The following is a 57,671-nucleotide window of genomic DNA, read 5'->3' as shown; positions in this document are numbered from 1 at the left end:
CTTGTCGGAGAGCGGTGGTGGCAGCCGCGGACCTACGTGTCCGCGCCGCGGAAGTCTTCTGGGGAGATCGAGTCGAGGAACTCGCGGAACTTCTCGACCTCGTCCTCCTGCTCGTCCGGGATGACCAGGCCGGCTTCCTGCAGGACCGAGTCCTCGGCGTGGATCGGCACGCCGACCCGCAGCGCCAGGGCCACGGAGTCGCTGGGCCTGGCCGAGACGCGGATGTCGCCGTCGAAGACCAGCTCCGCGTAGAAGGTGCCCTCGCGCAGGTCGGTGATCACGACCTGCTCCAGCTCGCGGCCCAGGGCGCCGATGACGTCCTTGAGCAGATCGTGGGTCAGCGGCCGGGCGGGCCGCACGCCCTGCTGCTCCAGCGCGATCGCGGTGGCCTCCACCGACCCGATCCAGATGGGCAGGTAGCGGTCGCCTTCGGTCTCGCGCAGCAACAGGATCGGCTGGTTCGCGGGTAGCTCCACCCGCACGCCCACCACGCGCATCTCGCTGCTCATCGGGGTCGCCTCCCTCCGCTCGCTGGGGCTCCGGCGTCCCGTATCACCGAGCATCGCTTATCGCCTGGCCCTGACGCTACCCGCCATGCGTGCCCGACGCCCGACATTGACCGGGACATGAGATCACACCGCGACGCGGGAAAGATCACCCGCCCGCCACTCGCCGCAGCCCTTCGGTGACCAACAGCGTATGCAGGCCCACCGACAGTCCGGCGAGATCACGCACCTGCTCGGCGCCCCTGGACCGGTCGCGCTGGCGCATGAGCGGGGCGGCGACCTGTTCGAGCAGGGCCAGCTCGCGGTCCGCCGCCGCGCGGAAGATCCGCAGGTGGCGGGGCTCAAGGCCGTATTCACCGAGCGCGGCGGCGATCCGCACCACCTTGACGCCGTCGTCGTCGTAGCGGCCGGCGGCGTCGGCGCGCAGCAGACCGTGGTGCTCCAGTTCGGCGATCAGGCCGGTCTGCGCCCCGGTGCGCGCGAGCAGCTCCTCGCGGCCCAGCGCGCCGTCGGGGGCCGCCAGCGCGACCGAGGAGAGTTCCTCGGGCTGCGCGGGAACGGCGACCGGCACCGCGCCCGCGTCCAAGCGCTCGCGGATGACCTTCAGCGGGAGGTAGTGGTCGCGTTGGGCGGCCAGCACGAAGCGCAGCCGCTCGACGTCGGATTCGGAGAAGCGGCGGTAGCCCGCTGCCGAGCGGTCGGGGCTGACCAGGCCCTCGGCCTCCAGGAACCGGATCTTGGAGATGGTGACGTCGGGGAACTCCGGGCGCAGCCGGGCCAGCACCGCGCCGATGGTGCTGCTGTCGGCGCCGTGCCCGGCCGCGTCGTTTACCTGGTCGGCGGCCGCCTCGGCGCCGCGCTCCCGCGCCGTCGGTTGCCCGACCGCCGTCATCCCCGCTACGCGCCCGCGCTCGGCCCGGTCAGGAACACCAGGCGGAACTTGCCGATCTGCACCTCGTCGCCACCGGCCAGCACGGCCTGGTCGACCGGCTCGCGGTTGACGTAGGTGCCGTTGAGGCTGCCGACGTCGATCACCACGAACTCCCCGCCCTCGCGGCGGAACTCCGCGTGGCGGCGGGAGACGGTGACGTCGTCGAGGAAGATGTCGCTGTCGGGGTGGCGGCCCGCGCTGGTGGTGTTCTGGTCCAGCAGGAACCGGGAGCCCGCGTTCGGACCGCGCTTGACCACCAGCAGCGCCGTGCCGTGCGGCAGGGCGTCGACCCCGGCCACGGCGGGCTCGGGCGCAGGAGGCGCGGCCTGGCCGCCCTCGGTGAGGAAGTCGGCCCGGAAGACCGAGGTCCGCTCGGGAGACTGCTCCGGCGGGATTCCGGGCCCGTCGTTGGTGCTCACGTGAGCTCTCCTCCTGCTGGGTCGATCCGGTTGAACAGTGCCAACGTACCGTGCGCGATCAGTCGTGGTGAGGGTGGCTCCCCCGTGGGCGCCCGGTCGGGGGAAGATCGTCGGCGCCGCGCAGCGCGAGGCGGGTCTGGACGATATAGAGCAGGCCGGACCAGAGGAAGAGCAGCCCGCCCCAGATCGCCATGGCGTAGGCGAACGGTCGCACGGTCTCGGCGAACGTCGATCCGCCCTGGGCCAACAGGAGCAGCGGGAAGGCGTACATCAGGTTGAACGTGGCCGCCTTGCCGATGTAGGTGACCTCGGGCGGACCGAAGCCGTTGCGGCGCAGCAGCGCGATGCAGACGGCCACGAGCAGGTCGCGGGCCACCAGGGCGGCCGCGACCCACCACGGCACGATGTCGCGCACGACGAAGGCGATGATCGTGGCGAAGGTGTAGAGCCGGTCGGCGGCCGGGTCGAGCAGCATGCCCAGCCGCGAGGTCTGGTTGAGCCAGCGGGCGATCTTGCCGTCCAGCCAGTCGGTGATGCCGCTGAAGACCAGGATCGCCAGCGCCCAGCCGTCGGCCTTGGGCACCAGGAGCAGGTAGAGGAACACCGGCACGCCCAGCAGCCGCAGGATGCTCAGGGCGTTCGGAATTGTCCAGATCTTGTCCGCCGGTTCCGTCTCCACGCGCCGGAGCGTATTTAGGCGCGTGAGAACACCTCGACGAGGGTCCTGCAGAACGCGGGCAGGTCGTCCGGCTTGCGGCTGGAGACCAGCGTCCCGGCCTCGCCCTCGCACACCACGACCTCGGCGTCGACCCACTCGCCGCCCGCGTTGCGGATGTCGGTCTTCAGGCTCGGCCACGAGGTGATCTGGCGCCCGGTCAGCACCCCGGCCTCGATGAGGGTCCACGGGCCGTGGCAGATGACGGCGACCGGCTTGCCCTGCTGGAAGAACGACTTGGCGAAGCGGACCGCGCCCTCGTCGGTGCGCAGGAAGTCCGGGTTGGCGACGCCGCCAGGCAGGACGAGGGCGTCGAAGTCGTCGGCGGAGCAGTCGGCGGCCACGCGGTCGACGGCGAAGGTGTCGGCCTTGTCGAGGTGGTTGAAGGCCTGGACCGGGTCCTTGCCGGTGGACACCAGCGACGGTCGCCCGCCCGCCTCCTCGACCGCCTTCCACGGTTCGGTCAGTTCCACCTGCTCGGCGCCCTCGGGCGCGACCAGGAACGCGACCCTGCGGTCGTTCAGCATCGGAATGTCCTCCTGTCGTCTGAACGGTGTGCCGGAGGATGACCCGGATGCGGGCGCGGCGAAACATCCCGGCCCGTAGCGTCTGGCGCGTGGATCTCATCGATCGGCTGGTCTCGGCCGTGGGCGCCGAACATGTGCTGACCGGGCGCGACGTGGTGGCCGGGTACGAGGCGGACTGGACCGGGCGCCTGCGCGGCCGGGCGCTGGCGGTGGTCCGGCCGGGCAGCCGCGACGAGGTCGCCGCCGCGCTGGTGGCGTGCGCGGGGGCCGGGGTCCCGGTGGTGCCGCAGGGCGGCAACACCGGGTTGGTCGGCGGGGGTGTCCCGCGCGGCGGCGAGGTCGTGCTGAGCACGGTGCGGCTGGCCGCGCTCGACGCGGTGGACCGGACCTCGGGCCAGGTCACGGCCGGGGCCGGGGTGCGGCTGGCGGCGCTGCGGGCGCACGCGCGGGCGGCCGGGCTGGACTTCGGGGTGGATCTCGCCGCCCGGGACTCGGCGACGGTCGGCGGCATGGCGGCGACGAACGCGGGCGGTCTGCGGGTGGTGCGCTTCGGGCCGATGCGCGCCCAGGTGGTGGGCCTGGAGGCGGTGCTCGCCGACGGGCGCGCGGTCGGGTCGCTGGCCGGGCTGGAGAAGGACAGCACCGGCTACGACCTGGCGGGCGCGCTGGTCGGCAGCGAGGGGACCCTCGCGGTGGTGACGGCGGCGCGGCTGCGGCTGGTGCCCGCGTTGCCCGCGCGCGCGACCGCGGTGCTCGGCTTCGGCTCCACCGAGGCCGCGGTGGCGGCGGTCCCCGCGCTGCGCGGCCCGCTGCTGACCGCGGTGGAGGTGTGCTTCGACGACGGTGTCGCGCTGGTGTGCGCGCACCGCGGGCTGGCCGCGCCGTTCCGGCGGCCCTGCCCGGTGTACCTGCTGGTGGAGTACGCGGGCGAGCACGATCCGACCGACCAGCTCGGCGAGGCCGTCGCGGGCATCGCCGGGGTGCTGGACTCGGCGCTGGCCACCGACGAGGTCTCGCGCAGGCGGCTGTGGGCCTACCGGGAGGGCCACACCGAGGCGGTGGGCGCGCTCGGTGTGCCGCTCAAGCTGGACGTGGCCGTGCCCCCGGCGCGCGCGGCGGCGTTCGAGGCCGCGGTGCGCGCGGCCGTCGCCGAGGTCGCTCCCGGCGCGCGGCTGGTGCTGTTCGGCCACCTCGCCGAGGGCAACTTCCACGTCAACGTGGTCGGCGCGGGCGACGAGCACGCGCTGGCCGACGCCGTGCTGCGGGCCGTGGCCGCCGAGGGCGGGTCGATCTCGGCCGAGCACGGCGTCGGGGTGGCGAAAGCGCCCTGGCTGCACCTGACCCGCTCGGCCGCCGAGCGCGACCTCTACGCCGGGATCAAGCGCGCCTGGGACCCGGGCGGGGTGCTGAACCCGGGAGTGCTCATCCCCCGCTAGCGCCTCACTCGCCCGAGAAGCTGGGGGGGCGGCGCTCCAGGAAGGCCTGGACGGCCTCGCCGAGGTCCTTGGACGGCAGGAACGCGGAGTTCCAGGCGGCGACGTAGCGCAGGCCGTCGGCGACCTGCTGCTCGCGGACGTGGTTGAGCACGTCCTTGCTGCCCTGCACGACCAGCGGCGGGTTCGCGGCGATGTCGGCGGCCAGCTCGCGCGCGGCGGCGAGCACGGCGGCCTGGTCGGGAAGCACGTCGTTGACCAGGCCGATGCGCTCGGCGCGCTCGGCGGTGATGTCCTTGCCGGTGAAGGCCAGCTCGCGCAGGTGGCCCTCGCCGATGATCCCGGCGAGGCGCTGCAGGCTGCCGAGGTCGGCGACGATGGCGACCTTCACCTCGCGCAGGCTGAACGTGGCCTCGGCGGAGGCCAGCCGCACGTCGGCGGCGGCGATGACGTCGAGCCCGCCGCCGATGCACCAGCCCGACACCGCGGCGATGACCGGCTTGCGGCAGCGGGCGACCGCGCTGACGGCGCCCTGGAGCTTGCGGATCTCGTCCAGGAACCGGGTGCGCGGGCCCGCGAGCGAGTCCCCGCCGAGCATGCCGCCCCAGGACGGCATCATCGCGGGGAGGTCGAGGCCGTAGGAGAAGTGCGCGCCGCTGCCGGTGAGGACGACGGCCCGCACGTCGGGGTCGGCGTCGAGCGCGTCGAAGACCTCCGGCAGCTCGCGCCAGAAGTCCGGGCCCATCGCGTTGCCCTTGCCGGGGCCGAGCAGGGTGACCTCGGCGACGTGGTCGGCGCGATCGACCTTCAGCGAAACCAGGTTCATGGCCACAAGTATTACCCATGAGTAACTTGCTGTCATACCCGATCGTGTGGCCGCGATCGTTCTGTGCGCGTCGGCGCCGGCGGGTAGGTTCCGCTCGGACCCCGCTGTTCGACGAGGAGCACCACCGTGGCAAGTCAGATGTCGACCCCGATCTTCGATGAGCTGCTGCGCGAGATGGCGGCTTCCACCGAGCCGGCGCCGCAGCCGCAGAAGGCGGAGCCGCAGCCGAAGGCCGCCGAGGCCGCGGCGGGCCCGGGTGGACGCAGGCGCAAGGCGGAGTGACCGCCAAATAGTCATTTGACAGGCTGCCCTGGCCTTTGCAGACTGCGTGCATGAGCGAGGGGGGCACCACCGAAGGCGGCAACACCGAGAGCGAGACCGCCGCCGGGGACACCGCATTCGGGACCACCGCAGTCGAGACCACCGCAGTCGAGAACACCGCAGTCGAGACCACCGCGAGCCTGCACGACATGCGCGCGCTGGCGCACCCGCTGCGCATGCGCATCCTCACCCTGCTGACCGGCACCGCCATGAGCGCCGCCGAGGCCGCCCGCGAACTGGGCGGCAGCCAGGCCAACATCAGCTATCACGTGCGCAAGCTCTTCGACGCCGGGCTCCTGGAGATGGTCGAGGAGGTGCCGATCCGCGGCGGCGTCGCCAAGCGGTACCGGCACCGGCCCGCCCGGCCCGACCCCACCCCCGACCGCGCCCTGCTCACCGCCCTGACCAGGCGCAGCGCGCTGCGCGCCGCGCAGGGGGCCGCCGCCGACGCCGAGCTGTGGGTCGACCCCGACCTCTGGCAGCGGACCGTCGCCGAGGTCCGGGCGCTCAGCGACCGGCTGCACCGGGCGGCCCTGCCCCCGCACTCCCCCGGTACGGTCCGGGTCAGCACGACGATCTCGCTCTTCGAGATGGAACCGGGGGAAGCGCGTGGGGGACTTCGAGGCGACCGCGGCTGACGGAACGCACTACGAACTGGGCAAACCCCCGCCCGGGATGTGGGCGCCGCTGCGCCACCCGATGTACCGCAGGCTGGTCATCGGCCGGGTCACCACCTTCCTCGGCAACGCCGTCGCCCCGGTCGCGCTGGCATTCGCCGTCCTGGACCTGACGGGCTCGGTCGCCGCGCTCGGCATCGTCGTGGGCGCGCGGTCGCTGGCCAACGTGGCGCTGCTGCTGCTCGGCGGCGTGCTGGCGGACAGGCTGCCGCGCGGGGTGATCCTGCAGGGCGCGAGCATGGCCGCCGCCGGTTCACAGGCGCTGACCGCCGTCGCGGTGCTGATGGGCTTCGCGAGCGTGCCGCTGCTGATCGTGCTGAGCGTCGTCAACGGCGCGGTGGCGGCGGTGTCGCTGCCCGCGGCGTCCGCGCTGACCCCGCAGACGGTGCCGCCGGAGCTGCTGCGCCAGGCCAACGCACTGGCCAGGATCGGCATCAACACCGCCATGATCGTCGGGGCGAGCCTCGGCGGCATGGTCACCGCGCTGGTCGGGTCGGGGTGGGCGATGGTCGCCACGGCGGCGGTGTTCGCCGTCGCCGCGGTCTTCTACGCCAGGGTCAAGGCCCCCGAGATCGACGGGGACGCCCCGACCCGCCCGCTGGCCGACCTCAAGGCGGGCTGGCGGGAGTTCGCGTCGCGGCCGTGGGTCTGGTCGGTCGTCGCCTCGATGCTGGTGATCAACGCCGCATTCGTCGGCGGGCTGATGGTGCTCGGGCCGTCGGTGGCCGACGAGACCGTGGGACGCCTCGCCTGGGGCTTCATCCTGGGCGCGCAGACCGCGGGCGCGCTCGTCGGCGGGATCATCGCCACCCGCTGGCAGCCGAGGCGGGCGCTGCTGGTGGGCACCGCGCTGATCGCGGTCACCGCGGCCCCGCTGTTCGCCCTGGCGCACTGGCCCGCGATCGTGCCGCTGGCGGTGGCGATGGTGGCCTGCGGGATCGCCGTCGAGCAGTTCGGCGTGGCCTGGGACGTCTCGCTGCAGGAGAACGTGCCGCAGGACAAGCTCGCCCGCGTCTACTCCTACGACGCGATGGGCTCGTTCATCGCGATCCCGCTGGGCGAGATCGCCGTCGGCCCGCTGGCCCAGCGCTTCGGCGCGTCGGCCACGCTGACCGGCGCGGGCGTGCTGATCCTGCTCGCCGTCGCCGCCGCCGTGCTCACCCCGGGCATCCGGACGCTGACGCTGCGCAAGTCCGCCGCGGGCTGACCCGCCGAGCGGGCATGATGTGCGCTGTGGACGGTTATCAGCACGTGTCCCGGGCGCCCACGCTGCCCGGCGGCGCCCACCAGCCGGTGGTGGACGAGTTCGACGTCGCGGCGCTCTACGAAGGACCGTACGGCGACGTCCGCGACCCCTCGGCCGTCCCGCTGGACGAGAAGCTGCGCCAGGCGTACTTCTGGATCGTCAACCACGCGATCATCAGCCCGCACTACGACATCGAGTTCCACGACGGTCCCAGCGCCGGGGTGTCCCTCGGCGACAGCAAGGCCAGGCTGACGCTCCCCAGTGGACAGAGCTACTCCAGCTTCGTGCTAATCCCGCTGCTGACCTTCGCGGTGCGGCGGCGCTGCCTGCTCGTCGGCGGCCCCGGCCGGGGCAAGACGGCGAGCGCGGTGCTGATGGGCGTGCTCGCGGGCTACCCGCTGACCGAGATCCGCAGGGCGATGCAGCACGGGCACCCGCAGCTGACGATCGCCGACCTGCTGGGCACCCCGCTGCCCGCCGACCTGGTCCGCGCCGAGCGCCTGGCCGACATCGACATCGCGTGGCGGCGCTGGCTGTCCATGCGGGTCAAGATCATCGACGAGTACAACCGCATCCCCACGCGGACCCAGTCGGCGCTGCTGACCCTGATGTCCGACGGCTACGCCGAGGTCTTCGACCAGGTCTACGAGGCCACCGACGCCGCCTGGTACCTGACCGCCAACGACGACGCGGGCGGCGGCACCTACCAGGTCATCGACGCGCTCAAGGACCGCATCGACGTGGTGGTGCAGGCGCTGCCGTTCAACAGCCGCTTCCTCGGCGAACTGGTGACCAGGGTGGAGCAGCGGCTCAAGCCCGAGGAGCTGGTGCCGCCGGAGATCGTGTTCAGCGAGGCCGAGCACGAGCGCATGTGGGCGGAGATCCTGCGGGTGCCGCTGCCCTCGGCGGTGCGCAGGCGCCTGGAGTTCTTCACCGCGCAGTTCGAGCTGCTGGAGGGCGCGGGCGAGCAGTTCGAGTACCGCACCAAGGACACCGCGCGCCTGGCCGGGGTGGACCCGCACCTGCTGGCCGCCGCCGACACCGGCCGCGACCGGATCGCCGACCTGGGCGCGCAAACGCTGGGCGGGGTGTCGGTGCGGGCGTTGCAGAGCATCCTGGCCTACGCCAAGGCACTGGCCTACTTCCGCGACCGGCCCGAGGTCGGCCTGGACGACCTGCGCGCGGTGCTGCCGTTCGTGCTGCACGACAAGCTCGCCGCCGACGACCGCTCCCCCGCCTTCGACCAGCCCGGCCACGGTCCCTACCGGACGGACCGGGTCAGCTGGCTGCGGCACCTGTTCGACCGCGCGTGCGCCGAGTACGACCGGCTCGACCTGGACACCGACGACGCGGTGGGCGCGCTGCTGGCGGAGTTCGAGCGCGGCCTCGACGGGGTGGGCGAGCCGGAGGTCACCGCGCGGCTGGCCCGCATCGAGGGCGTGCTGGGCGAGTGGGCGCGCTCGCGCAAGCTGTACGGGCACATCCACGACGACGCGCTGGCGCTGAAGTACCTGCACCAGCGGTACGTCAACTACCGGGCGTGGCTGCGGTGGAAGCGCTGACGCCGTTCCAGCGGGCGCTGCGCGAGCGCCGCGACCAGGTCAATGCCCGCTTCCGGATGGCCAAGCACCGCAACCGGTCGCTGTCGGCGGCCGAGGTGCTCGCGCACCTGCGGACCAGGGTCGCGCCGGTGGTCGACGCCGCGGGCGGCGACGAGCAGGCGGTCACCGATGCTCTGGTGGAGCTGACCTTCGCCGCCGCCGAGCGCGACGCGCTGGGCTCGCCCGCCTTCGCCGCGCTGCCCGCGCTGGCGGGCGCGGTCGGGGCGGCGCCGTCGCGGGTGCCCTCGGCGGTGTTCAACGCCGCCCGGCACCTGGCCGACGCCGAGGCCGACCAGGCTGGGTGGCTGCGCACCGTGCGCACGCTCGGCGCGCTGGTGCCGCCCGCCGAGGTGGAGCGGCTGCTGGCCGCGTGCGCGGTCGCGGCCTGGCGGCACGGGCTGGCCCGGCTGCGGCCCGCGGCGCTGGCCGCCGCCGCGACGCTGGCCCCGGACCTGCGGGGGGTCGCGCTGGGCGCGGCGTCCCCGGTGTCGGACGCGGCGCTGGCCGCGCTGGCTGCGGACCGGTGGGCCGAGCCGAACGCGCGCGGACCGGTGGCGCTGCGCGCGGTCCGGCGCGTCGGCGCGTTCACCGGCTTCGGCGGCCGGTTCCGGCGTCCCCCGGTGGTGCACGCGGTCGGCGGGCGCTTCTTCGCCGTGGCCGACGGCACGTGGGAACTGGTGGTGGACCGCTACGGCGCGGCCTTCCGCGCGGTCGCCGGTGTGCCGGACGAGCGGCGCGGGGAGCCCGAGCTGGTGCTGCGCCCCGGCGGGCGGGTGGTGGACGCGGCCAGCCCGGGGGTGGCGCTGGCGCTGCCGGAACTGGCCTCGCCGACCAGCGTCGCCGGGCACGGGGGCACCCTCGCGGTGACGACGGCGCTCTCGCACGCGGTGGTGTTCGTGGCGAGGACGACATGACCGGCACGGAGTCAGCGGACTGGGCCGGGGTCTGGCCGGAGGCGCTCGCGGCCTGGGGCCGGTTCGTCTCGGTGCACCCGCCGCTGCTGTGCGAGAGCAGCGAGCGGGCGCGGGCGGCCGGGCTCTCCGGCAGCTTCGCCATGTTCCGCCTGGACGACCGGACCGTGGTCCTCGACCTGGAACAGGCGGCCGGGCTGGGCCTGGGCGGGCTGGCGCTGGAGGTGCTGGCGCACGAGGTCGGCCACCACGTGCTCTGCCCGGCCGACCTGTCCGACAACGCCCGGCTGCTGGCCAGGGTCCGGCGGGGGCTGCCGAACCTGGAGGCGCACGCGCCGATGGTGGCCAACCTCTACGCCGACCTGCTGGTCAACGACCGGCTCCAGCGCAGCAGGGGGCTGCGCATGGACGAGGTCTACCGGCGGATGGCGGGCGGGGCGTCGGGTCCGCTGTGGGCGTTCTACATGCGCGTCTACGAGATCCTCTGGGCGCTGCCGACCGGCGACCTCACCCCGGCGGTGCCGGCCGACATCGATGCCGACGCGCAGCTGGCCGCTCGCCTGGTCCGCGTCTACGCCGCCGACTGGCTCGCCGGGGCGGGCGGGTTCGCGATGCTCTGCTACCGCTTCCTCGCCGAGGACTGCGACTCGGTGGTGCCGCGCACCTGCCGGGGCGCGGTCGGCCCGGACGCCCAGGTCCCCGGCCTGGCCTACGACGACGACGGGCCGATGACGCACCCGGCGCTCGACCCGCTGGTCAACGACTTCGCCGAGCCGCCGACGGAGGTGCAGGCCGAGCCGAGCGGCGGGCAGTACCGCGAACCCTTCGAGTACGGCCAGATCCTGCGCCAGCTCGGCGTCGACGTGTCCGAAGAGGACGCAGCGGCGCGGTACTACAAGGAGCGGGCCGCCCCGCACCTGGTGGCCTTCCCGGTGCGCGCGCGCCCGGTCGTGCGCGAGCCGCTGCCGGAGGGGACGGCGGCCTGGGACGTCGGCGAGCCGCTGGACCGCGTCGACTGGCTGGCCACGGCGCTGCGCTCGCCGCTGGTCGTGCCGGGCGTGACGACCGAGCAGCGGGTCGAGGGCTGGATGGACGGCGCGTCCGCCGACCCGGAGCCGGTCGACCTGGACCTGTACGTGGACTCCTCGGGCTCGATGCCGGACCCGCGGCGCACGGTGTCGCACCTGACGCTGGCCGGGGCGGTGCTGGCGCTCTCGGCGCTGCGGGTGGGCGCGCGGGTGCAGGCGACGCTGTGGAGCGGCACCCGCCAGGTGCTCGTCACCGACGGTTTCGTCCGCGACGAGACCGCCATCCTGCGCGTGCTGACCGGCTTCTTCGGCGGCGGCACCGCCTTCCCGCTGCACGTCCTGCGCGACACCTACGCCGAGCCCCGGCGGCCGACGCACATCGTGGTGATCTCCGACAACGGCGTCGACACGATGGTGAAGGCGGTGGACGAGGCGGGCCGACCCGGCGGCGACATCGCCGCGACCGCGCTGGCAGGCGCCGGGGCGGGCGGCACGCTGCTGCTGAACCTGTGGTCCGACGCGGAGGAGGCGCGCATCGCCGCGCTCACCCCCGGCTGGGACCTGCACCGGGTGACCGAGTGGTCGGACCTGGTCGACTTCGCCGCCGCGTTCGGCAGGCGCGCGTACGAGAGGAGCCCCCGGTGACGATCTCCGTCCCCGCGCTGACCCGCAGGCTGGCCGACACCCCGCCGGACTTCCTGGCCGACCCGGCGACCCTGTCCCCCGCCGCGATCGTCTCCGACACGCTCACCGCGCTCGGCGGCCCGCCGCTGACCGACGGGTCGGCCACGGAGTTCACCGGCGCCGACCCGAACTGGACCCGGCTGGTGCTGCTGACCTGCTGGCTGGCGACCGGGTCCGACGGCGACCCGGTCCGTCTGCACGGCCTGCTCTCCGACGGGCTGGGCGAGCTGGCCGCCCTGGTCCCGGCCGAGCGCTTCGCCACCGACCCCGACCGGCGCGAGGAGCTGGCGAGGGTGCTGCTGCGCGGGCTGGGGGTGGTGCCGCACGGGGAGAGCGCCGCGCAGGCGGCGGACCGGCTGGACACCGTCGACAGCGTCCGGCGGCACCGCCTGCTCGCCGACGCCAAAGCCGCCGAGGAGCGCGCCGAGGCCATCCGCCAGGCGATGGCCGAGAAGAAGGCCCGCGAGGCGGCGGCGCGGTACAGCCACGTATGAGCGACTACCCGATCCCGGCCTACGAGCCGATGTCCGACGCGGTGCTCACCGACGCCGAGCGCTGGCCCGCGCAGACGTCGGCGGGCGCGCGGCGGCTGGAGTGGCTGCGGAGCCATCCCCGGGCGCCGCTGTACAACCACGCCTGCGGTGACCGGCTCACGGCCGGCGCCGTGGAACGGCTGCGGGGGTACGACTTCGGCTACCACGGCTGGACGGCGTCACACCGTCCGCAGTGGACGGATGAGCTGGTGGAGCGCGCGGGCCGGAGCGTTCCCCGGTACCGGGGCGTGCGGTCCTTCGGCGATGTCGTGCCGGTGGGGCGCGGGGAGCTGCTGTCGCGGGTCGAGCGGGCGGTGCCCGACGACGCGGACCTCTCGGAGCTGATCGTGCACACGACGTCGGGGTCGCGGGGTCCGGCCGCGACCGTCCCGATGACCCCGGAGTTCTGCGCGCTGGACCTGCCGCTGTTCGAGCACGTGCTGGCCGGGCGCGGGATCTCGGTGTCGGCCGACGGCGTCGCCCTGGTGACGGTGTACGCGATGCCGGTGACCTACCAGTTCGCCGCGGTGTCGTCCTACTGGGACGGCGCGGGCGTGGTGAAGGTGAACCTGCACCCGTCGGCGTGGCGCTCCCCCGGCGACCGCGCCGCATTCCTGGACGACTGCGCGCCGCAGCTGTACTCGGGGAACCCGCTGTCGCTGAGCGCGTTGGCCGAGCTGGGCCTGTCCGGCCGCCCGAAGGCGGTGTTCTCCGGGGCGATGGCGCTGGACTCCCCCGCCGCGCTCGCGGAGAAGCTTGGGGCGCCGGTCTTCGACGTGTACGGCACGACCGAGACCGGGCTGCTCGCCCACCGCACCGAGGGCGGGCACACCGTGCTGCCGCGGCGGGTCTACATCGAGGTGCTGGACGAGGACGGTCAGCCGTGCCCGGACGGGACGCGGGGCGAGATCGTGGTGACCTCCGGGGAGAACCCGCTGCTGCCGCTGCTGCGCTACCGGACCGGGGACCACGCGGCGCTGCGGTGGCGCTCTGGGGTCCCGGTGCTCCTCGGGCTGGCGGGGCGGGAGCCGGTGCGCTTCCTGGTCGGCTCCCGCTGGGTGGAGTCGATCGAGGTGACCCAGCTGCTGACCCCGCTCGCGCTGCCCGCCTACGAGGTGCACCAGGGGCAGGACGGCGGGATCACGGTCACGGTGCCGGTCGGGACGTCGGAGTCGCTGGTGGCCGCCGCCGCCCGTCCGCTGCTGGGCGAGGTGGCCGTGCGGACCACCGACCTCCGCACGGCCACCAAGCCACAGCGCTACTCGACTCAGATGATGCGGTAGAAGGTGGCGTAGTGGTCAGGGGAGTACCACACGACGCCGGTGGTCACGTCCCGCACGATCCGGCGCGCGTCGCGGGCCGCGCCGCGCGGGCGCGGGTGGGTGTCGTACTCCTGGAAGGTGTGGCCGGCGGGCAGTTGGCCCTCGCGGTTGTAGAAGCGGCCGCCCGCGAAGTTGTACTGGCCGTAGGGCCAGGCGTGCCAGGCGCGGGCGGTGGGGAAGCCGAGCTGCCGCCAGCCGTTGTAGGCGGTGCGGGCGGCGTCGCAGCCGGAGATCGTGCACGAGCCGTGCACGGCCGCCGACGCGGGGGCGGACACGGTCGAGAACAGGGCGGCGAACAGGGCGAGGACGATCAACGCACGGCGGGGCATGGGTCTCCGTTCCGAGCAGGGGTCGGTCCTGGACAGGGTGTGGCCGTGGTCGGGAAACGATCAACAGCGGGCAGGTGAACTCAGGCCCAGGGGTCGAAGGGAATGCCGGCGGGCTTGGCCTTGGCCAGTTCGTTGCGGAACTTGTCGCCCTGGTCGCGGATGCCCATCGTGGCGCTGCCGAAGTCGTGGGCGGTCAGGCGGTCGCGGATGCCGGGCGGGTAGTTGTCCCAGCCGACCAGGGCGGGGTACTGCCAGGCGCCCTTGTGGTTCTCCGGCGGCTCGGTGTGGCTGGCGTGGCGGAAGCAGTGCGTGCTGACGCCGTCCTTGTGGTAGACGACCTTCGGGTGCTTGCCGGTCTCGTCCCACGGGATCGAGTCGCGATGGCGGGTGGTGTAGTTGCCGTGGGCCGAGGTGGAGACGTAGCGGCCCCAGTCGCCTTGCACCCACACCACGATGTGCTCCCAGTCGTGGCGGTGGCCGATGGCGATGGGCCCGGCGGTGGCCTGGTCCTTCTCGAAGTAGTAGGTGTACATGTAGGCGCACCATCCGTTGTTGCACAGCGAGCGCGAGTAGGCGTTGGTGTTGTCCAGGTCCGAGGCGTCGCGGCAGCGGCCGTTGAGCGCGCCGCCCGGGGCCAGGCCCGGGTTGAGCGTGCCGGTGGGACCGATGGCCGGGGTCGGGTAGCAGCCGTCGGTGTCGTAGTCGAGGGCGGGCTGATAGGTGCGGTCGCCCGCCGGGGCGGAGGCGGGCAGAGCGGCGGGCGGCTCGGCGAGCGCGGTCGCGGGGAAGACGACCATCACGGCCACGGCGGTCACCGAGGTGACCGCCGCCTTGGCCAGGCGAGAGGTTCGGCGCATAACCCGAGCCTCGTTCATGTACACCGCCCGGCGGTATCGGCCAAGTGCACGCAAGGTGCACGCGGAACGGGTGAATCCTTACCGGTGCGCGGTGATCGCCGCTGCCATCAGCCCGGGAAAGTCCGGGTGCGTCGCCGTCGACTCGCCGGTGGCGCGGTCGAGGACGTGGAAGATCCCCGTGGGGGCGTACAGCGTGTAGAGGGTGTCCTCGTCGGCGGCCAGCACCAGGTGCCGGGCTGGGGCGGCCGGGTGGGCGAGCAGCCCGGGGACCGGGCTGTCGCCGGTGCCGTGCAGGGTCAGCCCGCCCGCCCGCACCCCGTCGAAGTGGCGCAGCACCTGCAGGTACTCGGCGGGCAGCAGGTAGCCCGCCGCGGCGGCGCGCTCGACCAGGCGCTCCACCGAGGACGCGTCGGCCGGAGCCGGGCGCGGGTGGCCCGCCGCGACCGCCTTCAGCGCCGAGACCACCTCACCGCGCCCGGCGAGGAACGCCCGCAGCTGCCTGCCCCGCCACCACGGCGACCGCGACACCGCCCAGGACACGGCGAGGACGGCCGCCACGACGGCGGCGAGCAGGAGCACGGAGGACACCGGCTACTTGATCCCGGCCGCGTCCATGCCGCGCAGCTCGCGCTTGAGGTCGTGGATCTCGTCGCGCAGCCGGGCGGCCAGCTCGAACTGCAGGTCGCGGGCGGCGTTCATCATCTGGTCGGTCATCGACTGGATGAGGTCGGCCAGCTCGGCGCGCGGCATCTTCGACGGGTCCTTGCCCGCGATGCCCGCCGACCGCGCCGCGCCCGGCTCGCCCGCGGCGCGCTTGCCCCGGGAGGTGTTGCGGCCCGACCCGCCGACGGGCACCGAGTCGTCCTGCTCGGCCTCGGTGTAGACGCGGTCGAGGATGTCGGCGATCTTCTTGCGCAGCGGCTGCGGATCGATGCCGTTGGCCTTGTTGTAGGCCTCCTGCTTCTCCCGGCGGCGGTTGGTCTCCTCGATGGCGTGGCTCATCGAGTCGGTGATCTTGTCGGCGTACATGTGGACCTCGCCGGAGACGTTGCGCGCGGCGCGGCCGATGGTCTGGATCAGCGACGTCCCGCTGCGCAGAAAGCCCTCCTTGTCGGCGTCGAGGATGGCGACCAGCGACACCTCCGGCAGGTCCAGGCCCTCGCGGAGCAGGTTGATGCCGACCAGGACGTCGTAGTCGCCGAGGCGCAGCTGGCGCAGCAGCTCCACCCGGCGCAGGGTGTCCACCTCGGAGTGCAGGTAGCGGACGCGGATGCCCAGCTCCAGCAGGTAGTCGGTCAGGTCCTCGGCCATCTTCTTGGTCAGCGTCGTGACCAGGACACGCTCGTCGCGCTCGGCGCGGGTGCGGATCTCGTGGACCAGGTCATCGATCTGGCCCTCGGTCGGCTTGACCACGACCTGCGGGTCCACCAGGCCGGTCGGGCGGATGACCTGCTCGACGAACTCCCCGCCGGTCTGGCCCAGCTCGTACGGGCCCGGCGTCGCCGAGAGGTACACCGTCTGCCCGATGCGGTCGGCGAACTCCTCCCAGGTCAGCGGCCTGTTGTCGACCGCGCTGGGCAGGCGGAAGCCGTGCTCGACCAGGTTGCGCTTGCGGGACATGTCGCCCTCGTACATGCCGCCGATCTGCGGCACCGTCACGTGCGACTCATCGATGACGAGCAGGAAGTCCTCGGGGAAGTAGTCCAGCAGGGTCGCGGGCGCGGTGCCGGGGCCGCGGCCGTCGACGTGGCGGGAGTAGTTCTCGATGCCCGAGCAGAAGCCGACCTGGCGCATCATCTCGATGTCGTAGCTGGTGCGCATGCGCAGCCGCTGGGCCTCCAGCAGCTTGCCCTTGCGCTCCAGCTCGGCCAGCCGCTCCTCCAGCTCCTGCTCGATGGCCTTGATCGCCCGCTCCAGGCGGTCCGGGCCGGCGACGTAGTGCGTGGCCGGGAAGATCCGCAGCTCCTCCTCCTGGCGGACCACGTCGCCGGTCAGCGGGTGCAGGTAGTACAGGGAGTCGATCTCGTCGCCGAAGAACTCGACGCGGATGGCCAGCTCCTCGTACGCCGGGATGATCTCGACGGTGTCCCCGCGCACGCGGAACGTGCCGCGGGCGAAGGCGATGTCGTTGCGCGCGTACTGCACGTCGACCAGCGCGCGCAGGAGCACGTCGCGTTCGACGGTGTCGCCCACGCGCAGCGGGATCGAGCGGTCCAGGTACGACTGCGGCGTGCCGAGGCCGTAGATGCAGGACACCGACGCCACCACGATCACGTCGCGGCGGGAGAGCAGGCTCATCGTCGCCGAGTGGCGCAGGCGCTCCACGTCGTCGTTGACCGAGGAGTCCTTCTCGATGTAGGTGTCCGTCTGCGGGATGTAGGCCTCGGGCTGGTAGTAGTCGTAGTAGCTGACGAAGTACTCCACGGCGTTCTCCGGGAAGAACTCGCGCAGCTCGTTGGCCAGCTGGGCGGCCAGGGTCTTGTTCGGCGCCATCAGCAGCGTCGGCCGCTGGAGCCGCTCGATCAGCCAGGCCGTCGTCGCCGACTTGCCGGTGCCGGTCGCGCCGAGGAGCACCACATCGGGCTCGCCCGCGGCGATGCGGCGTTCGAGGTCGTCGATGGCGGCGGGCTGGTCGCCCGCGGGCTGGTAGGACGCGCGCATGCGGAACCGGCCCCCGGTGCGCGGGACGTCGCCCACCGGTCGGTACTCGGATTGGGCCAGGACGGGATGCTCGGTCGCGAATGCCACGCGTCGAGGCTACGCCCGCCCACCGACAACGACGACAGCGCAGCTCAGGGCAGTCCAGGGCAGTCCAGGGCGGATCAGGACGGGTCAGGGCCGGGCTCGGGCACCTCAGCAGCAGTTGCAGTCGCAGGGGCAGCAGCAGTCGCCGCAGCCGCTGCTGCCGCAGTCACAGCTGGAGCACAGGCTCTCGCGCCGCTTGCCCGAGTACGGGCCCGGGTACGGGTCGCGGCAGCACTGCTGGCAGGTCCCGCACTCGTAGAGGCAGGCCGCGCAGCCCTTGAGCACGCCGCGCGGGGTGGGGTCGAGGGTCAGTCTGGGCCAGCGCCAGCACAGGCAGCTTGAGGGCGGCAGCGCGTTGGGGTCGCGGCCGTGGGTGTGCGGCGGGGGCGGGCCGTACGGGCCGGCGGCTCCGGGCGGCGGGGCGCCGTGCAGGTGCGGGAGGTGGTGCGGGCCGACCGGCGGCCGGGCCTCGGGGGGCAGCCAGCCCGGGTGCATGCCGCCGTGGCCGGGCGGCTGGTGGGCGGCGAAAGTGCGGTGCACCGCCATGCCCAGCTCGTGCACCAGCAGCGCGTGGACCAGCTTCTGGTCGCGGAAGTCGGCCTCGGTGAGCGCCAGCCGCACGCCCATCACGGCGTCGTCGCAGAGCCTGCGGACCTCGGCCAGGTCGGCGCCGGTCGCGGTGATCGGGTTCCACTGCCCGGCCGCCTTGTCGGCGTCCAGGTCCTCGACGGCGTCGAGCAGGTGGGCGATGCGGCCGAAGAGCCTGCCCGCCTCGGCCAGCGGCTCGGCGTTGCCCGGCCTGCCCGCGACGACCGCGGTGTGGGCGAAGGCGGCGGCGGTGGCGGTCTCGGTCGGCTCGGTGGCCAGCAGCACCGACGCGCCCAGGCCCACCGCGGACTCGACCTCGCCCTGCCTGCCGATCGCCTCCAGCAGCACCCCGGTCCCGAAGCCCAGGTCCGAGCCCGTCCGCTCGCCCTGCCGGGCCCAGCGCCGGGCGACGGTGCGGGCGGCTCCGGCCAGCGGGCGGCGCCCGAGCAGGCCGTCGCGGTCCTCGACGTGGTCGCGCACCTTGGCCGAGGCCAGCACCAGCGACACCGCCGCGGCCAGCCGCGCGCCCGCGCCCTCGGCGACCGGCGCGCCGCGCATCGCGCGCAGCGGGCAGGGGCCCGCGATCCTGCGGTCCTCACCCGGGGCCTGGGCCTCGACCAGCGCGGAGATGGCCAGGCCGTCGTAGTTGGTCACCGTCCGCGCGAAGTGGCCGTGGTCGTCGCGCAGGGCCAGGCAGAGCCCGCACAGGTGCGCCATCCAGGAGGTGGCCAGGTCGCCGGGGAGGCGGTGGCGGCAGGGGCGCAGGATTCCGAACATGGGGGCCTCTCCGGAGGGTTGATCGCGCGGAGCCTAACGGCACTCACCCGTTCGGGTGGGCAGATCGACGCGAAAGGACTGTCGCCGCACGGCCCGGTGTGGGCACGATGGCGGCATGGCCGCGGAGACCCCGATCCCCCTCGCCCGCCGGGACCACCGGACGCACCCGCCGAAGGTGGAGGTGTTCGACCCGGCGGCGGGCACGAACGTCGACCCCAAGGGCATCGTCCGGCTCGTGGACGAGTACCGGGCGATCACCGGCGGCCTCTACATGGCCCGACCGGTCGACGGCCACAAGCGCATCGCCTACTTCGAGTCGGCGCTGCTGCCCGAGCTGGGCCTGCGGGTGTCGCGCTGGCGGGGGCGTCCGGGCGTCGACCTCGGCCACGACTTCTACATCGACGTCGTGGACATCGCGGTGCACGACGACATCTGGCGCACCGTCGACCTCTACCTGGACGTGCTGGGCCGTGACGGCGAGTCGGTGTGGGTGGAGGACAACGACGAGCTGCTGGCCGCCGTGCGCGCCGGGATCATCGACCTGGGCGCGGGCGAGCGGGCGCTGCACCGCGCGCAGACCGCGGTGGCGGGCATCGCCCACGCGGGCTACGACATCGACCGGTGGCTGCTGGCCCACGACGTCGTGGTGCCGTGGCGGTCCCCCTAGTGGCGCGGGCCCGCCGGGGTCAACAGCGGGCCGCCACAATCTGACCCCGCGACACAACCGGTATCCGATCGCCCACGAGTCGTGACATCACGGCGAGCGCGCTTCCGACTACTGTCAGCGGCGTGGGCACGGCCATCACCCCGCAGCTGGTCGACACTGTCGACACGGTGACCGCGGTACGCAGCTACTCGTCGGGTACTTCTCGCGGCCTGCGCGTCTGCCAGGTCGAACGGTGGGGGCTGCGCACGGAGTGCCCCACCCCGGAGGACCCCTTCGCCGACTCCGAGGTCACCTGGCTGCTGCCGGAGCTGAACCTGCGGCTCACCCAGCAGCGCCCGCGCTCGCGGCACGCCCGCACCGGCCCGAGCGTGCTCACCGCCGTGCGCGTGCGCACCGACGGCAGGGTGTGGCGCACCACCGACCTGCTCCTGGGATTGGCGGCGCCGGGCGGGACGACCGCGCGGATCGTGCGCTCGGAGGAGTTCGCCGCCGCCGTCGCGGGCCGCGTCCTGCGCACGGGCGACGCCGACCTGGCGCTGTGCACCGTGCACAAGACGCTGGAGGAGCTGAGCCGCTTCCGCCACGACCTGTCGGCGTGGCTGGCGTACAAGCGCATCTTCGAGGTGTGGCCGCCTTTCTAGGGCGTCCAGCCGGTCTCCGCCGCCCACTTCTCGGCGCGCGCCATCGCGCCCAGGAACCAGGGTTCCTTCGCTTCGGCGTAGGACGGGATGTCGTCGGCGACCACGGCGCGCTTCACCGCCTCGTACTCGGCGCGGGCCGCGTCGTCGGCGCGCAGCCAGGCGGGGAAGAGCAGCGCCTGCCGCCAGTTCGGCGCGCCTTCGGGGCGGAGGTGCACGTTGACCCAGCGGACGGGGTCGGCCCCGACGTGGGTGCGCTTGCGCCAGCGGACCGGGTCGGCGTCGGCCGGGTGCGGCGTGTCCTGCTCGAAGCCGTGGGCGCGGGGGAAGCCCGCGTCGGCCAGCGCGTCCTCGATCGCCTCGGCGTGGTCGAGGGAGGCGGTGACCTGCACATCGATGACGTCCTTGGCGGCGAGACCGGGCACCGACGTCGACCCGATGTGCTCGACGCGGCCACCGGTGACGACCTTGAGCCGCTCGACCACGCGCCGGGCCTGGGCGGGCCAGGTCGGGTCGGGGTCGACCAGGCGGGGCGCGCCGCGCGGGGCGTGGCGGCGGTGGCGGACGTTGGCCTCGTAGCGGACCAGCCGGTCGGCCCAGAGCGCGTCGACCTCGGCGAGGAGGACATCGGGGGTGCCGGAGTTGTCGAGCCACACGTCGGCGACGGCCCGGCGGGCCTCCTCGGTGGTCTGCGCGGCGATGCGGGCGCGGGCGTCGTCCTCGGTCAGGCCGCGGCTGAGCAGGCGCCGGACGCGGGTGTCCACGGGGGCGTCGACGATGATCACGAGGTGGTAGAGCGGGGCGTAGTTCTTCTCGACCAGCAGCGGCACGTCGTGGACGACGACGGCGTCGGCGGGGGCCTGCGCGAGCAGTTCCCCGGTGCGCGCGGCGACCTTGGGGTGCACGATCCCGTTGAGCGTCTCCCTGGCCGTGGCGTCCCCGAAGACCTTCGCCGCCAGCGCGGCCCGGTCCAGCGCCCCGTCGGCCCCGATGACCCCCGGCCCGAACGCCGCGGCGATCTCGGCGAGCCCGTCGGTGCCCGGCTGGACGACTTCCCGGCTGAGCACGTCGGCGTCGATGAGCACGGCCCCGTGCTCGACCAGCCTGCCCGCCACCGTCGACTTGCCTGACCCGATCCCGCCGGAGAGCCCGATGCGCAACACCGGGGCATTGTGTCAGGCCAGCGCCCGATCGGCGATCTTCGGCAGGACCCGGGCGGCCTGGTCACCGGGCACCGCGCCGACGCTCGCCCGCACCACCACGGTGACCCGGCCGTGCCGCGCGACGACGATCCTGCCCGCACCTTCGACCAGCACGCCCCGGTCGGGGCCGACGGCGATGTCGGTGATCCGCGCGCCGTGGGCCCGCTCGTCGGCGAGGGTGCGCTCGACGCGGTCGCCCGCGGCCTCCGGGGTGAGGTAGGCGGCGAGGGTGACGACGAGGGCGGCTTTGTCGCGGTCGCGGCCGGGGATGCCGAAGTAGCAGTCGATGCGGGCGGTGCGGCCGATCGCGGGCATCGGGGTGCCCACGATCTCCGAGGTTCCGCCGCTGATCCGGGTCTCCAGGAGGCCGTCGAGGTCGGCGGCCGTCACGACCTGGCCGCAGGTGTCCGGGACCGCGCGTTCGGTGCGGGCGGGTGGGGGTTCGGCGGTGGTGGTGAACTGCGGAAGCGCGGGCGCCGGGGCGTCGGCCCGGGACGGGGGCTCCGACGTGCAGCCCGCGAGCAGCACCATCCCGGGCAGCACCGTCCCGAGTAGCACCGTCCCGAGTTGCACAGCCAGGGCTCGCATGGGGTCACGCTAAGCGCCGGAGCGGGGACCGGGAATCGGCGGCCGCGAAGCGATACCGGGGTGCAACCCGGCGCGCTCCGCGCAGACGAGCGGCCCCGCACCGGAGTGCGGGGCCGCTCGGGGTCAAGCGCTGGTCCAGCCGGGGATCAGACCCCGCCGGACAGCTTCTCGCGGAGGGCGGCCAGCTGCTCGTCGCTGGCCAGGGTGCCGCCGGACTGCGCCTGCTGCTCCCCACCACCCGAGGAGTAGGTCTGCTCGCCACCCGCGCCACCGCCGGTCGCCGCCTCGGCCGCCGCGGCGGCGTCGAGCTCGGCGGCCTTGGTGACCTGCTTCATGTGGGCCTCGTAGCGCACGTGGGCCTCGGCGTACTGGCCTTCCCACTCCTCGCGCTGCTTCTCGAACCCCTCCTGCCATTCCTGGGTGTCCGGGTCGAAGCCCTCGGGGTAGATGTAGTTGCCCTCGTTGTCGTACTCCGCCGCCATGCCGTACTGCGTCGGGTCGAACTCCGAGTCGGCGGTGAAGCCCTCGTTGGCCTGCTTCAGCGACAGCGAGATGCGGCGGCGCTCCAGGTCGATGTCGATGACCTTGACCATGACCTCGTTGCCGACCTGCACGACCTGCTCCGGGATCTCCACGTGGCGCTCGGCCAGCTCGGAGATGTGGACCAGGCCCTCGATGCCCTCGTCCACGCGGACGAACGCGCCGAAGGGAACCAGCTTGGTGACCTTGCCCGGGACGATCTGGCCGATCGCGTGGGTGCGGGCGAACTGGCGCCACGGGTCTTCCTGGGTCGCCTTGAGCGACAGGGAGACGCGCTCGCGCTCCATGTCGACGTCCAGGACCTCGACCGTGACCTCCTGGCCGACCTCGACGACCTCGGAGGGGTGGTCGATGTGCTTCCAGGACAGCTCGGAGACGTGCACCAGGCCGTCGACGCCACCCAGGTCCACGAAGGCGCCGAAGTTGACGATGGAGGACACGACGCCCTTGCGGACCTGGCCCTTCTGCAGCTGGTTGAGGAACTCGCTGCGGACCTCGGACTGGGTCTGCTCCAGCCAGGCGCGGCGGGACAGGACCACGTTGTTGCGGTTCTTGTCCAGCTCGATGATCTTGGCTTCGAGCTCGCGGCCGACGTAGGGCTGCAGGTCGCGCACGCGGCGCATCTCGACCAGGGAGGCCGGGAGGAAGCCGCGGAGGCCGATGTCGAGGATCAGACCACCCTTGACGACCTCGATAACGGTGCCCTTGACCGGCTCGTCCGCCTCCTTGAGGGCCTCGATCGTGCCCCACGCCCGCTCGTACTGCGCGCGCTTCTTGGACAGGATGAGGCGGCCCTCCTTGTCCTCCTTCTGGAGGACCAGGGCCTCGACCTCGTCGCCGACGCTGACAACATCGGCGGGGTCGACATCATGCTTGATCGACAACTCACGAGAGGGAATGACACCCTCGGTCTTGTAGCCGATGTCGAGCAGGACCTCGTCCCGGTCGACCTTGACGATCGTGCCCTCGACGATGTCGCCATCGTTGAAGTACTTGATCGTCGCGTCGATCGCGGCGAGGAACTCCTCCTCACTCCCGAAGTCGTTGATCGCGACCTGCTGCTTGGCCGCCGGAACGGTCGTCGTCGGGAGGGCGGTGGTGTCGGTGGACATTAGGTAGGTGGCTCCGCTGCGGATTTGTGGGTCGATGTGGACGTGTGCGGCGCGCGACGGACGTACGTCGCCGACGGAACCCACAAGCGTTGAGATAGGCAGGCCAGCGCGAAGCCAGTGCGCGGGCGATATCCTACGCGGCTGGTCGCGGCCCGGGCAAACCTGGGGGGCCTGCCAGAATGCGCCGGTGTCCAGCGACAGCCACATCAGCGCCGAGCGAGCGCTCGGAACCACCGGGATCGCCCGCCGCGAGGTCGGCTCACCGGAGTCCCAATCGGCGAATATCGCCTGGTGGGACGCCGATGCCGACGACTACCACGCCGAGCACGGCGAGTTCATCGGACCAGTGGAGTTCCGCTGGTGCCCGGAGGGGCTGACCGAAGCGGACCTGGGTCTGCTCGGCGACGTCGGCGGGCGGTCGGTGCTGGAGGTCGGGTGCGGCTCGGCGCCGTGCGCGCGCTGGCTGAGCACCCAGGGCGCGTTCGCCGTCGGGATCGATCTGTCGGCCAGGATGCTGGCGCACGGCACCGCCGCGAACCAGGCGACGGGGATCGCCACGCCGCTGGTCCAGGCGAACGCCGAGCGGCTGCCGTTCGCCGACGACTCCTTCGACCTGGCCTGCTCGGCGTTCGGCGCGATCCCGTTCGTGCCCGACGTCGCGGTGGTGTTCGCCGAGGTCGCGCGGGTGCTGCGGCCGGGCGGGACCTGGACGTTCGCGGTCACCCACCCGATGCGCTGGATCTTCCCCGACGACCCCGGCCCGGACGGGTTGCGCGCGACGACGCCGTACTTCGACCGCACCCCGTACGTCGAGGTCGACGCCGAGGGACGGGCGACCTACGTCGAGCACCACCGCACCCTCGGCGACTACGTCTGCGCGCTCGACGGCGCGGGCTTCCGCCTGTTCGACCTCATCGAGCCCGAGTGGCCGCGGGGCCACACCCGCGAGTGGGGACAGTGGAGCCCGCTGCGGGGCAGGCTGTTCCCCGGGACGGCCATCTTCCGGTGCTCCCGGTGATCCTGGACGCCCTGCTCCGCGGCCAGGCCGCGCGCTTCTCCGGCGTCGACCCGCTGCTGCCCGAGCCCGCTCCCCCGCCGGAGGGCCCGGTGCTGACCGCGGCGCTGCCCGGCGGCGAGCGGGTCGCCGGGGTCGTCACGCGGACCCTGCACCCGCCGGGAGCGGCCCAGACGCTGTGGTCGGCCGCCGACGTCCGCGAACTCCACCCGATCGTGGGAAGTTCGGGGGCGGCCGGGATCGAGGCGCTGCTGCGCCGGTGGCGGCAGGTGCTGGAACCGGCGGGCCAGGACTCGGCGTGCCTGGTGACCTGGCCCTCGCGCGACGCCGAGGCCACCGCGCCGCTGCTGGCGCACGGCTTCGTCCCGCTGACGGTGCTCGCGGTGCGTGTCGGGCGGGCGCGGACCGGGCCGGGGGCGTGCGCGGTGCGCAGGGCCACCCTCGCCGATGTCGACCTGCTCGCCGAGCTGGCGATGGCCGAGGTGGAGTACGCGGCGATGGTGGGCGGCGGCATCGTGCGCGACGGCGCGGCGGCGATCAAGCGCGGCACCGTCGCCCGGCACCTCGACCGGGGGGACCCGACGTGGATCGCCGAGCGCGACGGCGTGGCGGTCGGCATGGTCGAGGCGTGGGAGACCGAGGCGCACCCCGGCAGCTGGGCGCGGACGCGGGTGCGGGCCGGGCGGTGGGCGTTCGTCAACTGCCTGTCGGTCGTGGAGTCCGCGCGGGGCACCGGGGTCGGCAGGACGCTGATGGACGTCGTGCACAGCGCGCTGGTCGGGCCGCGCTCGGCGGGCTCGTTCCTGTACTACAACCCGCCGAACCCGCTCTCCCCCACGTTCTGGGCCCGGCAGGGCTACCGCCCGCTGTGGACGGTCTGGGAGCTGCGGCCCGCCGACGCGCTGCGCTGAGGATCACCCCCTCCCCGGTTGCCCCGGGCCGCCGCGCGGCGCACGATATGAACTGACCAGTCAGTCTAAAGACGGGGGTCGGGTCGTGGAGCTGCTCGCCGATCGGGTGGCCGTGGGCGGGGCGCACGGGGAGGTCCTGGCGGCGACGTCGCTGCGGGTCGGACCGGGGGCGCTGGCCGTGGTGGCCGGGGAACCGGGGGCCGGGCACACCGCCTTCGGCCTGGCGATCACCGGGCGGCTGCGGCCGTCGGCCGGGACGCTGTCACCGGGGGCCGGGGTGCTGCGCGCGCGGTCGGCGCTGGTGGACGCGCCGGGGGTGAGCGAGCCGGAGGGCGCTCTGCGCACGGCCGACGTGGTGGCCGAGGCGCTGGTGCTGGCGGGCCGCCGCGGCGGCAGGCGCGAGGTGGCCGCGGTCCTCGCCGAACACGGCCTGGACGCCGCGACGCGGTTCGAGGCGGTGCCCGCGCGCGAGCGGATCGCCCTGCTGGCCGGCATCGCCCGCCCCGACCTGCTCGTCCTGGACACCCCCGACCGGCACAGCGGCGACCCGGACACCTGGTGGCCGACCGCGCTGCACCACGCCGGGCAGGGCCGCGCGGTGGTCGTGCTCTGCGGGGCCGCCACCGCCCGCCTGCTGCCGGTGACCCCCGCGCTGCTGGGCGAGACCGACCAGCCCGAGCCCCTGGAGACGGTGCAGTGAGCGCCATCCGACTGGCCAGGACCGAGCTGCGCCGCATCACCTCCGGAGTCCTGCCCCGGCTCGCCGTCCTCGCACTGGTGCTGGTCCCGCTGCTGTACGGGTCGCTGTACCTCTACGCCAACGCCGACCCCTACGACCGCCTCGACCACATCCCGGCGGCGCTGGTGGTCCAGGACACCGGGACCACCGCGGCGGACGGCACCCGCACCGACGCCGGGCGCGGGGTCGCCGACCGGCTGCGCGAGTCCGGGGCGTTCGCCTGGCACGAGGTCGACGCCGCCGAGGCCGAGGACGGCGTGCGGGCCGGGCGCTACACCTTCTCCCTCACCCTGCCCGCCGACTTCTCCCGCGCGCTGACCTCGGCGGCGGGCGAGTCCCCGCGCCAGGGCCTGATCCTGGTGACCACCAACGACGCCAACAACTACCTGGTCGGCACTATCGCCGACCGCGTCGTCGCCGAGGTGCGCCGGTCGGTGGCCGCCGAGGTGGGCACGGCGGCGGCGGAGAAGTTCCTGGTCGGCTTCGGCACCATCTACGACCGCACGCGCGAGGCCGCCGACGGCGCGACCCGCCTGGCCGACGGCGCGACAAAGGCAAGTTCGGGCGCGGGCGAGCTGGCGACCGGGCAGCGTGCCCTGCTGGACGGCGCGCGGTCCCTGGCCGACGGCGCGGCCAAGGCGGCCGACGGCGCGGCCACGCTCTCGACCGGGCTGTCGACGCTGCGGGACAAGACAGCGGAGCTGCCGGGGCAGACCCGGGCGCTGGCCGACGGCGCGGCGCAGGTCGCGGCAGGCAACGAGAAGGTGGCCTCGGCGGGCGAGGCCGTCGCCGAGGCCGCCGAGGGCCTGGCGGGCGGGCTGGACGAGGTCGACGCCCGGGTCGAGACCCGGCTCCGCGAGGCGGGCGTCCCCGAGGACGTGATCGCCCAGACGATGACCGAGCTGCGAACCCTGCGCGCCCCGCTGGACAAGGCGAACGAGCGCGTGCAGACCGCCTCGGGCGACCTGCGGCGGCTCTCCGACGGCGCCGACAAGGTCGCCAAGGGCGCGGACACCCTCGCCGACGCCACCCCGGCCCTGGCCAAGGGCATCGCGACCGCGGCGGACGGCGGCGGGGCGCTGGCGGAGGGGACCGCCGCCCTGCGCGACGGCGCGGCGACGCTGCGCGACGGCGAGCGGTCCGCCCTGGACGGCACGCTGCGGCTGGCCGACGGCGCGAAGCAGGTCTCCGCGGGCGCGGTGAAGCTGCGCGACGGCCTGACGGCGGGCCTCGGCGAGATCCCCCACCCCGACGCCGCCGACCGCGACCGCACGGCCCAGACCATCGGCGACCCGGTGGCGGTGCGCACCGTCGGGGAGAACGCGGCGGGCAGCTACGGCGCGGGCCTGGCCCCGTTCTTCCTCGGCCTGGCCACCTGGATCGGCGCGTTCGTGCTGTTCCTGCTGGTGCGCCCGCTGTCCTCGCGGGCCCTGGCGGCCGGGCACGGCGCGGTGCGGACCGCGCTCGGCGGGTGGCTGCCCGCGGCGCTGCTGGGGCTGGCGCAGGTCGTGGTGATGTTCGGGGTGGTGCGGCTGCTGGTGGACTTCCAGCGGCCCGCGGGGGCGCTGCTGTTCCTGATGCTGACCACGCTGGCGTTCACCGCGATCGTGCACGCGCTGAACGCGCTGCTGGGCGCGGTGGGCAAGTTCGTCGCGCTGGTGGTGCTGATCCTGCAGCTGATCAGCGCGGGCGGCACATTCCCGTGGCAGACGCTGCCCGAGGTGCTCTACCCGCTGCACGCGGTGCTGCCGATGGGGTACGTCGTGGACGGGTTGCGGCACTTGATCTACGGTGGCTCGCTGTCCGGGCTCGGACTGGATGTCCTGGTGCTGGGGTGCTACCTGATCGGAGGACTCGTGGTGTCCACTGTGGCCGCACGTCGGCAGCGGGTGTGGACGGCGGCGCGGCTGAGGCCGGAGCTGGTGCTGTGAGCCGGGAGCCGACCCGGCAGAAGCTGTTCACCGCGACGCTGCGGCTGATCGGGACGCGCGGGGTCGTCGGGCTGACGGTGGACGAGATCGCGGCCGAGGCCGGGGTGGCGAAGGGGACGGTCTACTACAACTTCGGGAGCAAGGACGGCCTGATCGACGCCCTGCTGCGGCACGGGGTGGATCTGCTGGCGGCGCGGTTGGAGGGGGCCGCGTCGGTCGAGCGGTTGGTTGATGAGCTGTTGGGGTTCTACGCGGCCTATCCGACCTTCGCGCAGCTCCTGGTGAGCGAGCTGTGGCGGACGCCGTCGCAGTGGCGGGCGACGCTGGCCCTGCTGCGGGAGCGGGTGACGGGGTTGCTCAGGGCCCGGCTCCAGGAGGTGGCGGTGCTGCCTGCGGGGGTGCGGGTGGAGACCGCGGCGTCGGCGCTGTTCGGGACAGTGCTGGTGGTGGCGCTGGACTGGCAGGTGTTCTCGCCGGAGCGGTCCGGGGAGGACGTCCGCGACGATATTCTCGCCCTGATGGAGGGGCTGCGCGCATAGCGTGCGCCCCGTCGGACGGAGGCGGGATGGCGGCGGGACTGGCGGAGGCGGCGGCCCGGCTGGAGCGGGTGTTCGCGGCCTACCCGCGGCGGCCCGTCCTCGACGGGTGCCCGCACTGCCGGGGTCCGCAGGTGGTGGACGAGGGCAACCTCCACTCGCTGACCATCAGGCTGGGCAACACCGTGGGCGACCGGCACGACGTCAAGAGCCTGCTGCCGCTGCTGTTCGGCCGCGCGAGCACCGCCGACTGCCTGGACGCGGGCGCGTTGCTCAGCAAGCTCCCGGACAACGAGTGGCGCACATGGCCGGTCGAGGAGCAGCGGGCGGTCGAGGAGTACCTGGACGCGGTGTGGCAGGCGCTGCTGGCCGAGTACCCGGCGCGCACGGGAGCCTTCACCGACAGCACCGCTTTCCTCGCCGCCGCGGCCGACGCGCGGATGGACGTGTCCGGGTACCTGACAAGGTGGGACTCGACGCACGGCCAGGCGGCGGACCGGCACCTCGCCGAGCTGGTGGGGGCGTTCACGTTCGTCCGCCGCAAGTCCACGGCCGTCCAGGACTGGCTGCTCCGCGAGGCCACCCGCGAGCGCCTGCTGATCGCCTTCGACCGCGACAGCGCCGAGCCGTGGGGCGAGGACCTGGCCTGGGCCTACGACCTGCTCCCCCGGTGAGTCAGACCCGCTGGGCCAGCTGCAGGGTCATGGGGCTGTCTCCGCGCAGGGCGCGGTCCACGGCTTCCAGGACGCCCGCGGTGACCTCGTCGTTGGACAGCCAGCGGGTTCGGCCCGCGTAGCCGACCTCGCCCAGCACCACCTGGTGGGTGGGGTGGTCCGGGAGCGCGGGCGGGTGCGGGGTGGTGGCTTCCACCTCGACGATGGGGGCGTCGGGGGCCAGGAGGGGGCCGACGGCGGTGAAGACGCGGGTGCGGACCTCGGGGGTGATCCAGGTGACCAGGAGGTCCGCCGGGCCGCCGAGGACGCGGCTGGCCTGGCAGGCCAGGTCGTTGGGGCGGGTCCAGTCGGCGCGGACCCAGCGGGCGCGGCCGACGCCGTCGATGGACAGGGGGGCGTAGTGCCTGCTGGGGAGGACTATGTGCCACCCGTCGGCCACCAGGGCGGACGATACGCCCGCGAGCATTCCCGTTCCGCCGAGGATGAGACCGCGTCGAGTGTTCACGAAGGCGAAAGTACCCGCGATTCGCGGGGCCAACCCTCGGGGCGGCCCGCCACCACCCGGCGGATGCCCGGGTGGCGGCGGGCGTTGCCGCAGGTCGGAGGCGGTTCAGCGACCCGCGCCCGAGATTCCCGCTATCGGGTGAACCGCAGGGTCAGTGGGCGGCGTGCCAGGAGCGGCCGTAGCCGACGGAGACGTCCAGGGGGACCTGGAGGTCGTAGGCGCCCGCCATCTCGGCGCGGACCAGGGCCTCGGCGGAGTCGCGCTCGTCGGGGGCCACCTCGAAGACGAGTTCGTCGTGGACCTGCAACAGCATGCGGGAACGGGCGTCCGCGGCAGCCAGACCCTTCTGGACGGTCAGCATCGCGACCTTGATGATGTCGGCGGCGCTGCCCTGGATCGGGGCGTTGAGGGCCATCCGCTCGGCCATCTCGCGGCGCTGGCGGTTGTCGCTGGTGAGGTCGGGCAGGTAGCGGCGGCGGCCGAAGATGGTCTCGGTGTAGCCCTCCTTGCGGGCGCGGGCGACGACCTCGGCGAGGTAGTCGCGGATGCCGCCGAAGGTGGCGAAGTACTCCTCCATCAGGCCGCGGGCCTCGTCGGTGGAGACGCGCAGCTGCTGGGACAGGCCGAAGGCGGACAGGCCGTAGGCGAGGCCGTAGTTCATCGCCTTGATCTTGGCGCGCTGCTCGCCGGTCACGTCGGCGGGCTCGACGGAGAAGACGCGGGCGGCGGTGGCGGCGTGGAAGTCGTGGCCGGAGCGGAAGGCCGAGATGAGGCCGTCGTCGGCCGACAGGTGCGCCATGATCCGCATCTCGATCTGGCTGTAGTCGGCCGACATCAGCTCGCCGTAGCCGGAGCCGACGACGAACGCGTCGCGGATCATCCGGCCCTCGGCGGTGCGGATCGGGATGTTCTGCAGGTTGGGCTCGGTCGAGGAGAGCCTGCCGGTGGCCGCGATCGTCTGGTTGAACGTGGTGTGGATGCGGTTGTCGTCGCTGACCGACTTGAGCAGGCCCTCGACGGTGACCTTCATGCGCATCGCGTCGCGGTGTTCGAGCAGGTGGCGCAGGAACGGGTGCTCGGTCTGCTCGTAGAGGGTGGTCAGCGCGTCGGCGTCGGTGGTGTAGCCGGTCTTGGTCTTCTTCGTCTTCGGCATCTGGAGCTCGTCGAACAGCACGACCTGCAGCTGCTTGGGCGAGCCGAGGTTGATCTCCTTGCCGATGACGTCGAACGCGGCGCGCTCGGCGTCGCGGACGCGGGCGCCGAAGTGCGACTCCAGCTCGTGCAGCCGGTCGACGTCGACGGCGATGCCCTTGGCCTCCAGGTCGGCCAGGACGCGCAGCAGCGGCAGCTCCATGTCGGTGAGCAGCTTGTCCTGCCCGACCTCGACCAGCGCGGTGTCGAGGGCGTCGGCCAGCTCGGCGATCGCGCGGGCGCGCAGGATCTCGCCCGCGGCGAGCTTGCGCTCGTCCTCGCCTTCCTCGGCCAGCAGCGACAGCTGCTGCTCGCCGTCGGACTGCTCGACGCGCAGCTCGCGCTGCAGGTAGCGCAGCACGAGGTCGTCGAGGGCGAAGGTGCGCTGGCCGGGCCGGACCAGGTAGGCGGCCAGCGCGGTGTCGGTGGCCAGGCCGGCCAGCTCCCAGCCGCGGTGGCGCAGGGCGTGCAGGGAGCGCTTGACGTCGTGGGCGAGCTTGGGCGCGGCCGGGTCGGCCAGCCAGGCGCGCAGGGCCGTCTCGTCCTCCACCGACAGCGTCGTGGTGTCGACGTAGCCGCCCTGGCCGTCGACCCCCGACAGCGCGACCGAGCGCAGCTCGACGGCCTGCCCGGAGACGCCCGTCGACTGGTCGCGGAAGGACAGCCCGATCCGCACGCCGGGCCCGGCGTGCTCGGCCAGCCAGGCGGCCAGCTCGCCGGGCGCGATCGCCCCGCCGCTGACCTCGAAGCCCTCCTCGGCCTCGGGCTCGGCGGTGGACAGCGTCTCGAAGAGCCGGTCGCGCAGGACCCGGAACTCCAGCTCGTCGAAGAGCCGGTGCACGGCGTCGCGGTCCCACGGCTGGGCGGCCAGCTCCTCGGGCTGCACCCCGAGGGGGACGTCGCGGATCAGCTCGGTGAGCTGGCGGTTGAGCATCACGTTGGACAAGTTGGCCCGCAGCGAGTCGCCGACCTTGCCCTTGACCTCGTCAACCCGGTCGATGATGTCGTTGAGCGAGCCGAACTGCTGCATCCACTTGGTGATCGTCTTCTCGCCGACCCCGGGGATCTTGGGCAGGTTGTCGCTCGGGTCGCCGCGCAGGGCGGCGAAGTCGGGGTACTGGGCGGCGCTGACGCCGTACTTCTCCAGCACCAGTTCGGGGGTGAAGCGGGCCATCTCGGAGACGCCCTTGACCGGGTAGAGCACCGTCACCTGGTCGGTGACCAGCTGCAGGGCGTCGCGGTCGCCGGTGCAGATGGCGACCTTGAAGCCCTGGGCGGTGGCCTGGGTGGTGAGCGTGGCGATGCAGTCGTCGGCCTCGTAGTTCTCCTTGGACAGCTGCGGGATGCGCAGCGCTGTCAGCACCTCCTGGATGAGGCTGACCTGGCCCTTGAACTCGTCCGGGCTGGCGCTGCGGTTGGCCTTGTACTCGGCGTAGGCCTCGGAGCGGAAGGTCTGGCGGGAGATGTCGAAGCACACGGCGACGTGCGTGGGGGCCTCATCGCGCAGCAGGTTGATGAGCATCGAGGTGAAGCCGTAGACGGCGTTGGTGTGCTGGCCGGTGCCGGTGGCGAAGTTCTCCTTGGGCAGCGCGAAGAACGCCCGGTAGGCCATCGAGTGGCCGTCGATGAGCAGCAGGCGGGGGGTGGTGTTCGTCGCTTCGGTCTTCGCAGGCACGGGCCGAGTCTAGGGTGGAGTACCGACAGTGAGCGCACCGCCGTGCGGCTCACCCGATCGCGCCGGAGGGCCGCATGAGTCTCGACCCCGACAAGTTCCCGATCGATCCGGCGGTCGCGGGGCAGCTCCTGCAGGACAAGATGGGCATCCAGATCACCGACTGGGCCAAGGAGCGCCTGGTCGGGACCATGCCGGTGGCGGGGAACCTACAGCCGTACGGGCTGCTGCACGGCGGGGCGAACGGGGTGCTGGCGGAGACGCTGGGCTCGATCGCGGGGGCGCTGCACGCTCCGGAGGGGAAGGCGGTGGTGGGCTTGGAGCTGTCGTGCACCCACCATCGGGCTGCTCGGGCCGGGGTGGTGACGGGGGTGTGCACGCCGGTGCACCTGGGGCGGAGCACGTCGACGTTCGAGATCGTGATCACCGATGAGTCGGGGAAGCGGACGTGCACGGCTCGGTTGACGTGCGTGACGCTGGACAAGGCTCCGGGGGCGAAGTAGCTGGTCATCGGCTTCTCGTGACTGCTTGAGCCGTGGTGCCCGGACGCGGCCATCTTGGGCGACGGCCTGGATGGCGATACCGCTGCCTGCGGGGGCGAACTGTCGGAGAGGTGCGGGACCGGGCGAGGGCTTGGGGGAGGTTCCTCTCGGTCAGCACGCGCCAGGCTTGGGTTTCGCAGCACCATGCCCGGATCTCGTCGTGTCCGGCGTGCTCGGCGGTGCGCAGGCGGGCGGCGGAAGGTCGCTGCCGCCAGTGGGCCTTGAGCCACCCCGGCACTCGTGCGAAACGCGGCCCGGCGTTGACCCAGCGGATGAACGCGAAACGGGCCCCGCGACACGTCGCGGGGCCCGTCTGCGGTGTGCCTGGAGTCAGTCCTCGCCGAGGTAGGCGGCGCGGACTCGCTCGTCGGCCAGGAGTTCGTGGCCGGGGCCTTCGAGCGTGGTGCGGCCCAGGTCGACCACGTAGCCGCGGTCGGACAGGGCCAGGGCCGCCAGGGCGTTCTGCTCGACCAGCAGGATGGTGGTGCCCTGGGACTTCAGTTCCGAGATGGTGTTGAAGATGACCTGGGTCATGATCGGCGAGAGGCCCATCGAGGGCTCGTCGAGCATGAGCAGGCGGGGGCGCGACATGATGGCCCGGCCGATGGCGAGCATCTGCTGCTCGCCGCCGGAGAACAGGCCCGCCTTCTCGTGGCGGCGCTTGCCGAGGACCTCGAAGAGCTCGTACACCCGCTGCATGTCCTTCTCGACGCCGGTGTCCTTGCGGACGTAGGCGCCGAGCTGGAGGTTCTCCTCCACGGTCATGCGGCCGAAGAGCCTGCGGCCCTCCGGGCAGTGGGCGATGCCGCGCTCCAGGATGGTGTGCGCCTGCCAGCTGTCGATGGCCGCGCCCTCGAACAGGATCTTGCCGGACTTGGGCTTGAGCAGGCCGGAGATCGTGCGCAGGGTGGTCGTCTTGCCCGCGCCGTTGCTGCCGATGAGGGAGACGATCTGTCCCTCCTCGACGGTGAACGTCACGTCCCTGACCGCCTCGATGGCGCCGTAGGCGACGCTGAGGTTCTGCACTTCGAGCATGGCGCTCATGCCTGTCCTCCCTCGCGCTGGTCGGTCACCGGCTTCATCACCGCGGTCTGCTCGGTGTGGCCGACCTCTTCAACGTAGGCCAGGACGTCGGCGTGCACCTCCTCCGGCGGCTTGCCCAGGTAGGCCTCGATGACCCGCGGGTCGGCCCGGACGACCTCGGGCGCGCCCTCCACCAGCAGTTCGCCCTGCACCAGCACGGACACGTGGTCGCACAGGGAGAAGATGAACTTGATGTCGTGCTCGATGACGACGACGGCGATGCCCTGGTCCCGGATGGACAGGATCAGCTGCCGGGTCGCCTCGGTCTCCTGCGGGTTCATGCCCGCGGTGGGCTCGTCGAGCAGGAGCACGGCCGGGTCGGTGGCCAGGGCGCGGGCGATCTCCAGCCTGCGCTGGTCGCCGTAGGGCAGGTTGCGGGCCAGCTCGTCGTCCACGTTGGACAGGCCGACGAAGCGCAGCAGCTCACGGCTGCGGTCGCGGGCGGCCTTCTCCCCCGCCTTGAACGACGGGCCGTGGAACAGCGAGGCGATGGGCCCCTGCTTCATCCGCGCGTGCCGTCCCACCATGACGTTCTCCAGCGCGCTCATGCTGGGGAACAGCCGGATGTTCTGGAACGTGCGGGCCATGCCCGCCACGGTCACCTTGGCCGGGTCGTTGGGCAGCGTCTTCCCGCTCAGCCGGACGGTGCCCTTGGTGGGGGTGTACAGCCCGGTCAGGCAGTTGAAGAAGGTGGTCTTGCCCGCGCCGTTGGGCCCGATGAGGCCCAGGATCTGGCCCTCGTGCAGGGTGAGGCTGACCTGGTTGAGGGCGGTGAGGCCACCGAAGATCATGGTGACGTCGTCGGCGACGAGCACCGGCTTGCCGGTGGTCTGGGTCGCGGCGCTCATCGGGCTCCCTCCGCCGTGGTCGCGTCGTCCGAGGAGTCCTTGGCCAGTTCCGCCTTGCGGTGTGCGTCTGGCACCAGGCCCTGCGGCCGGAACCGCATGATCAGCACCAGTGCCACGCCGAAGAGCAGCAGCCGGTACTCGGAGAACTCGCGCAGCTTCTCCGGAAGCACCAGCAGCAGCGACGCGCCCAGCACCGCGCCCGGAATCGAGCCCATGCCGCCGAGGATGACCGCGGCCAGCAGTGTCACCGATTCCAGGAACTGGAAGCTGTCGTAGGCCACCGTCGAGGTCTTGTGGGCGAAGACCGCGCCCGCGACACCCGCCAGCATCGCGCCGATGAGGAAGGCGAGGATCTTGGTCTGGCCGGTCTTGATGCCCATGGCCCGCGCGGCGTCCTCGTCCTCGCGGATGGCGATCCAGGCCCGCCCGATCCTGGCGTGCTTGAGGTTGGCGAAGACGACCATGACCAGCGCGACCATGATGACGATCAGCACGTAGTAGAGCACGCCCGAGGGCAGCTCCAGCGGGCCGATGGTCAGCGACTCGTCGAAGGACAGGCCGAACCAGTTGATCGGCGGCACGCCGGGGATGGCGTTGGCGCCGCCGGTCAGGCCGCCGATGTCGTTCTGGGCGGCCTTCTTGAAGATCTCGCCGAAGGCCAGGGTGACGATCGCCAGGTAGTCGCCGCGGACCCGCAGTGTCGGCGAGCCGACGATCGCGCCGAAGATGCCCGCCACGATCGCGGCGATCACCACGACCACGAGGAACGGCAGCTCCACGTCGAACGCGGTGGCGGCCACCGCGCCGGAGAAGTTCGCCGCGACGAACGCGCCGATGCCGAGGAACGCCACGTAACCGATGTCGAGCAGACCGGCGAGGCCGACGACGATGTTGAGGCCGATGGCCGTGGCGGCGTACACGCCGACGTTGGCCGCGGTCGTCATCCAGTAGGCGTTGCCCGCCTCGGTCAGCGGCAGCGCCAGCGCGGCGATCAGCAGCACGACGACGCTGAACACCTTGTGCTGGTCGGACAGCGCCGACATCCACTTGCCGAGGCCGGTGGCGTGCACGACGCCGACGGTGCCGGCGATCACGGCGAGCACGGACAGGAACTCCGCGCCCGCGTAGGGGTTGCTGACGCCGCCCTGCCCGCCCGCGGTCAGCGTCCAGGCCACCAGGAGCAGCAGGCCGGCGAACATGACCAGCAGCAGGCCGTAGACCATGCCCGTGGGCAGCTTCAGCGACCAGGTGGGCACCGGCTCGACCGGGCCGGGCAGCGTGGCGGCGAGCACCAAGGCGCCCGCGGCGAGGGCGACGAGGGAACCGAAGGCGAAGGTGCCCTCGGCGGCGGTGATCGCCCCGAGCCCGCCGCCCTCGATGGAGATGAACAGCAGGTTGATCACCGCGACGCCGGTGATGCCCCAGCCCAGCGCCCGCGACGAGCGCTTCGGGCCGGGCAGCGGGGCGAACACGAAGGCGAGTACCGCGATGCCCATCAGGGCCGTGTAGAGGCGGAAGCCGGTGACCAGGTACGGCGCGTCGAAGAACTGGAGCGTCGCCTTGTCGGGGTAGGCCCCGCTGTTGAGGACGAATGTCGCCCACGGCAGCAGCGCCGCGATGATCGCGAGCACGCCGCCCGCGATCAGCATCGGCTTGGCCGCGGGGGCCTGCCACACGGGTGCGGGCGGGGTCTCCGCCCTGACCGCGGTGGCGGTGGCAGTGGTGGTGTCGGACATCAGGCACGCACCCTTTCCGGCTCGCCGAACAGGCCCTGCGGGCGGAACACCAGGACCAGGATCAGCAACGCGAAGATCCACACGAGGTCGTACGCGATGCCGCCGGGCAGGTACTGGCCGGACAGGGTCTTGATCAGGCCGATGACGAACCCGCCGACCACGGCGCCCTTGATGGAGCCGATGCCGCCGAGCACCGCGGCGGTGAAGGCGAAGATGCCGTACATGAAGCCGAGTTCGGTGTCGATCGCGGTGAGGTGGGTGCCGTAGAGCGTGCCCGCCAGCCCGGCGAGGGCCGCGCCGAGCACGAACGTCACCACGATGGTGCGGTTCGGGTTGACGCCCATCAGCCGGGCGGTGTCGCGGTCCTGAGCGGTGGCCCGCATCGCGCGGCCCATGCGGGAGCGCGAGATGTAGGTCTGCAGGACGATCGCGCCGACCACCGAGACCACGATGATCAGGATCGCCGTCGAACCGATCACGACGACGCCGTCACCGACGGAGAACTGGAGGCGGAAGTCCGGGAAGACCCGGGGGAAGGGCAGGGCCGCGGTCGCGCCGGGGTAGAACAGCCGGACCGCCTCCTTGAGGATCACCGAGACGCCCAGCGCTGTGATCAGCGGCGCGAGTCTTGGCGCGTTCCTCAATGGTCGATAGGCGAACCGTTCCATGATGACCGCGAGCACGACCGCGACGAGCGCGCCGCCGAGCGTCATCAGGGGGAGCAGGATGTACCAGTGGTCCCGAAGCCCTTCCGGGAGCAGGGTGTAGGTCGCGAGCGCCGAGAACGCGCCGACCATGAAAACCTCGCCGTGGGCGAAGTTGATGAGCTGGATGATGCCGTACACCATCGTGTAGCCGAGTGCGATGAGCGCGATCGCCGCGCCGAACACCAGGCCGTTCAACAGCTGCTGTAGCAGCGTGGCCACTTCTACCTCCGTGCGCGGCGGGGGCAGGCTGGTGCGCCTGCCCCCGCCGCTTCGTCACTCAGGGACCGGAATGACCGGGGTCCGTCAGCCGGTGAAGGTGCCGGTCTTGTCAGCGGCCCACTTGCCGCCGGAGACCTTGTACACGGTCAGCAGCTTGTTGGTGCTGTCGCCGAACTCGTCGAACTTGACCTCGCCGGTCGCGCCCTGGGCCGAGTAGGTCTTGGTGGCGTCGATCAGGGGCTGGCGCTTGTCCTCGGCCCACTCGCCGTCGCCGATGGCCGTGGCCAGACCGGCGATGATGACGTTGGTCGCGTCGTAGGAGAACGCGCCGTAGGCCGAGAAGCCGTCCTTGTACTGCTTGGCGGTGTACGCGTCGACGAACGCCTTCGCGCTGTCCAGCTGGTCGGTCGGGGCGCCGACCGAAGTGGCCAGGTCGCCGTCCTTGCCGCCCAGCTCGATGAAGCGGTCGTCGTAGATGCCGTCGCCGCCCATCAGCGGGATGTCCAGGCCGTTGTCCTTGAGCTGCTTGGACAGCGGGCCGGCCTGCGGGTACTCACCGCCGTAGTAGACCGCGTCCGGGTTGGCGCCGCGGATGGAGGTGATGGCCGAGGAGAAGTCGGTCTCGCGCTCGCCGACCTTGGCGGTGGCGACGATCTTGGCGCCGAGCTTCTCGGCCTGCTTCTTGAACTCGGCCGCCAGGCCCTCACCGTAGGTCTTGCCGTCGGTGATGATGGCGATCGACTTCTTGCCCGCGGTGTTGACCATGTAGTCGGCCGCGAAGGGGCCCTGCAGGGCGTCGGTGGCGCAGACGCGGAAGTAGTTCTCGAACGCCCGCTTGGGGGCGGTCGCGTAGTCCGCGCCCTGGGTCAGCGACGGGTTGGTGTTCGCGGGCGAGACCATGAGGATCTTCTTGCCGGCGAGGATCGGCTGCACGGTCTGGGCGACCGAGGAGTTCAGCGTCCCCACGACGCCGACGACCTCGGGGTTGGACGCGAGGCGGGTGGCCGCCTGGCCGCCGACCTGGGCGGTGGCCTGGTCGTCCTCGGTCTGGACCGCGATCTTGTAGCCCTTGACCGTGCACTTCTCGTTGGCCTGCTCGGCGGCGAGCTCCGCGGAGTTCTTGATGCCGAGCCCGAGAGCTGACAGACCACCGGACTGCGGCGCGATGACGCCGATGACCAGGGTGCCCTTGCTGGTGTCACACGCCTGGCCGCCGCCGCCGCCGGTGCCGGGCTCCTCGGTCTTGTTGGTGCCACAGGCTGCGAGCAACAACGCGCCGGTGACCAGCACCGCGGCCTTCACCGTCTGGTTTCGCACGTGATGTCCCTTCTCCGCTTGAGTTCGGGCGATGTGGGTAGAGCATGCCGAACCCATCCCTCATATCTGTTGGAGGGTTGGGGCGGAAAGTAATCACAGAACAGGCTGTAGTCACGCCCCTGCGCTGCTCGTGACCAGACTGCAACGAAAGTGACCAGCGGCGTCCGGTCGGCGAACAGCACGTCGCGCGCGCGATATTCACGCTTAACAATTGTCGGTGACCTGCACGGGTGCGCCCGCCCAGGGCCATTCGTGTGCCCTACGACAACCGTATGCCGGGAGGTCGGGAGGGCCGTTCGGCGCAGGCCTTCTCCCGGAGAGTCGGGTACGCGGAGTGACGATCTCACCCGATGCGTCCTACGCTGATCGAATGACGGTGCGCCGGCGGCTGGTGGCCGCCGCGGTGGGCGCGGCAGTGCTCGCCGGGGCCGTCCTGGCGCTGCGCGACCCGGGGCCGGGGGTCGACGGGCCGCCGCCGGAGCGGGTCAGCCGCTACGCCGCTGACTCCGTCGTGCTGCCCGAGCCCGGCGCCGCGCCGCGTCCGCCGGGGGACGTGCGGGTCACGGCGGGCCCGACCTGGCAGCGAGTCGCCTGGACCGGGTCCGCACCCGGCTACGAGGTGCGCTGGCCGGGCGGCGCCCGGCTGGTCGCGGCCGAGGAGGTCCAGCTCGACGGGGTGGCCGACGGCGCGGTGATCTCGGTGCGCGCGGTGGACGGCCACGGACGCCGCTCCGCGCCGGTGGAGGTGCTCGGCGCCGCCCCCTCTGGCGAACTCTGGCGCGGCGGGCTGACCGGCCTGTACGACGCCTTCGGCGGCGACGGCTCGCTGCGGGCCGACGCGCCGGGCTCGCTGTGGCACCTGTCGGGGTACCGGGGCTGCGTGGAGATCGGCGCGCGGTCGCCGGGGCGGGCGGGCGCGGTGGTGGAGCTGGGCTGCGGCGGCGACGTGGCCGTGCTGCGTCCCCGAGCGCCGATGCGGCTGATGGGCGGCGCGGGCCGGGTGGCGGTGCTGACCGACGCGGCGGGGCCGGGCGGACGGCTGGCCGTCGACCTCGTGCCGGGGCCCGCCGACCGCGTCGGCGAGGAACCGCCGGGGGTGCGCGCCGAGCTGAGCGGCACCTCGGCCCGGATCTCCCCCGGCGGGCGGCCAGGGCGGGTCGCCGAGCGCGGAGCCGGGGTGTTGCACCTGCTGGAGGTGGAGGTCGGGCCCGGCGGGGTGGTCATGCGCGTGGACGGCGCGGTGGTGGCGACCGGGCCGCCCGCCCCGCGCTGGAGCGAGGCGTACCCGCTCATCAGCGTGTCCGGCCCGCACGGCAGGCGGGCCAGGGTGCACCTGGCGGGGGCGGGCTTCAGCGGGCCCGCCGCGCGGGTGCCCCCGGTCTACGAGGTGCCGGTCTACACCGCGACCAGGCAGGTGCTCGGGCCGACGACCGACGCGCCGGACCTGGGCGTCGCCGGGCACCCGCTGGCCATGGCGGCCTCGGCCAGGGTCGTCGCCACGGTGTCGGCGCCCCCGGGCCTCGACCCGGCCGCGCTGACCGTCCAGCTGGGGCGCCACCGGATGCCCGCCCGCCTGGCCGCCCCCGTGACGCCCGGTCCCGGCGCGCTGGCCACGGTCGGCGCCGACGTCCCCGCCGCGGTCCTCGGGCGCGCCACGGCGGCGCTGAGCCCGTTCGTCCTGCGGTCCGCGCGCCCCGCGGGCGGCGCGACGGTCATCGAGTCCTACCTGGAGATCACCCCGGTCGCCGAGGCCGCGTTCCGCCCGCCCGCACCGCGCGCCCCGGCCGCCGTCGCCGACGCGCTCCCCCGCGCCGAGCTGGTCCTGGGCGACTCCGCGGGCAGACCCCTGCCGCACGCCGTCGCCCCCGCCGAGGGAAGGCTCGTGCTGGAGGTGCGCATCGATGCCGCCGAGGCCCAGTGGGACTCCGGCGCGGTGGCGGGCGTGCACGGCTTCGAGCTGCGGCTGGACGGCCTGCTGGTGGCCGCCGTGCCCACGGCGCTCGACGGGCCCTCGGCGGGCGGGACGTACGCGGTCGCGCTGGCGCTGGCGGGTCTCGCGCGCGGCGAGCACGTCCTGGAGACCACCGCGGTGGGCGCCTCGGCGTCGGCGTCGACGCTGACGCGCTTCACTGTGAGGTGAAATGTCTGGTGATCCCACTGGAGTTTCTCTAGTGATCTCCTCGACGGGAACGCGCTACCGGAGCACGGCGTGGTCGGCGGCGGCTTTGCGGATCGAATCGGCGAGCACCAGCAGCGAGTGCGGGGCGCCCGGGTTCACCAGGACGTGGACGCCGGTCGCGGGGAGGGCGTCGGCCAGCTGGACCAGGGTGACGTCGCGCCAGCGGGCGGCGTCCACCCGGTCGCGGTGGGCGTAGGCGGTGGTGACCAGGACGGCGGGGGTGCCGTCCGGGGCGGGGCGGACGACGGCGACCCCGCGCTCGTCCAGCGCGATGCCGTACCTGACCTCGGCGAGGACCTCGGGCAGGTGCTCGGGGTCGAACTCGCCGGAGGCGAGCTTGCGCAGCACGGCGTCGACCGGGTCCGGCGGGGAGTCCGGTGTGGACGGCAGGTAGAGCGGGTTGGGCTGGAAGCGGCCCCGGAAGCCGTCGGCGGAGACCCGCCACGCGCCGAGCATCGCGGTGATCGGCGGGTTCTGGCCCTCCTCCTCCGGCCGCCACTCGTTGTCGACCAGGAAGATGAGGCCGCCCTGCTCAGCGGAGGCCATGGACGGCCTCCTCGGAGGCGGCGGCGGGGAACGGGATGGAGACGGTCTCCATCAGACGCGAGAGCCAGGGCAGGTCGGTCTCGTCGTCGGCGGCGTGCTGCTCGGGCGCTGGCTGGTGGAGCGCCTGCTGGTGGAGCGCCTGCAGTTCAGGGACAGCGGGCTCCGGCGCGGGCTTCGCGGCCAGGACCCGGCGGTGCGTGCCGGCCAGCACCGTGCTGGCGATGAGCCGGGACTGGGGCAGGGTCGACTCGTCGAGCAGGTTCATCACGCCGACGGCGGCGTCGCGCAGGCGCTCGGCCCGCGCTGGATCGCTCGACTCGTGCACCAGCAGCGTGTGCATCGGGTCCAGCGGCGCGGCGCGGACGCCGGCGGGGTCGCCGGTCTGCTCGGCAGGGCGGACCCACAGGCCCGCGCGGACGACCTCCACCACGACGTCGGGGGCGTACCAGTAGACCCCGGCGGCCACCTCGGACAGACCGGGCGCGGGCGCGCGGTGGGCGGCCAGCCTGCCCACGGGCAGACCGCCCGGCCGGTAGGCGTAGGCCTGGGCGAACACGCGCGCGCCGAGCGAGCCGTCCTGGCGCAGCGCCAGCACATCCCCCGCGACCGGGACTCCGGTGTAGACGCACACCTCCGCGCCGACGGCGTTGGCCAGCTCCTGGCCGAAGGCGGCGTCGTCGGCCGGGCTGAGCGCCCCGTAGCGGGTGAACCTCACCGCCGCCGCGGCGTCGGCGGGCAGGGTCCGCCAGAACGCCGCGACCTCGGCGACGGTGAGGTCCACGGCATCCCGCGCGCCGAGCGCGACGATGGGTGTGTCGCGCAGCCGCGGGAGCGTCATGGTGAGCCGGTCACGCGCGGGGGCGAGCGCGTCGGGGGCGACGTCGGGGCGCAGCCACACGCCCGCGGGCAGCGGCTCGGCCACCCCGCGCAGTCCGACCGTCCTGGTCCGCCCGAGTTCGACGGACTCCCAGGCGGGAGCCGGGAACCGCTTGCCCGCCCACCTCGGCGCGGTCTCCTTGCCGAAGTCGACCCAGGCGCCTTCCCCCGGGACGAAAACCGCGCCCGCCAGGTGCAAAGCCACCCCGTAGGGCGCGGTCACCGGCCTGTTCGACCGGTCGGCGAGCCACTGCCACGCGTAGGGCGGGATGTCGCTGCCCGCCCTGCCCGGCACGACCCTGACCGGCCCGCGCCCGCGCGGCAGGACCCCGGCGAACGCCTGCCACACCTCGATCGGGGACACGGCGGGCAGGTCCATCACGACCAGGTCGTGGTGCGGGTCCGCGGGCAGCGCCCCGGCGAGCGCGCCGGCCTCATCGGAGATCCCGTCGACCGGGTGCACGACCAGCGCGGCGCCGATCCTCGTCCGGGCGACACGGGCGCCGACACGGGCGCGGAGTCTGCTCAGCAGGGCCATCGGGCTCCCCTTTCGATCCACCGCGACGATCACACGGCGGAGGGGCGCCCGGCGGGCGGGGGGCTCCGGCGACGCGACATCGCCGGAGTTCCCCTCACGAAGCTCAGGCGACGGCGATCACGTGCACGGCCAGCGGGTCGGGGTCGATGACCGCGGCGCCGCCGTGGGCGGCGATGAGGGTGACCTCGTCGGCGTCGCGGACGGCCACCAGGAGGGTGCCGACGGTTTCGCGACCGCGGTCGTCGGCGCGCCGGACCCAGACCAGAGCCCGCGGCAGGGCGGACAGCGCGGCCATGGCCTCGGTCCAGGTGCGGTGGGTGCTGGTGGCGGCCTCGCCCGCGGTGGCGGCGAACCAGTCGGGGCCGCTGGGCTCGGGGGGTTCCGGGAGATCGGTGGCTCCGGCGTCCCAGGCGCGCAGATAGGACCACGGGTCGTCGTTGGGGAGGGTGAAGGGCTCCTCGCCCTCGGCCTTGGGGACCACCAGGGCGGCGTCGAGCATCTGGTCGCGCCAGTCGCCGGTGGCGGCGTGGCGGGCCGAGGTGCAGGCGAAGAGCCAGCCGCGGCGCAGTTCGTCGGACTCGTCGGGGTCGACCAGGACCACCGCGCCGCGATGCCAGGCGTTCAACCAGGCGGTGGCCTTGGCGGTGGCCGACGGGAAGTCGGGGGCGGCGGCCATCGGCGGGGCGAACGGGACGGGCGCGCGGTGGAAGCGGGCCAGGGTCAGGGAGCCGACCTCGGCGTCGTCCAGGCGGGCCAGCTCGCCGCGCTGGCCGTCGATGAAGACCGCGATGCCGTTGACGTGCTGGGCGTAGAGCAGGTGGCCGGTGACCTCGACGCCGTCGACGCGCCTGCGCAGCCACAGCGCGCCGTGGGTGCCGGGGCCTCCCCCGGCGATGGCTGAGGCCGCTTCGTCCCAGGTGGCGCACTCGGCGACCTCGGCGTCCGGGAAGTAGCGGGCGAGCATGCGGTCCCACCAGCCGGGCCGCTCGTCCTGCGGGTGCCAGGGCAGGGCCGAGGCGGGGTGGCCGCCGACAGCGGCGTCGGTGGCGACGAGGCAGCCGCGGGCGTTGACCCGCCACTGCCAGCCGTCGGCCCCCAGGTCGGCGAGCGGGTCGGCGGTGGAGGCCGGGTACGGGTCGCCGCCGTCCTTGGGGACGGTGACGGTGGCGGCGAGCAGCGCGCCGGGGGCGGTCGGGTCGGCGTAGGCGCTGGGCACCAGCCAGGCGTGGGCGGTCTCGATGACCGGCTGCCCGGCTGGGACGACCAAGCCGCCGTAGGCACGCTCCAGCCAGCCCGCGGCCGTGCGCAGAGCCTCGTCAGATGCCACCGCTGCCTCCCCTCACGGCGAGATGCCCGTGGTCTGACCCTATCGGCGGCCAGGGCAGGCCCGCCTGCGCCAGGTGCCGCAGGTGCGCGTCGTAGCCCGCGCGCGAGTGCGGGTTGGACAGCGCCATGAAGGCGTCGTAGATGTTCCTGTAGCGCTCGGCGGCGCGCGGGTCGTCCGGGTGCAGGGCCGGGTGCATGAGGTGGGCGAGGCGGTCGAAGGCGGCCCTGATCTCGGCCTCGGTGGCGGTGGGCGGGAGACCGAGGACCCGGTAGAGGTCGCGGGGGTCGGTCTCGTCCAGCCTGCGGACCTCCTTCGCGTACTCGTCCTCGGGCTGCGTCTGGTCAGACTGAGCCTGGTCTGGGCGCGTAGGATCGGGCTGGGGGTCCTGCTGCCAGGCGTCGGCGCCCGCCTCGGAGTCGCCCGACCACCAGCCGTGCTGCCCGGTGTCGGCGGTGGGCGCGCTGGGCGCGGCCTGCTGGAGCGGGTAGCCGAGGTCGCCGAGCGCGTCAGCGAGCCGGGCCTCCGCTGCCGCGGTGTCCGCGCCGGTCGGCGAGACCAGCCGCACCGAGGGGGCTTGGGCCTGGTCGTACCTGCGCTGGAACGCCGGGCTGGAGGCCAGCACCTCGGCGAACACCGGCGGCCGGACCAGGACATCGGCGTCGCCGTCGGCGGACTCCACCGGCAGCGCGAACCGCTCCCCCTCGACCCGCGCCGCGACGGTGATCGCCTCCAGCGAAGGCGGCGTCGGGTCGGGCTGGGGGAAGGCTGTGTCCAGCAGCGCGTCGATGTCGATCTCGTCGTCATCGTCGGTGCGCACGACCGAGGGCCGGGGCACGAACCGCCCGGCGTCCTCGGCCCAGGCACGCACCCGCTCCAGCCGGTCGAAGGCGATCCCGCGGCCCAGGTCGGACTCGACGACGTCGTCCCGGCTGAAGCGCACGCTCGCCCCCTGCCCGTCGCGGCCCTGGAACACCGCGGGCAACCGCGACCCGCCGATGCCCGACACGCCGCCTTCACCGCTCAGCGGGGGCATGCCGTCCTCGGCGCGGATGTCCCGCTCGAACAGCTCGCGCAGCTTCTCCATTTTGGAGTGGTAGTCCGAGTTGTCGCTGGAGTAGGTGAGGTAGTCGTAGCGGCGCCCCCCTTCGGCGAAGACGAACGCGCCGGTCTCGTCGGGATGGTTCTGCTTCTCGGGATCATCGGAATCGACGCGCCTGAGCCCGCTGAACCCGGACTTCCTCCCCGGCACGACGCCCTCGTCCGGCCGCTGCGGGTTCACGTAGCGCGCTTCGGTGGAGTAGGAGGAGAAGTCCGCCTGGAAGTACTGCTCGACCTCGGTGAAGAAGTTCTTCACGTCCCGTGCGGAGACCCCGGTGAGCTTCGTCAGCTCCAGTGCGCTGGCCCCGGCGAGCTTCTTCAGTTTCTGTTCGGTGACAGTGGTGGTCTTCGGGCCGTCCTCGGTGGCCGAGGGGTCGACCGGTGGGCCCCACTGGTGGGCCACTCTGCGAATGAACTTGTAGGCCTCGGTGACGTCGTGCCCCTTCTGCTGCCCCTTCTTGTCCTCCCGGTGGCGCAGGTAGAGCCCGATTGGGTCGGCGTCCACGATCGCCTTGGCGATGCCGAACTCCCGCTTGCTCGACCACAGGCCCTCGTGCCTGTTCATCGCGGTGACCGCGCCGCGGTGCTCGGGCTCGGCGTCGTGGGCGGCTTTGCTGTCGCCGTAGAGGTTCTTGGAGTTGACCTTGTCCATGTCGTGGAACAGGATCGCCTTCGCCAGTGCCTCGCGGGAGATGAACCGCTTGCTCTCGTCGTCGTTCCTGGTCAGCTGGAAGTACTGGTTCAACACCATCTGCGCGTGCTCGTGGAAGAGCGGCTCGCCCTTCTCGCCCTCGGCGCGGTTGATCGCCGAGCCGTTGTGCTCCTTGATCATCTCGTTGAACTTGCGCCGGATTCCCTCGTGCTCCCGGGTCACCCCGTCGTCAAGCGCGGTGATCAGCTGCTCTACGACGCGGTAAGCCGCCGAGTGGTCGTGCTTCGGTTTCGCCAGCACGTCGTTGATGGTCCTCTTGAGGTCGTCGCCGACCTCACGGTGCTTGGCGAACACCTCCGGGTCGCCCTTCTGGGTGTAGCCGAGCGTGTGCTCGACGCGCCAGCGACCGAACTCGTTGGGGTACGGGTCGAGGTCGCTGGTCCTGGTGTCGAGGTCGAACTTGTTGCGGTCGGCGTCCATCGAGTTCAGCGCGCCGAGGTAGGCGATGGTGGCGAAGCGGGGCACCGTCGTCGTCATGACCGGGTCGAGTTCGTCGCGGGTGATGAGGCGGAGCGGCGCGTTGTCGATCACAGCGTTGACGCGGCCCGCGACGGCGGCGCTGACGTCGGCGGCCAGCCGCTTCACCGCGGCCGGCTCGACGAGGCCGAGAGGGCCGTTGCCCGGCTTGATCAGCTTCCGCAGCGAGTCCGCGATCTTGGTGCCGATCTTGTCCCGGAACATCGTGCGCTGCGCGTCGGGGGCGACGTCGACCAGGTTCTGGGAGAGGACCTTGTCGACGGTGGCTTTGCGCACGTCCTTCATGAGGGTTTCCTGGAAGTACTCGGCGAGTTTCACCGGGTCGACCGCGAGCGCGGTCTTGGGCAGCGGGCTGTGGTCCCGGTGGCCGATGCGCTCGCCGACCTGGTCGATGACCGCCTGGACGCGGGCGCGGTCCATCCAGGTCTGCTGGTTGGCGGTTGTGCTCGCGCCCTCCAGGAGGGTGGCGTTCGGCGTGCCCGCGGTGATGTCGCCGAAGAAGGTGTCGAGCATCCCCTGGATGCCGGTGCGCAGGGGGTCGGCCAGGTTGGTCGTGTCCAGGATCTCGAAGCGCTTGTCGGCGAGGATCCTCTCGGTGAACTTGCGGGCGACGGGCTCGGTCACCGCCTCCTGCCACGTCCGACCGTCGGCGGTGCCGTTGGCCACCAGGGCACGCAGCTCGGCGAAGGTGCCCGGCGCCTTCGGCTCCGGTGCGCCGGGCACCACCTTGAAGACGCCGTTGATCTCCTTGAGGAAAGCCTTGTCCTTGCCCAGAGCGGCGAACGCCTCGCCGATCGCCACCCGCACATTGCCCCACACCGCCGGGATCGGCGCGGTCGCCACGGCGGTCACCGACGCTCCGAGCTGGGTGCGGATGGCGTCGGTGACGGCGTTGAGGTTCTCGGCGGCGGGCGTGTAGGTGTTGACGAAGGTGTTCAGGTCCGCGTCGGTGGGCTGCTTCGGCGGCGCTGTCTCCGTTTCGCCGGGCCCCAGTTCCTGACGCGTGTGGAAGGCGTCCATCGATTCCGCGCCCGACTTCTGCGCCTGCCACAGGGCGTGGGCGGTCATCAGGCGGTTGCCGATCCCGCGCAGGGCGGGGGCGCTGTTGTTGAACCCCTTGAAGACCTGCGTGCCGTCGGTCTGCCGCGCCCAGCTGAACCACGGGTCGTTGAGGTGGCCCAAAGCGGTGGAGTCGAAGTCCTCGCCGATGCCCAGCCGGTTGTAGAGGTCGCCGATGGACTCGACGCGGCCGGACAGGTTCGGCCTGGGGTGCGATTCGGTGCCCAACGGGACGTAGGTGACCAGGGACCAGTCCAGCGCGTGCTCCTGGAGGGAGTCGCGGCCGTCTCCGCGCATCCCGAACTGGTTGGACTCGCCCGTGGGGTCCACCATCTGCGAGGTGTCCTTGTCCGCGATGTGCTCGCCCCTCGCGTCCTCGCTCGCCTTCTGGTACACCGCCAACGGGACCAGGTAGGAGCGCAGCAGCGGGGCAACCGAGGACGACGGCCCGGCCTTGCCCTGGGCGGCGGCGTCGATGCGCTCCTGGACCTGCTGGCGCTCGTACTTCGACACCCACTGCACGGCGCGCAACGGCCTGCCACCGCCCACCCACAGCGACCCGGGCTTGCGGTCCTTGTTGAGGGGGACCTGCGGGGTGACGTGGCCCTTGCGGTCCTGGTGGACCTCCTTGTAGTTGGAACCGGGCTCGGCGACGTCGTACACCGCGGTGTACACGCGCACGTAGTGCTCACCCTTGATGGTCTCCACCTCGAACTCGCCGCGGTGCTCCACGTGCGGCTTGCCGTCGGCCATGGTCTTGGTGGGGCCCGGGTAGACGATGCCGGGCCTGCCGAGGTGGACGACCTGGGTGGTGGCCGCGTAGCGGGGGGCGTCCTCGCTGGAGAGGTTCACCAGGTGCACCGGCCTGCCGCTCCGGGGACCGTAGGAGGACCAGGAGCCGTCCTCCCTGAGCAGGTGCACCCGGACGCCCGCCTTCTCGGCGATCGTGTTGCGGGAGAACGTCATCTTCTTGTCGATCTCGGCGAGCTTGCCGGTGATGCGCGCGAACTCCTTGGGCGAATCGGCGTCCAGGCTGCGCTTGATGGCGTCGATGAAGTTCGACAGCTCCCGGAAGCCGCCCGCCTTCGCCACGACCGTGTTCGCGCCGTGGCGCTCCAACTGCGCGCGCTGCGCTTCGCTGAGCGCGCTGGCCGCGACCACGGTGCCCGGCGGCAGATCGTCCTGCGAGACCGGCTTGGACGGCGCCGGCCCCGCCGCGGCCCGACCGTCGGCGGGCGGCTCCAGGGCGTGGACCGGCAGCGGCCGCACCACCCCGGGCAGCTGCATCAGGCCGATCTCGGAGGGCTTCGTGCCGAGGTCTGCGAGCAGCCCGTCCTGGCCGTCGAGGTAGACGACGCGGAAGCGGTCACCGCCTTCGGGCTTCTTGTGCACGGAGATGTAGTGGCCGTTGCGGTCCTCCTGGTTGAGGAAGACCAGCGCCTGCGACCCGATCGGGACGTCGGGACGGGACATGATCCAGTCGATCATGTCGAAGTCGTCGACCTTGCGGAAGCGGGCGCCGACGGCGCGCTCGACGTCCTCGGTCTTGACCGGGGCGCTCGGGCCCGCCTGGTGGGCCTTGCCGTCGCGGATGGTGTTGATGGTCTGGATGGCGGCGGCGGCGCAGTTGGTGCGGTGGCCGGGGGTGTCGCTGTCGAAGTGCTGCTTGTTGACCTTGGGGATGAGGGGGTAGTGCTCGCGGACGTAGCCCTCGGCGTCGGCCTTGGTGGCGAAGGTGCCCAGTGAGACGCGGTTGGGTGAGGGGTCGATGGGGTGGGCGCCGGTGGCCTCGGGGCCGCTGCCGGTTCCGGTGATCCGGTCCTGCCGGGTGGACGGCTCCGGGGTGGGGTCGGGGCGCTGCGGGGTGGGCTCGGAACGAGAGCCAGAAGAGCGGGTCTCCGCAGTGTCCTCGAAACGGACACCAGTCGACCGTGAGGACTCAACGGAACGGACCTCGGGAGCGGCCTGGGGGCCGACGTCCGTGGACCGGGAGTGGGAAGGGCGGGTCTCGGGGGTGTTCTCGGACCAGAAGCCGCCGACGTCGGCGACGGAGCGGGGGGCAGCGGGGCGAGGGGCGGAGGAGCGGGGGGTGGGGTCGGGTGTGGTGCGGCTGGGTGGGGGCTCGGGGTCGTGGCGGGTGGCGGTGTGGGCGGAGTCCTGGGCGCGCTGGGCGGCGGCGGTGGCGCGGTGGGCGGCGTTGACGCCCATGCGGGCGGCGGCGCGCATGGTTTCCAGGGCGAAAGTCGGCTTGCGGGTGGCCGGGGAGCCATCGAGGTCGGTTCCGGTGCGGGTGGCCGCGGATGGGGTGGCGGTGTCGCGGTCGGGGGTGGCCAGGGCGGGGATCTCGGCGGCGTGGCGCTGGGCGCCGTGGCGGGCGTCCATGATGGCCGGGCGGCGGGTGTCCTCGATGGCGCGGACCGCGTCGGCGGCCTTGGCTGCGGCGTCGCGGGCGGCTTGGGCGGCGCGGTGGGCGGTGGCTTCGTGCTCGGCGCGCTGGGTGCGGGCCTGCTCGGCGGCGGCGGGCCTGCCCTCGCGTTCGGCCGTGGCGGCGGCGTCCCCCGCGCGGGTGGCCGCCGCGGCGGCCTGTTCGGCGCGGGCGGCCTCCTTCGCGGCGGTGGCGGCGGCCTGCTCGGCGGTGCGGGCGGCCTGGTGGATGGGGGTCTCGGCGCGGGCGGCGACGATCTGCTCGTCGTAGACGCGGCGGGCCTCGTGGTAGGTGGCCTCGGCCTCGTCGCGCTTGGTCGCAGGGGAGGCGTCCTCGGGCTCCTTGCCCTTGCCCTGCTGGAGCTGCTGGGCCTCGACGGCCTTCTCGGCGGCGGTCCACGCCTTGCCCGCGTCGGCGAGGGCGGTGGCGGCGTCGGTCAGCGACTCCGGCAGCGGGCGGGTGGCGTCGGGGCGGTGGCGGATGGCGAAGGCGTCGGTGACCGGAAGGTCGGCGACCCCGGCGCCGGAGCGGGAGAACAGGCCCGGCTTGGGCTTGGCCACGAAGCGGAACTCGACGTCATGCAGGTCGACCTGGGTGATCTTGCTCTTCTCCGCCGACGTCCCCGGCAGGCCGGGGACCTTGTCCTTGGGCCGCGAGCGGTACTGCTCCCCCGACAGCACGCTCTCGTGCTTGCCGGTGGGCAGGCTGTTGGTCTGGGTGCTGGCGAAGTGCGAGCCGAAGTTGCGCCTGCCCTCGCCGAGGTCGTTGGCGCCGCCGGGGTGGCCGACCCCGGCCCCGCCCAGCAGCGGCACCGCCGAGGTCTCGGCGCTGTGCCCGGACTTGGCGGTGTAGGTGCTCTTGTGCTGGGCGTCGGACTTGGCCTCGATCTCGACGGCGGCGCTGACCGAGGACAGCCGCTGCTCCTCGGGCAGGCGGGCGTGCACCTCCAGGTCGAAGTCCTTCAGCGGCACGGTGAAGCCGCCGCGCATCATCTCCGGCAGACCGGCCTTGACCGCGGGCAGGGTGAGCGCGGCCTTGAGGTCGGCGACGGTGCGCGAGTCCACGACGCCGCCGGGCGCGCGCGACACCGCCAGCTCGGCCCGCTCGCGGAACGCTGTCATGTCGCCGAGGTAGTGCTCGGCGATGAAGTCGCCGCGCTCGTAGCCGAGGCCGTCGGGCTTGTCCGCCCCCGGCTCCAGCAGCGCGACGTGGCCAGGCTCGGTGCGCCACTCGGCCAGCTGCTCGGGGGTGACCTTCTTCGGGCGGGGCCTGTCCTCGGTCCAGGCCTCGGGGCCGTCCTCGCCGAAGCGCTCGCCCTTGGGGGCGGGGAAGGACTCCTCGGGCAGCTTCAGCAGCGTGACGTCGCGGATGGCCGCCTGGTCGCGGGCCACGGGCTGGCTCGCGGTCTCCACGCCGTTCTCGTCGAGCCCGTAGCCGCGCTCGATGCGCAGGTCCAGCTGGATCTTCCCGGTGTAGGAGGCGACCGGGCCGGAGGTCTCGGCCGTCTGCTTGTGGCTGTGGCCGAGGGAGTCGGAGCGCTCGGCGTCGTTGCGGGAGAGCGAGACCCCGGCGGCCCCGCCGGTCTGCAGGTTCCCCGACGCGGGGCCGTGGCCGGTGCGCGAGGTGGCGGCGCCCGGGTCGCCCTTGCCGCTGATGTTGACCCCGGGCCGGAACAGCGCCTCGACGCTGCCGACGGTGTGCCCCGAGCTGGTCGACTTGCCGGTGGACATCGACAGCGAGTCCGCCGTGGCGAGCTTGTCGACGTGCTCGATCCCGGTGAACCGAGGCGCGTCCACGAAGTCCGCGCCGACGGTCAGGTAGTAGGTCTTGCCCTGCCAGCGGCCGATCTCCTCGCGCAGCGGCGCGATCTGGCCGCCGTTGAGCGCGATGCCCGCCGCCCGGTTCACGTTGGCCAGGAACCGGTCGACCATGCCGTGGTTGTCGTGCTTGGCGTCGTGCTTGGACTTGGGCAGCAGCGCGTCGGCGGCCTGCTCGCCGAGCGACTCGGCCAGCCTGCGGTGCAGGTGCGGCATGCGGTCGCGCACGTCGACCACCGAGGTCACCGCGCCCAGCCCGAGCGAGACGCCCTTGCCGCCGACGACCGACTCCGGCGCGGGCATGGACGGCGGCCCCTGGACCGGCCCGTCCTGCGGCTCGCCGCGCATGGCCGCGATCTGCGCGTCGGTGGCCCACACCAGCATGGACTTCGGCAGCGTGAAGCTGGTGCCCGAGCGGCCGGGCTCCTTGCCGTCGAACCAGCCCGCCTTGTCGATGTTGCCCTGGTACTTGGCCTCGGAGACGACGTCGGTGGCGACGTCCACCCACACCAGCGTCTCCTTGACCGGGACCGCGCCCTTCACCGTCGCCTCGGTGGACGAGCCGATGTCGGCCGTGCCGCCCTTGCCCCACCGCAGGTCGACCGGCGTGACGGAGCCGCCCGCCAGCGCGCGGAAGCGCACCACGGTGCCGCTGTTGCCGCCCGCCGCGCCCACCGGCACCACGGTGTTGCCGACCTCGACGCCGACCGACGACGCGGTCTTGTCGCCCTTGCTGATGCCCGAGCCGCCGCCGTAGGTCTTCTCGATCGACTGGTACTCCAGGGCCGTGACCGGCTCCGGGTTCTTCGGGGTGAGCAGCACGGTGGTGTCGACGCTGAGGTCGCGCCTGCGCCGCTGCCAGTCGCGGTGCACCTCGATCGGCTCGAACGGGGTGCCGCTGCGGCGCAGCCCGTCCGGGGTCAACTGGGCCTCGGTGGCGCGCGACCCGCCGCGCGGGAAGGCGGCCTTGCCGTCGGGGCCGAGCGCGTCGATCGGGTCGCCGGAGGCGGTGAAGGCCCGCTCGTCGACGGCGTTGCCGATGTGGTCGGTGCCGAGCACGGCGACGATGTCGAGCCCGTCGAGGGCGTGCGGCGCCTTGCGGACCAGCTCGTTGGGCCTGGGCACGTGATCCATGGTGCGCACGTCGGTGGGGCGCACTCGGGCCAGCGCCTCGGGCGCGGTGTCGCTGGTCAGCACCTCCGGCACCAGCACCCGCAGCTGCACGTCGTGGGACTTGAGGTCCCCGGAGCCCTTGACCTCCACCAGGGTCGGCACCGAGCTGCCGTGGCCGCCGATGGTGATCTTGCGCAGCAGCGGGCTGGTGCGGACGTAGGACTGCACCTCGGGGGTGATGGTCAGGCGCGCGCCGAACGGCCACATCTTCTGCTGACCTACCGTGCCGTCCTCGCCGACGGAGTCGCCGTGGGTGCGGACGGTGCCCTCGTGGCTCTTGCCGGAGAGTTCGTCGGTGTGCGTCCAGGCCTTGCTCTTGGTGATGTTGAGGTTGCCGTTGTGGGAGTGCCCTGTCGTGCTGAACGGGTGCCAGACCCGCGGTCGGATGCCCGCGTCGAGCTTCAGCGTCTTCTCGTCGGTGAGCTTGGAGTTCTGCTTGGCCTTGGCGTCGGTGACGTGGGTGAAGTCCTCGGGCGTGCCCAGACCGCGGACCTGGTCCATGGTGGCCTTGAGGGTGACCGTGGTGACGTAGTCCTGGAACGTCGCCTGCTTGGGGGAGACGGTGAACGACAGCCCGCGGTCGGTGAGCATGGTGTCGACCAGCTCGGAGAGGTGCTCGCCGGAGAGGTCCTTCTTGAGCTGGTCGCCGCGTCCGAGGAGCCGCTCGATGCTCGCCTTGAGGCCGCGGGAGTACTTGCTGGTGAGCTTGGCGTCGCCGAACTCCAGCACGTAGTCGCTGCGGGTCAGGTGGTACCACTTGTGGCCGGGCAGGGTGCGCAGGGTGTCGGCGACGGCGCGGTAGAGGGCTTCGCCGCCGCGGAAGTCGTCGACGACCGCGCCGCCGATGGAGTGGCCGGAGACGATGTGCGCGGGCGGGTAGCGCACGGGCTGTTCGTCGGCCTCGGGCGTGGGCCTGGTCGAGCCTTCGGGGTCCGACGGGGTCGGGGTGGACTGGTTCTGGGTGGGCTGGCTCTGGGTGGTCGGGTCCTGGGTGGTCGGTTGGGGGGTGGCGGGGCCCTGGTTGCCGGGCTTGGGGGTCGACGGGTCCGGGGTGATCGGGGTCGGGTCGGGCTTCGGCGGGACGAGGCCCGCGTCGGCGGCCTTGTCCCGGGAGGTCGACTGGAAGGTCTCGATGATGCCGTCGAGGGTCTTGACCGCGCCGCCGAACGGGCGCACCTGGAGCACGTGCTCGGTGCGGTAGCGGACGGCCTCGCCTTCCTTGGTGAGCGAGGTCTTGTGCAGCGACTTGTCGCTGTGCTGCATGGTGTGCGACTTGGTCGCCGACGCGCCGAGGGCCGGTCCGATGCCCGCGTGGACGACGCCGGCGATGTCGGCGCCGGCCACCACCGTCACGGTGCCGTCGACGCCGCGGGAGGTGGAGTCGGAGGTGGTGAGGGTGTCCTTGACGAAGCGGTGCGCGGTGGACTTCGCGTCCGGCAGCGTCTGGATGACCTCGACCGTGCGCGCGATGGCCCGCATCTCGACCATGCTCGCCTTGTGCGACCAGCTGCCGCTCTCCGGCCCCTTGACCAGGGGCTTGGAGCGCACCCAACCGGCGTCGGGGTCCACCTTGAGCTGGGCGTCGGTCACGGCCATCTTGTGCCAGTTGGCCCAGATGTTGCCGTCGCTGAGGAACTCCTGCAGGTCGCCGCGCCCGGTGGAGCGGATCTCGGTGACGCGCTTGGGCAGGTCCCTGGCGGTCTGCTCGAAGAAGCCGCCGCGCGTGCCGGGAATCGAGTGCAGCTCCTCGACGGCGGGGGCCTTCGGCAGCGCGGTCACCGGGACCGGGCCCGCGTCGGGGTCGGCGCGGGTGAAGCCAGGCGGCACCGCGATCTCGGCGGTGCCGGTGATGGCGCGCTCGGACCCGGGGGTGATCTCGGCGACGGTGCGGCCGTCGGCGTCCAGGACCGTGTAGGTGACCTCGACCGGCACCTTCACCGTGCGCATCCCGGTGGTCTCGGCCTCGGTCGACTGCGTCGTCTTCAGCTGACCGGTGACGTCGTGGCTCAGCGACGGCGCGCCGGGCACCCCGACCTTCGCGGCCACCACCAGCGGCGGCGTCGCCGAGTAGGACGCCTGGACGTTGAGGCTGCCGTCGCGCTTGGCGCCCGCGGTGTTGTTGGACCAGGTCTTGTTGTCCGTCTTGGACTTGACCTCACCCGGCGCGGCGTCGGGGTCGACGAACTCGGCCTTGTCCCACAGCGGACGGGTGCGCGGACGCACCTCGTAGACGTTCTTGCCGTCGACCACGCGGAAGGGCGGGCGCTGGCTCTCGTTGAGGAAGGACAGGACGTTCGTGGAGACCTCGTCCTGGATGCGCTGAAGCATCGGGTGTTCGCGCAGGGCGGGCACATCGCGGGCGATACCGCCCTTGATGTCGGCTCCGACGAGCACCGACTTCTGCTCCGAGGCCCCGGCGCCGCGGTTGTCCCGCACATACTCGGGAATGTTCAGGTCCGCGGTGGGCTCGCCGCGCGGGGGCAGCGTCCGCAGCTCGTGCTCCTCCGGTCCGCCGCGCGGGGGGTTGTCCGGATCGGGCTTGGGGGCGTTGGCCGGGCTGTGCTGGGCGGTGTACGGGCCGTCCGAGGCGATGCTGGAGACCAGCGGGCCCGCCGCGGCGGGAGCGGGGGCGGGGCGGGCCTCGTCGGCGAGCGAGTGGGAGGCGACCGGCCGCGACTGCTCGTGCAGCGTGGCGATCAGCCCGAGCTGCTCGGCGGTGAGCACCTTGTGCGCGATGTCCCCCATGATGCCGCCGCGTCCCGTGGGGCGGTTGAAGAGCAGATCCGGGTCGGTGTAGCCCTCGCCGAGGCCCAGGAAGTGGAAGTACTCGTGCAGCCTGCTGCCGACGGGCGCGGCGGCGTCCCACTGGACCTGGTTGACCTTGCCGTCCCCGGCGCGGATCTCGACGGGGACGTTGGCCTTCGGGTCGGCGTCCCAGCCGCGGGTGACGCCGTTGGGGGTGGCGGCGTCGACGGTGAAGTGGACCTGGCTGCCCTGGAACTGGCCCTTGCCGGGCCAGGTGTGCTTGTGGTTGAAGTGCTTGTCCAGCTCGGCCTGGAGTTCATCGGCCAGGCCGCGGCGGGCCTTGGCGTCGACGGAGCCGTCTGGGGAGACGAGGTCCAGGGGGACGGTGAACTCGACCACCCACTTGCCGGGGGCGACCTCGAAGTGGCGGAGGTCGTAGCGGATCTGGGTGATCCTGCCGGACACCTGGCCGTCGGCCGTGTGGAGACCGCCGTCCTTGCTGTGGGGGTCGAAGCGCTCCGAGGTGAAGCGGGTGGGGGTGGCGCCGTCGCGGCGGGTGGTCCAGGTGGTGTCCACCCGGGGGAAGGGGGTCGTGGGGGTCGGGGGGCGCGGGGTTGGGGGGAGGAGGTCGGGGGTGAGGTGGGGGACGGGGGCGGCGAGGACTTCTTCGGGCTTGGGGTGGAGCTTGACGGGGGCCGGGGACGGCTTGGCGACCTTCTCGGCGGGGCGCTCGGGGGCAGGTCGCTCAGAGGTGGACCTCTCCGGAGCGGGACGCTCGGTCACCGGACGCTCAGAGGTGAGCCTCTCCGGAGCGGGACGCTCGGGGACAGGGGTGGGGGTGGTGGCTTTGGCGGGGACGGGCTTTTCGGGGGCGGGCTTTTCGAGGGAGGTGGAGCGATCGCCGGTGGTCGCGCGCTCGGTCGGGGCGGGCCGCTCGGTCGAGGTGGGTGAGCGGTCGGCGCTGGTGGTTGAACGCTCGGGGGTTGGGGTCGAACGGTCGGTCGATGTCGTCGGGCGCTCTGGGGCAGGGGTGTAGCGGTCGGAAGTGGTGGCTGTGCGCTCGGCGGGTGGGGTGGAGCGCTCGGGAGGGGGGGTGGGGCGGTCTGTGGAGTGGGTGAGGGGCTTTTCGGTCATGCGGTCGATGAAGGAGCGGTCGGAGGACTTCTCCATCAGGGCGGCGAAGCGGTCTTGGACCGACTTTTCGATGCGCGGAGCGGCTGTTTCGGTGCGTGGGGCCGGGGTGGGCTGCTGGGTGGTGGTCGAGGTGTCGGTTCGGGTGGGTGTCTGGGGGGTGGAGGTCTGAGAGGTGGGGGTGGGAGTCTGGGAGGTGGGAGTGGGCTGGAGTGTGGG

The 57,671-nt window shown here is 72.9% G+C and carries 44 protein-coding genes; 19 read left to right on the top strand and 25 right to left on the bottom strand.

Translation table 11 applies throughout. The features are described 5' to 3' along the window. Positions 1–32 precede the first annotated feature (32 nt). The 5 genes from ACFPM7_RS12660 to ACFPM7_RS12640 all read right to left on the bottom strand — a co-directional run bounded on the left by ACFPM7_RS12660 (position 33) and on the right by ACFPM7_RS12640 (position 3,098). Positions 33–509: a bifunctional nuclease family protein gene (locus tag ACFPM7_RS12660; protein ID WP_378247350.1), complete on the bottom strand. Its 477-nt coding sequence runs from the start codon at positions 507–509 to the stop codon at positions 33–35. Between the two features lie 145 nt (positions 510–654). After that, positions 655–1,398, bottom strand: a complete 744-nt coding sequence (ftsR, locus tag ACFPM7_RS12655; protein ID WP_378247348.1) for a transcriptional regulator FtsR — start codon at positions 1,396–1,398, stop codon at positions 655–657. Between the two features lie 5 nt (positions 1,399–1,403). Further along, positions 1,404–1,856, bottom strand: coding sequence for a glycogen accumulation regulator GarA (gene garA / locus ACFPM7_RS12650; protein WP_378247346.1), 453 nt, complete (start codon positions 1,854–1,856; stop codon positions 1,404–1,406). A 58-nt stretch (positions 1,857–1,914) separates the two neighbouring features. Then, the gene (locus tag ACFPM7_RS12645; RefSeq protein WP_378247344.1) at positions 1,915–2,535 is read right to left on the bottom strand and encodes a CDP-alcohol phosphatidyltransferase family protein; all 621 of its coding nucleotides are present in this window, start codon (positions 2,533–2,535) and stop codon (positions 1,915–1,917) included. A 14-nt stretch (positions 2,536–2,549) separates the two neighbouring features. Beyond that, entirely contained in the window at positions 2,550–3,098 is a 549-nt protein-coding gene (locus ACFPM7_RS12640) for a type 1 glutamine amidotransferase domain-containing protein (protein ID WP_378247342.1), read from the bottom strand. 89 nt (positions 3,099–3,187) lie between these two features. Here ACFPM7_RS12640 and ACFPM7_RS12635 point away from each other — a divergent pair, with 89 nt between their 5' ends. After that, positions 3,188–4,534 carry an FAD-binding oxidoreductase gene (locus ACFPM7_RS12635; RefSeq protein WP_378247340.1) on the top strand — a complete coding sequence of 449 codons (1,347 nt, stop codon included), beginning with the start codon at positions 3,188–3,190 and terminating at the stop codon, positions 4,532–4,534. Between the two features lie 4 nt (positions 4,535–4,538). Here ACFPM7_RS12635 and ACFPM7_RS12630 read toward each other — a convergent pair whose 3' ends face one another. After that, a complete protein-coding gene (locus ACFPM7_RS12630) occupies positions 4,539–5,357 on the bottom strand; it encodes a crotonase/enoyl-CoA hydratase family protein (protein WP_378247338.1) in 819 nt (272 codons plus the stop codon). A gap of 126 nt (positions 5,358–5,483) precedes the next feature. On the opposite strand from ACFPM7_RS12630, the gene ACFPM7_RS12625 reads away from it, so the two are divergent. From ACFPM7_RS12625 to ACFPM7_RS12590, 8 genes are read left to right on the top strand one after another with little or no spacing between them, the layout of a single operon-like run. Beyond that, positions 5,484–5,639, top strand: a complete 156-nt coding sequence (locus tag ACFPM7_RS12625) for a hypothetical protein (RefSeq protein ID WP_378247336.1) — start codon at positions 5,484–5,486, stop codon at positions 5,637–5,639. Between the two features lie 50 nt (positions 5,640–5,689). Continuing rightward, positions 5,690–6,316, top strand: a complete 627-nt coding sequence (locus ACFPM7_RS12620; RefSeq protein WP_378247334.1) for an ArsR/SmtB family transcription factor — start codon at positions 5,690–5,692, stop codon at positions 6,314–6,316. A 37-nt stretch (positions 6,317–6,353) separates the two neighbouring features. Further along, positions 6,354–7,562 (top strand): MFS transporter, encoded by a 1,209-nt coding sequence (locus ACFPM7_RS12615; RefSeq protein WP_378247976.1) that lies wholly within the window; start codon positions 6,354–6,356, stop codon positions 7,560–7,562. 26 nt (positions 7,563–7,588) lie between these two features. After that, a complete protein-coding gene (locus ACFPM7_RS12610; RefSeq protein WP_378247332.1) occupies positions 7,589–9,163 on the top strand; it encodes a MoxR family ATPase in 1,575 nt (524 codons plus the stop codon). Then, positions 9,142–10,116, top strand: a complete 975-nt coding sequence (locus ACFPM7_RS12605; RefSeq protein WP_378247330.1) for a hypothetical protein — start codon at positions 9,142–9,144, stop codon at positions 10,114–10,116. Before ACFPM7_RS12610 ends, ACFPM7_RS12605 begins: the two co-directional genes overlap by 22 nt. After that, positions 10,113–11,786: a hypothetical protein gene (locus ACFPM7_RS12600; protein WP_378247328.1), complete on the top strand. Its 1,674-nt coding sequence runs from the start codon at positions 10,113–10,115 to the stop codon at positions 11,784–11,786. Before ACFPM7_RS12605 ends, ACFPM7_RS12600 begins: the two co-directional genes overlap by 4 nt. Beyond that, entirely contained in the window at positions 11,783–12,319 is a 537-nt protein-coding gene (locus ACFPM7_RS12595; protein ID WP_378247326.1) for a hypothetical protein, read from the top strand. Before ACFPM7_RS12600 ends, ACFPM7_RS12595 begins: the two co-directional genes overlap by 4 nt. After that, positions 12,316–13,641: an AMP-binding protein gene (locus ACFPM7_RS12590; protein WP_378247324.1), complete on the top strand. Its 1,326-nt coding sequence runs from the start codon at positions 12,316–12,318 to the stop codon at positions 13,639–13,641. Before ACFPM7_RS12595 ends, ACFPM7_RS12590 begins: the two co-directional genes overlap by 4 nt. On the opposite strand, the gene ACFPM7_RS12585 is transcribed toward ACFPM7_RS12590, so the two are convergent. From ACFPM7_RS12585 to ACFPM7_RS12565, 5 genes are all read right to left on the bottom strand, one after another. Next, positions 13,626–14,009 carry a ribonuclease domain-containing protein gene (locus tag ACFPM7_RS12585; RefSeq protein ID WP_378247322.1) on the bottom strand — a complete coding sequence of 128 codons (384 nt, stop codon included), beginning with the start codon at positions 14,007–14,009 and terminating at the stop codon, positions 13,626–13,628. The genes ACFPM7_RS12590 and ACFPM7_RS12585 overlap by 16 nt on opposite strands. A gap of 80 nt (positions 14,010–14,089) precedes the next feature. Beyond that, positions 14,090–14,866, bottom strand: coding sequence for an NPP1 family protein (locus ACFPM7_RS12580; RefSeq protein ID WP_378247320.1), 777 nt, complete (start codon positions 14,864–14,866; stop codon positions 14,090–14,092). A 78-nt stretch (positions 14,867–14,944) separates the two neighbouring features. Next, positions 14,945–15,454: a hypothetical protein gene (locus ACFPM7_RS12575; RefSeq protein WP_378247318.1), complete on the bottom strand. Its 510-nt coding sequence runs from the start codon at positions 15,452–15,454 to the stop codon at positions 14,945–14,947. A gap of 3 nt (positions 15,455–15,457) precedes the next feature. Then, on the bottom strand, positions 15,458–17,614 hold the full coding sequence (gene uvrB, locus ACFPM7_RS12570; RefSeq protein ID WP_378247316.1) for an excinuclease ABC subunit UvrB: 2,157 nt from the start codon (positions 17,612–17,614) through the stop codon (positions 15,458–15,460). A 105-nt stretch (positions 17,615–17,719) separates the two neighbouring features. Further along, positions 17,720–18,976 (bottom strand): DUF5685 family protein, encoded by a 1,257-nt coding sequence (locus ACFPM7_RS12565; RefSeq protein ID WP_378247314.1) that lies wholly within the window; start codon positions 18,974–18,976, stop codon positions 17,720–17,722. 115 nt (positions 18,977–19,091) lie between these two features. On the opposite strand from ACFPM7_RS12565, the gene ACFPM7_RS12560 reads away from it, so the two are divergent. Further along, positions 19,092–19,643, top strand: coding sequence for a DUF402 domain-containing protein (locus ACFPM7_RS12560; protein ID WP_378247312.1), 552 nt, complete (start codon positions 19,092–19,094; stop codon positions 19,641–19,643). A gap of 122 nt (positions 19,644–19,765) precedes the next feature. Further along, positions 19,766–20,284 (top strand): ribonuclease FAU-1 family protein, encoded by a 519-nt coding sequence (locus ACFPM7_RS12555; protein WP_378247310.1) that lies wholly within the window; start codon positions 19,766–19,768, stop codon positions 20,282–20,284. Here ACFPM7_RS12555 and coaE read toward each other — a convergent pair. From coaE to rpsA, 3 genes are all read right to left on the bottom strand, one after another. Beyond that, entirely contained in the window at positions 20,281–21,444 is a 1,164-nt protein-coding gene (coaE, locus tag ACFPM7_RS12550) for a dephospho-CoA kinase (protein WP_378247308.1), read from the bottom strand. The two genes, ACFPM7_RS12555 and coaE, sit on opposite strands and share 4 nt — an antisense overlap. 12 nt (positions 21,445–21,456) lie before the next feature. Continuing rightward, a complete protein-coding gene (locus ACFPM7_RS12545; protein ID WP_378247306.1) occupies positions 21,457–22,071 on the bottom strand; it encodes a hypothetical protein in 615 nt (204 codons plus the stop codon). A 146-nt stretch (positions 22,072–22,217) separates the two neighbouring features. Then, complete coding sequence (gene rpsA / locus ACFPM7_RS12540) at positions 22,218–23,723, bottom strand: 30S ribosomal protein S1 (protein WP_378247304.1); 1,506 nt, start codon at positions 23,721–23,723, stop codon at positions 22,218–22,220. A gap of 187 nt (positions 23,724–23,910) precedes the next feature. Between rpsA and ACFPM7_RS12535 the strand changes: the two genes are divergently transcribed. From ACFPM7_RS12535 to ACFPM7_RS12510, 6 genes are all read left to right on the top strand, one after another. After that, a complete protein-coding gene (locus tag ACFPM7_RS12535; protein ID WP_378247302.1) occupies positions 23,911–24,741 on the top strand; it encodes a class I SAM-dependent methyltransferase in 831 nt (276 codons plus the stop codon). Continuing rightward, positions 24,738–25,649: a GNAT family N-acetyltransferase gene (locus ACFPM7_RS12530; RefSeq protein ID WP_378247300.1), complete on the top strand. Its 912-nt coding sequence runs from the start codon at positions 24,738–24,740 to the stop codon at positions 25,647–25,649. Before ACFPM7_RS12535 ends, ACFPM7_RS12530 begins: the two co-directional genes overlap by 4 nt. Positions 25,650–25,734: 85 nt before the next feature. Further along, positions 25,735–26,349 carry an ABC transporter ATP-binding protein gene (locus tag ACFPM7_RS12525; RefSeq protein WP_378247298.1) on the top strand — a complete coding sequence of 205 codons (615 nt, stop codon included), beginning with the start codon at positions 25,735–25,737 and terminating at the stop codon, positions 26,347–26,349. Then, a complete protein-coding gene (locus tag ACFPM7_RS12520; RefSeq protein ID WP_378247296.1) occupies positions 26,346–28,319 on the top strand; it encodes a YhgE/Pip family protein in 1,974 nt (657 codons plus the stop codon). The genes ACFPM7_RS12525 and ACFPM7_RS12520 overlap by 4 nt, the downstream gene beginning before the upstream one ends. Continuing rightward, the gene (locus ACFPM7_RS12515) at positions 28,316–28,858 is read left to right on the top strand and encodes a TetR/AcrR family transcriptional regulator (protein ID WP_378247294.1); all 543 of its coding nucleotides are present in this window, start codon (positions 28,316–28,318) and stop codon (positions 28,856–28,858) included. The genes ACFPM7_RS12520 and ACFPM7_RS12515 overlap by 4 nt, the downstream gene beginning before the upstream one ends. A 26-nt stretch (positions 28,859–28,884) precedes the next feature. Further along, a complete protein-coding gene (locus tag ACFPM7_RS12510) occupies positions 28,885–29,529 on the top strand; it encodes a hypothetical protein (protein WP_378247292.1) in 645 nt (214 codons plus the stop codon). 1 nt (position 29,530) lies between these two features. Here the strand turns inward: ACFPM7_RS12510 and ACFPM7_RS12505 are convergent, their stop codons facing one another. Further along, complete coding sequence (locus tag ACFPM7_RS12505) at positions 29,531–30,034, bottom strand: Rossmann-fold NAD(P)-binding domain-containing protein (protein ID WP_378247290.1); 504 nt, start codon at positions 30,032–30,034, stop codon at positions 29,531–29,533. Between the two features lie 151 nt (positions 30,035–30,185). Further along, positions 30,186–32,900, bottom strand: a complete 2,715-nt coding sequence (polA, locus tag ACFPM7_RS12500; RefSeq protein WP_378247288.1) for a DNA polymerase I — start codon at positions 32,898–32,900, stop codon at positions 30,186–30,188. Between the two features lie 74 nt (positions 32,901–32,974). On the opposite strand from polA, the gene ACFPM7_RS12495 reads away from it, so the two are divergent. Next, the gene (locus ACFPM7_RS12495) at positions 32,975–33,400 is read left to right on the top strand and encodes a hotdog fold thioesterase (protein ID WP_378247286.1); all 426 of its coding nucleotides are present in this window, start codon (positions 32,975–32,977) and stop codon (positions 33,398–33,400) included. Positions 33,401–33,769: 369 nt separating this feature from the next. Here the strand turns inward: ACFPM7_RS12495 and ACFPM7_RS12490 are convergent, their stop codons facing one another. The 5 genes from ACFPM7_RS12490 to ACFPM7_RS12470 form a co-directional block, all read right to left on the bottom strand. Beyond that, positions 33,770–34,483: an ABC transporter ATP-binding protein gene (locus ACFPM7_RS12490; protein WP_378247284.1), complete on the bottom strand. Its 714-nt coding sequence runs from the start codon at positions 34,481–34,483 to the stop codon at positions 33,770–33,772. Beyond that, the gene (locus ACFPM7_RS12485) at positions 34,480–35,370 is read right to left on the bottom strand and encodes an ABC transporter ATP-binding protein (RefSeq protein ID WP_378247282.1); all 891 of its coding nucleotides are present in this window, start codon (positions 35,368–35,370) and stop codon (positions 34,480–34,482) included. Before ACFPM7_RS12485 ends, ACFPM7_RS12490 begins: the two co-directional genes overlap by 4 nt. Next, positions 35,367–37,106, bottom strand: a complete 1,740-nt coding sequence (locus ACFPM7_RS12480) for a branched-chain amino acid ABC transporter permease (protein ID WP_378247280.1) — start codon at positions 37,104–37,106, stop codon at positions 35,367–35,369. Before ACFPM7_RS12480 ends, ACFPM7_RS12485 begins: the two co-directional genes overlap by 4 nt. Further along, positions 37,106–38,032 carry a branched-chain amino acid ABC transporter permease gene (locus ACFPM7_RS12475; protein WP_378247278.1) on the bottom strand — a complete coding sequence of 309 codons (927 nt, stop codon included), beginning with the start codon at positions 38,030–38,032 and terminating at the stop codon, positions 37,106–37,108. The genes ACFPM7_RS12480 and ACFPM7_RS12475 overlap by 1 nt, the downstream gene beginning before the upstream one ends. 84 nt (positions 38,033–38,116) lie before the next feature. Then, complete coding sequence (locus ACFPM7_RS12470) at positions 38,117–39,349, bottom strand: branched-chain amino acid ABC transporter substrate-binding protein (RefSeq protein ID WP_378247276.1); 1,233 nt, start codon at positions 39,347–39,349, stop codon at positions 38,117–38,119. A 370-nt stretch (positions 39,350–39,719) separates the two neighbouring features. Between ACFPM7_RS12470 and ACFPM7_RS12465 the strand changes: the two genes are divergently transcribed. Beyond that, the gene (locus ACFPM7_RS12465; RefSeq protein ID WP_378247274.1) at positions 39,720–41,489 is read left to right on the top strand and encodes a hypothetical protein; all 1,770 of its coding nucleotides are present in this window, start codon (positions 39,720–39,722) and stop codon (positions 41,487–41,489) included. 54 nt (positions 41,490–41,543) lie between these two features. On the opposite strand, the gene ACFPM7_RS12460 is transcribed toward ACFPM7_RS12465, so the two are convergent. The 4 genes from ACFPM7_RS12460 to ACFPM7_RS12445 all read right to left on the bottom strand — a co-directional run bounded on the left by ACFPM7_RS12460 (position 41,544) and on the right by ACFPM7_RS12445 (position 57,104). Beyond that, on the bottom strand, positions 41,544–42,074 hold the full coding sequence (locus tag ACFPM7_RS12460; RefSeq protein WP_378247272.1) for a type VII secretion system-associated protein: 531 nt from the start codon (positions 42,072–42,074) through the stop codon (positions 41,544–41,546). Continuing rightward, complete coding sequence (locus ACFPM7_RS12455) at positions 42,061–43,488, bottom strand: hypothetical protein (RefSeq protein ID WP_378247270.1); 1,428 nt, start codon at positions 43,486–43,488, stop codon at positions 42,061–42,063. Before ACFPM7_RS12455 ends, ACFPM7_RS12460 begins: the two co-directional genes overlap by 14 nt. Positions 43,489–43,591: 103 nt before the next feature. After that, on the bottom strand, positions 43,592–44,815 hold the full coding sequence (locus ACFPM7_RS12450; protein WP_378247268.1) for a YrhB domain-containing protein: 1,224 nt from the start codon (positions 44,813–44,815) through the stop codon (positions 43,592–43,594). After that, positions 44,805–57,104: a DnaJ domain-containing protein gene (locus ACFPM7_RS12445; RefSeq protein ID WP_378247266.1), complete on the bottom strand. Its 12,300-nt coding sequence runs from the start codon at positions 57,102–57,104 to the stop codon at positions 44,805–44,807. Before ACFPM7_RS12445 ends, ACFPM7_RS12450 begins: the two co-directional genes overlap by 11 nt. Positions 57,105–57,671: the final 567 nt, after the last annotated feature.

The organism is Actinokineospora guangxiensis (assembly GCF_042657845.1).
Classification (GTDB): Bacteria; Actinomycetota; Actinomycetes; order Mycobacteriales; family Pseudonocardiaceae; genus Actinokineospora; species Actinokineospora guangxiensis.
The sequence above is the reverse complement of the archived record's forward strand: the minus strand, read 5'-3'. Positions and strand labels throughout refer to the sequence as shown.

What these genes read in the sequence shown, in the direction of transcription:
- ACFPM7_RS12660 (WP_378247350.1), bottom strand. Translation starts at nt 509, where the DNA reads ATGAGCAGCGAGATGCGCGTGGTGGGCGTGCGGGTGGAGCTACCCGCG.
- ftsR (WP_378247348.1), bottom strand. Translation starts at nt 1,398, where the DNA reads ATGACGGCGGTCGGGCAACCGACGGCGCGGGAGCGCGGCGCCGAGGCG.
- ACFPM7_RS12640 (WP_378247342.1), bottom strand. Translation starts at nt 3,098, where the DNA reads ATGCTGAACGACCGCAGGGTCGCGTTCCTGGTCGCGCCCGAGGGCGCC.
- ACFPM7_RS12630 (WP_378247338.1), bottom strand. Translation starts at nt 5,357, where the DNA reads ATGAACCTGGTTTCGCTGAAGGTCGATCGCGCCGACCACGTCGCCGAG.
- ACFPM7_RS12620 (WP_378247334.1), top strand. Translation starts at nt 5,690, where the DNA reads ATGAGCGAGGGGGGCACCACCGAAGGCGGCAACACCGAGAGCGAGACC.
- ACFPM7_RS12615 (WP_378247976.1), top strand. Translation starts at nt 6,354, where the DNA reads ATGTGGGCGCCGCTGCGCCACCCGATGTACCGCAGGCTGGTCATCGGC.
- ACFPM7_RS12600 (WP_378247328.1), top strand. Translation starts at nt 10,113, where the DNA reads ATGACCGGCACGGAGTCAGCGGACTGGGCCGGGGTCTGGCCGGAGGCG.
- ACFPM7_RS12590 (WP_378247324.1), top strand. Translation starts at nt 12,316, where the DNA reads ATGAGCGACTACCCGATCCCGGCCTACGAGCCGATGTCCGACGCGGTG.
- ACFPM7_RS12585 (WP_378247322.1), bottom strand. Translation starts at nt 14,009, where the DNA reads ATGCCCCGCCGTGCGTTGATCGTCCTCGCCCTGTTCGCCGCCCTGTTC.
- ACFPM7_RS12580 (WP_378247320.1), bottom strand. Translation starts at nt 14,866, where the DNA reads ATGCGCCGAACCTCTCGCCTGGCCAAGGCGGCGGTCACCTCGGTGACC.
- ACFPM7_RS12565 (WP_378247314.1), bottom strand. Translation starts at nt 18,976, where the DNA reads ATGTTCGGAATCCTGCGCCCCTGCCGCCACCGCCTCCCCGGCGACCTG.
- ACFPM7_RS12560 (WP_378247312.1), top strand. Translation starts at nt 19,092, where the DNA reads ATGGCCGCGGAGACCCCGATCCCCCTCGCCCGCCGGGACCACCGGACG.
- ACFPM7_RS12545 (WP_378247306.1), bottom strand. Translation starts at nt 22,071, where the DNA reads ATGCGAGCCCTGGCTGTGCAACTCGGGACGGTGCTACTCGGGACGGTG.
- rpsA (WP_378247304.1), bottom strand. Translation starts at nt 23,723, where the DNA reads ATGTCCACCGACACCACCGCCCTCCCGACGACGACCGTTCCGGCGGCC.
- ACFPM7_RS12510 (WP_378247292.1), top strand. Translation starts at nt 28,885, where the DNA reads ATGGCGGCGGGACTGGCGGAGGCGGCGGCCCGGCTGGAGCGGGTGTTC.
- ACFPM7_RS12495 (WP_378247286.1), top strand. Translation starts at nt 32,975, where the DNA reads ATGAGTCTCGACCCCGACAAGTTCCCGATCGATCCGGCGGTCGCGGGG.
- ACFPM7_RS12490 (WP_378247284.1), bottom strand. Translation starts at nt 34,483, where the DNA reads ATGAGCGCCATGCTCGAAGTGCAGAACCTCAGCGTCGCCTACGGCGCC.
- ACFPM7_RS12485 (WP_378247282.1), bottom strand. Translation starts at nt 35,370, where the DNA reads ATGAGCGCCGCGACCCAGACCACCGGCAAGCCGGTGCTCGTCGCCGAC.
- ACFPM7_RS12480 (WP_378247280.1), bottom strand. Translation starts at nt 37,106, where the DNA reads ATGTCCGACACCACCACTGCCACCGCCACCGCGGTCAGGGCGGAGACC.
- ACFPM7_RS12465 (WP_378247274.1), top strand. Translation starts at nt 39,720, where the DNA reads ATGACGGTGCGCCGGCGGCTGGTGGCCGCCGCGGTGGGCGCGGCAGTG.
- ACFPM7_RS12460 (WP_378247272.1), bottom strand. Translation starts at nt 42,074, where the DNA reads ATGGCCTCCGCTGAGCAGGGCGGCCTCATCTTCCTGGTCGACAACGAG.
- ACFPM7_RS12455 (WP_378247270.1), bottom strand. Translation starts at nt 43,488, where the DNA reads ATGGCCCTGCTGAGCAGACTCCGCGCCCGTGTCGGCGCCCGTGTCGCC.